Source organism: Candidatus Woesearchaeota archaeon (genome assembly GCA_016180285.1).
Taxonomy (GTDB): Archaea; Nanobdellota; Nanobdellia; order Woesearchaeales; family JACPBO01; genus JACPBO01.
In genome coordinates, this window is the sequence record JACPBO010000005.1 from 1 (window position 1) to 46671 (window position 46671).

Consider the following 46671-nt stretch of genomic DNA (forward strand, 5'->3'; position numbering starts at 1 on the left):
ATTTCAAAATTCTGGCATTTGACATTGAAACATACAATCCATACGGCAAGAATATCGATATGGAAAAGAATCCGATAATCATGGTGAGCTTTTACGGAAAGGATTTTCAGAAAGTTATAACATGGAGGAGATTCAGGACAGAGGAAAAATACATTGAATTTGTTGACAGCGAGCTTGAGCTGATCGAGCGCTTCAGGGACACCATTGAGAGGCACAAGCCGGAGCTTTTAGTGGGCTATTATTCTGACGGGTTTGACCTGCCTTATCTTGAGGCAAGGGCAAGGAAATACAAAATAAAGCTTGACCTCGGCCTTGATCATTCAGGAATCAGGATAACAGCCGGAAGAAAAACACTGGCGCAGATAACCGGGCTGGTTCATCTTGATATTTTTAAATTTGTGCTGAAGGTTATCGGAAGGGCAATGGAAACCGATTATTATGACCTTGACTCTGTTGCAAGCGAGCTGCTCGGAGAGGGAAAAAAGGATGTTGAGCTTGACAAGCTTGCCGAGGCATGGGACAGGGATCATGAAAAGCTCGAGGAATTCTGCAAATACAACTTAAGGGATTCTTTTTTAACTTACAGCATATGCGAAAAGGTGCTCCCGAATCTTATTGAGCTTGTCAAAATAACAGGCTTTCCTATTTTTGATGTTGAAAGGATGCCTTTTTCTCTTTTGGTTGAAGCTTATCTGATGAAGCAGAGCAGGAATTTCAACGAAATAATAATGAACAAGCCAACTCACGACAATATTATGGAGAGGAGAACTCACAGCTATAAAGGCGGCTTTGTTTACGAGCCGACTCCGGGGCTGTACAGGGACATTGTTGTTTTTGATTACCGCAGCCTTTATCCGACAATAATAAGCAGCCACAATATTGACCCCGGAATGATGGACTGCGACTGCTGCGAGGGAGAAGCCGAGCCAACTCCGACAGAAGGGAATGAGAAAAAACACTGGTTCTGCAAGAACAGGAAAGGATTTATTCCGTCAATAATGGAAGACCTGATAACAAGAAGAATGAGAATCAAAGAGATGATAAAAAACAAAGGCAGGCATGTCCTGCTTGATGCCAGGTCTGAGGCATTAAAAGTGCTGAGCAATGCATTTTACGGCTATCTGGGATTTTTCGGAGCCCGCTGGTACAACATTGAATGCGCTCAGTCTGTGACGGCGTGGGGCCGGTATTACATTCATAAAGTCATAGATAAAGCAAAAAAAGACGGCTTCAATGTTGTCTACTCTGATACGGATTCCGTGTTTTTGACACTGGCTGGGAAAACAAAGAATGATGCTGAACAATTTTCAGAAAGGATAAATGTTGATCTTCCGGGTTTGATGGAGCTTGAGTATGAAGGATATTATCCTGCTGGAATTTTTGTTTCTGCAAAGATGACAGGGTATGGTGCCAAGAAGAAATATGCATTATTGCCTGAAGACGGTAAAATAAAGATAAAAGGATTTGAAACAGTCAGGAGGAACTGGAGTGTTGTTGCAAAGGAAACTCAGGAGAATGTCCTCAATATTATTTTGAAAGAGAATAACAGGGAGAAGGCATTCAGTTATGTGCAGGACGTTATAGCTGATTTAAAAGCGAGGAAAGTTCCTCTTTACAAGGTTGTCATTTATACACAGATGCAGAAGGAAATTAAAGGGTACGATTCAGTTGGCCCGCATGTTGCTGTTGCAAAAAGAATGGAGCAGAAAGGCATTCCCGTAGGAGCAGGCTCAATGATAAAGTTTGTTGTTGCGAAAAGCAAAGATGGAACGCAAAAGGAATCAATAAGCGAGAGGGCAAGGCTGCCCGAGGAAGTGACAGAGGAGGGTTATGATCCCGAGTATTACATCAAAAACCAGGTTGTTCCCTCTGTTGAGAAGATCTTTGAAGTTTTAGGATACAGAAAAGAGGATTTCTTTGAAAGCAAGGAGCAGCATAAATTGGACAGGTTTTTTAATTGAGTTGATTTACTTATTCTTCTATTATTTTTTCAATTCCATATAAAAATTCTTCGCAAACAATATGCTCATTGGCCACGCCACCGCATTGACCAGCATTATCAAAACCATATATATAATATTAGCAGCATACATTGCGCTCACAAGAATATTGCCGCCTGCAGTGTATGCTATAATCAGCGTCAGCAATACGCCTAAAATAAGGCCAACCACCATAACTACTGAAGAGATTACAGAAATCAGCAAAAAGAACAAAAGCAGATAACCAAACACACTCCACCACTTTCCTTTAACCACTTCCTTGCTTTTCTTCATAGACTCTATAATTGCTTTGTTCTCGCCAACAAGGGCAATAGACGAGAATGCCCAGTAGACTGAAAAAATAATTCCAGGTATGACAAAAAGGATAAACAGCGCTAACAAAGCCAGGCCTTTGACAAGTGCCAATCCCAAAAATCGCAAATAATATTTCATTCCGCCTTTTACAGCATCATTAAAGCTCATTCTTCCCTTTTTGTTATAAATAAAAAGATAATAAAAGGCAGTTGTATTAAGCAGAATAACCGCAAGATATGCTACATATAAAATTATAAACAACACCGCAAAAAATACGGATTTGGCAGGCTCGCCAGATTTAAAATATGGAGACAAAAATATTAGCGAGTAAAACATCGCTGTAGGAATGATGTATAACAGCAAATATATCAAAGATGCAAGTTTGAAATTATCTCTATATTCATTCCAAGATTTTTTCAGTAGATTGTAAAAGTCTACTTCTGCCATTTAGAGAAAGTAATATGAACGGCTATTTAAGCTTAACTGAAAACTTTCCTTATTGCACTTTCCAAATCCAAAGGCTTTCTCTTAAAAATCTCTTTGATCTTTCTTTCCCTGCAGCACATATCTATCTTCAGGCTCTTTGCAAGCTCTATGGTTTCTTTGTACGGAGTTTTTGTCAGAAGAGAGATGTAAACTGCAGTCGATGTTATTAAGTAAAACGGCAATAAGATATGCAGCCTTTTCTTGTTCATAGTGTTTTCTATTTTTCTTAAAATCTCTTCATAACCGTATTCTTTCCCTACACCGATCTCAATGATTTTATTTGCTGTTTTTTTGTTTTTTAATGAATCGATTAGGTAAAATAAAACATCATCTAAGGCAACTGGCTCCATTTTTGTTTCTGCCCATTTTGGGAGAAAAATAATTGGAAAATATTTTGCAGTCAAATACAATGTTCTGAACGGAAGGCTTTTCATGCCAATTATCATGCCTGCCCTGAAAATTGTGTATTGAATGCTGTTGTTTATGATTTCGTTTTCAAAAATCCACCTTCCTTTCAAATGGCCAGATTCTGCATTCTCCGCAGCCATCAAGCCGCTAATGTAGATTATTCTCTTTACATTGTTCTTTCTGCATGCCTTGACAAGGTTAATAGCAGCTGTTTTTTCTGTTGAGAGCAAATTTCCCTTGTTTTTTTGAATGCCCATTGTGTGGACAAGGCAGTAAACAACATCTATGTTTTTTGCTGCGGCATACAATGAATCCAAATCAAGCAGATCTCCGACAGCAATATCGCATTTTGCCTGCAAACGAGCATTCTTTTTTCTTACAAGGCATCTTATGCTGTGCTTTGTTTTAGACAGATGTTTCAATAGTTCGCCTCCAAGAAAGCCTGTTGCGCCTGCTATAAGGATGTTCATGACATAAGATTATTTGAGCTTAATTTAAATTTTTCTAAGTTAAGTTTATATACAGTTACCTCTTTAATAAAAAAAGATGGAAAAAACAAAAAGCAAAAAAATAATATTTGTAGAGCCCCGCGGGTCAGCTGCAAATGTGTTCTCGAGCCAGATGACGCTTCCATTGCTCGGCCCGATATACCTTGCAACAATGCTTAAGAATGAAGGCTATGATGCAAGAGTTCACAATGAGAATCTTCTTGGGAGAGATGTAGCCATGCACGAGCTTGATGCTGATATTTTATGCATTACCGGATTAACATCAACAATCAGCAGAGGCTATGAGATTGCAAAGGATTTCAAAGCGCTAAATCCAGAGAGAAAAGTAATAATAGGCGGCATACATGCGTCATTCATGAAAGAAGAAGCTGCCAAATATGCTGATAATGTTGTTATCGGGGAAGGCGAGAATGCAATACTTGATTTGATCAAAAATGGTTCATCAGAAAAATTCATTCATTCCAGCCAGTTAAGCGATTTAAGCAGCTTGCCAATGCCGGATTTCACAGTCCTTAAAAATTATCAGGGAATGGGCATGACCCCCATAATGACGTCAAGAGGATGCCCATTTGGATGCAATTTTTGCTCTGTGACTGCCCTGTTCGGCAGAAAGTACAGGACGAACAGCGCCGAGCAGGTCATCAAAGAATTCAGAAACATCAAAACAAAAACCGCATTCTTTTATGATGACAATCTTTGCGCAGACAGGCAAAGGTCTTATGAAATTTTTAACAGCATTGCAAAAGAGAACCTCGGAATTAAATGGTCAGCTCAGGTAAGATGCGATGCTGCGCAGGACAATAGGCTGCTTAAAAAAATGGCAGACGCGGGGTGCGACAGGGTTTTTATCGGGTTTGAATCAGTCAATCAAAGGACATTAGATGGATATAAAAAAAATCAATCCTTGGATGACATTGTGCTCGCAATTAAAAGGTTTCACGAATATGGAATAAAGATTCATGGCATGTTTGTGCTTGGCTCTGACAAGGATGATAAGTCCATATTCAACGCTACAAATGACTTTTCAAATGCCCAGGACATAGACTCTGTCCAATACTCGATCCTTACGCCGCTGCCAGGCACTCCTGTTTACAATATGCTTGCAGCGCAAAAAAGGCTGCTGCACAGGGTATGGGAATATTACGACGGAATGCATGTTGTTTTCAGGCCCAAACTGCTCTCTCCCCTGGAATTGCAGCAGGGAATAATTGACTCTTACAAAAAGTTTTACACATCAACAAAGCTACTGAAAGGCGCATTAAATTTGTTTTATGACAAAACAATAAACCGCTTTTCTTCTGCCATTGGAGGATTGAAAACATATGCTCCAAAAAACTGGGATACAACTCTGCTTGGCAAGGTGATAATAAGCAGATGGCTCAATCTGAACAAGTCTTATTTGGATTACCTGAAGCGCATTAAAACTGCTTATGAAGGGAGCAAATTAAACATCATGCCAAAGCATTCCTTATAGCGGCTTCTAAATTCATTGGCTTTCTGATGCATTCAATAAATCTTTTGGCAATAAGTATGGTATACCATAATCGCTGATAAGAAAAGATGAAAAATCGTAATTTACGCCAAATGAATTCAGAAACATTTGATGCGCTCGTCTTGTGTATTTGCCCAGTATTTGATTAAAATTCTTTTCAAGCTCCTCAGACATATTTTTTTCAGATATAATTGCAGAAACCTCCTCTTTTTTTTGTATTATGGGCAGCAAACCCACAAGCTTGCCGTCTCTTGGGTCGCCGGTTGATTCGTACCAGTTAGAATGGAGCAATTCTGAAAATTCATGCGGCAGGCTTTCAGCATACTTTTCTATTTCCTCTTTATATGATCTCCATAGTTCCTGAAATTCAGGCAATTCTGATTTAAGCGCTGATGAAAGAATCTGGGTATCAATAATATTGTCAATAAAAGATGTCCTTAATTTTATTTTTCCATCAACATTATCTGTGCAGCAGCTATAAACGCGCATCTCTGTTCTATATTCTGGTTTTTCCTCCGAAGGACAACAAGGCTCTGCATCATTATTGAGGTTTACGTAGCCCTTGCTCATCAGGCGCGCCATTCTTTTAAGCCTTAGGTTCTTTTCTTCTATTTTTATTCTTGATTTAGTGATAATCCGGTGAGGAAATACAATATATCTTACATCCTCTCCAAGTTCGCCTTGTATGGATATATGATATGCCATGTCCTGTTCTGTGTTAAAGAGCCCCATTTTATACAGGAATGCAATTCCCAGGATTTGACTATGGAATGTTTTTGATGGCCTGAAAGCTGCTTCTACTGTTTCCATGTACTCTGGCCTTCTTGGAGAATTAATTCCGAAATAACGCAAAGCCTGTTTCCAGGCAAAACTCGTGTTTATCTCCGGCTTGGGCTTCGGAACTTGAATTTCGCAGCCAACAGGCAGAAGAAATTTTGAATAAAGGGCTTCAATCTCAGCAAGTCTGTCTTCCAATCCGCTTATGCCAAGGTAGTACGCAAGATTTACCGCGCCCTTTGCACCAACTGACAGCCTTTTGTCCTGCTTTGGCAATTCAAATTCTTTGATAACTGCAAATCTTGCTAAAGGAAAATTATCTTTGTCTTCGTCTTTTATTGGCCATGATTTGGGGTGTAGAGAATAGGATTTAGCAGAGGCTTCAGGCAGCTTTGAGAGGGCAAGCCATTTTGAGCGCAATATAATATCTTCTTCAGCAAAAGCCTCTTCAAAATTAAATTGAAGCATTACTTTCGCATACTCGACTAAAAAAGAGCCCAAATCCTTCTTTTTCACATTTAATTCATTTCCGAGCTCCATGCCCTTGTTGATTATAAAGTTCTTGAAATACCCATAAGGAGCATGTGAAACAACAACCCCTGTTAAAAGTTCTTTTGTACGGTAATCAAATGGATCTTGCTCCTTCTTCACCTCAAGGTTTATGATATCGCTTTCTCTTACCGCTGCTGTGAAGATGGAAAGATCAATAGGGTCTTCAAGATTTATCGAAGCCCTACTTTGCATTTCAAAAGAATCTGGCAAGAGCTGCCTTAAAATTTCATTAAGCTTTATCTTCCATATTTCAGGCTTTGGCGATTTTGCCATTTCCTGCGATACAAACATAAAACCGTTATTGAGCAAGTCTAGTGCTTCCGGATAAACATCGCAAGTAGAGTAACCGAATCTAAATATGAGCTCTGATACAGCTTCAGGATTTTTACCATAGTTCTGCGCAAGCCACACGGGATTAAGCAAAAATCCAATCCAAGATGGAATAATTGTTTTTTCAGGAAAGCCATAAAAATCTAATAATGGCCAAATGAGCTCTGTGTTTCTCGAATAGCAAAGGGTTTTAGCAATTTGCTGGGCGTCTGGTGTCTTTAATAGGGGGAGAACTTCAGCTACATGATCGGGGTATTTATAAGATATGGCCTTTGTTGCTGCTTTTCTCACCTCTGCATCTTCATGCTCTAAATTATTTTTAATATGTGGGAGCAAAACACCATTTTTCGGGTTATTTGCGTAAGAAAGAGCAGTAAGTATCTTTTGCCTTATTTCTGGTTCTCCAGAAAGGCCAGCAATTATCTTTTCAATAAATTGCTGGTTTTGTATCTGCTCGTTTATTTTTCTTGCCACGCCCTTTTGCACAAGAAGGTTGTCAATAGTAAAAAATTCAAACAGGTTTTCATCATTAATTTTAGAATAAACTGTTTTAAGAAGATGATCCTGGCTTTTTTGCTCAAAATGAGACTTTGCCAGCTCTTCAAGTAAATTTTTATTCATCATACTTCTTCCTTGGAAAATGAAGGCACGTTTAAAAAAGTATTGTTTTGAATAAGCTGTTTTCCGAAAGTTTTATATATGTATTTTACTACAGAGTTAAATTGATGGGGCTGGAATTCAATTTCTTTAATAGCGTGGAGCATCTAGAGCCGAAGTGCCCGAAGTGCATGGTTAAGATAGAGTACGGAATAAATACAGAATATGTTGAAGTTAAGAAAGCCCATGTGTGCCTTAAATGCGGGTTTATTTTAAAATAAATATTTGTTTTAGGCTAAGGAATCATCATGATTTAGGGTGGGCAATAATTAATTAGCATGATTCTAGTAATTTTAATGCCTTTTTATACATGGGCTCTGCAATTTTTCTTGCCTTCTTAGAGCTTATTCTGTTATACATCCACTCTATTTTACCTCTAACTTTTTCTTTTCCAAGAATTGGAGCATCATGCTTAATGTGGCGAAACGAATTAGTTTCAAAATAACTTATACTATCTGCATCCTTGATTAAATTGGATTCTTCATCCCCGCCCTCTTCATGGTGCCTCACCATATTATAAACTCTTTGGATATTTTTTTCATCATAACCCTCTTTTTTAAGAAAATCAGAAATTAATCTAGCTCCTTCTTCTTGGTGCTCTTCCAACAAAGCAGGATTATTAAAATCCAGGATCTTGAAAGTTTCCGATGTATTGGTTTTTCTAAATGCTCTTTGAATGTCATGCGAATACGCAGCTATAAGAACTGCTTCATCAGCATCAGGCTTTAGTTTTTTAACCCAATAAACAGCATTCTCAAAATGCTTAACACTCTTACTAGTAACACATTGCTCGAATGACTTATTTACGTAGCTCATTACTTTGTCCAGCATGCTAATTAAAATAATCAATTTGTATAAATAGTTATTGGTATAAAAACCGGTTTAAACAAAAACGTTTAAATATCCAAACACTAAAATAAAACCAATGGCTGATGCAAAGCTTGTAAAATACATAAAAGAGCAGCTGAAAAGAGGGTACACAGCAGATCAGGTTAAAAGCTACCTTCTTAATTACGGCTATAATATAAATTCTGTAAACGAGGCGATTGACCAGGCAGCCAGCAGAAAGGCGAATTTCATGCCGCTGCTGATCATAATATCTGTTCTTATTGTAATCGGGCTTGCAGCCTATTTTTTAATAACAACGCTTGAAAAAAAGCCTATTTCCGAGCAGCCTGGCTATATTCCGCCAACGCAGCCAACTATACCGACAACTCAGCCAACCACAACAACGCAGACAACTACCCCGATAATTCCTCCAACTAAGCCAACTACATTGCCTACAACCACTCCGACAACACAGCCGCCAGCAACGCCGACACCCAAGCCAACACCAGGCATTACAATCGAGAAAATAAAAGAGATGGCAAAAAGAAGCCCTGATGATGCTGCAGACAACTGCATAAAATTAGAGGATTCAAGGGACATTGATGACTGCTATAAAGCAGTTGCTGAAACAGCCAACAGCAGCGTTTATTGCAGAAAAATAGCTAAAGTGTTTTCAAAGGATTCCTGCTATGTTACATTTATTTTAATAGGCGACTACAGCATGTGCGGCGATATAACTGATTCTTATTATAAAAACAGCTGTGAAACTTTGAAGAAGCTGGAGCTGACGCAGCAGCTTATCGCAGAAAACAGGACAAGCGAGGTTGCGGAGATGTATAATATAACAATAACTGCTTCTAAAAGCAAGCTTGACAGGATCATAGATTATGTTAACGAAGGCAAAACTAATGAGCAGATTGCAACAACATTGAACGACGAGCTGACTCCTTCTTATAATAATGTTCTGAACACAATAAGAAATGCAGTTGCTGAAGGAAAAACAAAGGACGAGATAAAAACGATGATTGAGGGCGGTTAAGATTCGAGAGAGCCGAACATTTTAACAAGATCTTCGGTAGAATAAATGATTACTTTCATTTGTTTTTCTTTTAACATTTTATCTTTGCTTCAAATAGGGCATTTTAATTTTAAAGCCAAAGCAAAATAATCTGCATCTTGTCAAAAACCACCCATCATAGATGGGTGGCATGTAGTTACGTTCCATCGCATCAGGTGGAGGTGGTTTTTGAGCATGCTCAGAATTTTCCACATACAAAAAAGGTTGGCTTTCTGCCACCAGTCAAAGACTGGATGGAAAATTCTGACATTTTTATCTGGGCTGATCTTTTCGGCTTCAGTGATATATTTTGCTGTTTCCTCATTCGGAACTGTCTTTATTTTCTTTTTCAGTATATCCATCAATTCATCGAAATCTTCATTTGTTCTCTCAGTTTTCTCAGATATTGCTTCTTTATACTTATCGAATTCTTCAAATATGAACTCAGGTGCAAAAAGATGCAAATCTTCTTCAAATATAATCTCTTCTGTTTTTCCTTTCTTAATCAAAACAGAAAATAAGATGTTTGCATCAATTACTAAATCCATCTTAGTTGGGGTGCCTTCTCTTTGCAAGATTTCTATTAAGTTCCCCGCCCCATTTCAGGGCATCTTCTTCTGTAATTGTGCTTTTTGCTTTAAACTTTTTAATAAACTCCAAATCATTGATTTTTTCATCAAAGGCCTCTCTGGCAACAGCACTCCAGTTTATTTCTGCAAATAAGTCCATTTTCTGCTTCAATTCCAGCGGCACCGATAATGTTACATTTACCATGTTTCCCTCCTAGTGTACTTATTTATTTTATGTGATAATATGTATGAATATTTAAATGTTATGGTTTTTAAGCACATTACGTTAAGAAAACTTCGGCTCAATAGCTGATCTGTATGTCTTTGAATATTCTTCTATCTTGCCCAATACCTCCATTTCATCAACACATGGCGGCTTTGGAACTGTTATGATGTACATTTCAAGGTTTTCCTTGTTGTAGAGATTCCATGATCCAATATACCAGCTGCCTGTGTTATTGTTGATGTACAATCCCCCTAATGGAGCAGGCGTTACATTGATATCCCTGTCTGGCACATATTCATCAACTATCCAACAATGCCAGCCTTCACAGATGTGCTTGCAGTCTTTAGGTATGATAAAACCTTTTTTGTCAAGATATGTTGCTGTAACTTCATATTTTCCCGGAACAAGCCTTATCTGCTGCGTGTCTGTTGTAACTGTTGCATTGCTGTAATCAACTATCACAACTTGTTGTAATTCCTGGTCAAAGACATCCTGCTTTACCTTGTTTATATTCAGGATCAGAAGCTCATCTGAGCTGAGCGATTGAGCCTGGCCGATTCCAGTTGCATCTATGAGCTTTTTCTTGACTTCTACATTGAAGGATTTGAATTCATCCATTTCAACTGTTATGTTGGCCCCTTTATTCGGGAGGGTTGTCAGTAAAACTGCTTTCGGTATAAAGCCATCTTTCTCCAACAATAAGTAGCCGCCATCACATACTGGTAATTTTCTTGCCCAAGAGGATTTATTCGTTGTCAGATTGCGCTGCGTTGAATCAAACGGGCATGCTGAATAAGTTCCGCAGCCAAATGTTATAGAAACGCCTTCTAATGTCTTGTACGATGAACTGTTATAAGCAATTATTTTTACCTCGCCGCTTATTCTTTGATTTTCATTGCAAAACAATGTTCTCGTCACGTTACGTGCTGTTACAGTGCGCGTTGTATTTGTGCTTTGGTCAAATACTTCATAAGTTGAGCTTTTATCTGCTTTTATGCCATATTCAACCAGATTATAATCGTAAATTCCAATTGTGCCCTTGCCAAGATGCCATTCCAATAAATCCTTGTTGTCCCTTAAATTGCCTTCCAATGCAAACATAAACCTGTATCCTTTGTTTCTTAGAGCATTTTTGTCAAATATCGTGACAACAACGGGATAGGAAATGTCATAGAAAAATTCATAAGTATTTGTCTGCGTTGTGCCTGTAATTGGAAAGCTTTGCTTGTCCACTACGGGCTTTAATGGCTGCGGATTAATGTCAAAATAATAGTTCCAGTTTAAATATGAATAATCAACGCTGATGTTCGGGTATTTTTGTTTGAATGCATCGAGCAAGAGCGCATTGTAAAGGCCCTGTTCGCCAGGGCTCGTTATCAATGTTGCATTTGCTGTCCCGTTCACCCTGATCAGGTTTGCATATGGCAAAACATACTGCTGGATTTTATTTTTTACCGAGCTGAAATCCCAAGTTATTGTGTAGGATTTATCATCTCTCCAAAATATTGGAGGCAGCTTGTTGAAGTCAGCTCCCGAATACGAGCTTATTAAAATCTTTAAAATATTTTCAAGGCTCTGGTTATTCGCCTCATTTATTGCCAGAGAAGCTGCAATTGTAAATATCTTTCTGAGGTCAATATCCATTTTAGTCTGGAACTGCTTTACCTGCCTTGTTATGTTGTCTTTTGCAATCTCCATCGGATACTCCACATAAACAACAAGATTGTCTCTTGCTATTGTTGTCTCTGTTTTCATGCTTTTTAAATTAAAGCTAAAGCCTTGTTTTTTGAAGACATCGAAATCCTGCAGGCAGGAGTTTAAATTCCTGTTGATGTAGTTGCTCAACTGCAAAGCTACATTATCCAGAGAAGGCGCAAGTGACGAAACAGTGCAGTTAACGCATTTATTATCAGTTGCCAAATACCACCAGTATGGAACCGGGTTTAGGGAATTGGGTGACAAGCTGACAGCATCTGAGCTTGTTGGATCAGACATCGACTTATCCAAGTCAAGAGCTACGCCGCTTAAAGTTGAATCAGATGGGTCAATATAGCCGCCATGCTGCCCCAGCTTGGTTAATGCTTCTGCTGCGGTCTTGTCAATGCATGCTTCAACATATTCTTTTATTGGCTGCATCTCAACAGGGACTTTTTCAATTACCCTCTCAGCCTGAACTTGAGATGGGGCTTTAGCCTGCGTGGATATGATATAGATTAAAACTCCTGCTGCAATAACTAATATGAGCCCGACTATTATAAATGCTGTGATCTGGGCTTTTTTGTTCAGCATTTTAATGCCGCCTTTCTTGCGATTAGTGAAAAGTATATTCTGCTCCATGAGAGATAAAACAGGATGATTAAAATTGCAATAATGATCAGGAAATTCCATCTGCTGGTTGAATATAAAAAGCTGAAAAGATTCAATAAAATTATGGGGAGGATAATTATAATTGCTAAAGGCAAAAGGAAATAATAAAATTTTGAAATGCCAATCTTAACAGCTTCTTTCATCATTCCAAATATCTTTTTATCTTTGCTGAAAATTGAATGAAGTATTGCTGTGAAATACAAGAATAAAAGAAGTTCAATGATAATCAAATACGCTGAAATCATGATCTTGAATATGAATGCTGTAATAATGATCAGAACCAGCCAAAGCAGATGCCAGATTAAGTCTAATGATAAAAATTTTATAAAAAATGCCCTGTTTAGTTTTTGCTTTAATATCTTGCTCCACTGAATAGATTTGAATGCTGAAACTGCAAGCACAAGAATTATGAAAAATAAAAACGATGTTGCCAGCGCCTTAAAAAATAACTTTACAATAAATTGTATATTAAACAGATCTAAGTCTGTGAAGGAAACGTCCTTGTTCATGCCTGAAGCATAAGAAAGGATTTTTTCAAGCGTAGGGTTTATGATGCCTGATAAAGAGAGCTCATTGCTTAAAACAACAGAGAGGAGCTTCAAAAGCAAAAGTATGACTATGATCAGGGCTATATCGATCAGAATGTTATAGAATAATGTTTTTGGATTTTTAAAGCTCTCTGCAAAAACAGTCTTCTCAAATCTCTTTTTTAATTTTTTTAGCATTTTTCCTCATATTCGTTATCTTCTTTGTCTATGCATTAATTTATATATTAAAAATATGGCAATAATTATTCCTAAAATAATCAATGCAACAAGGTACCAATTAAACTTTTTCTTTTCTAACTCTGGTTTTAAAACGTCCTTACAGTCTTGTGGGCAGCTTTCATAGCGCTCATGCGCCTGGCATGTTCCATCGCCGCAAACCTTGGCGAAATAGCCAACATCAATTGAAAGCTCCCTTTCATTTTTTGGATTATATATATTGACGACTTTGCCATTGGTTGCATATTTCATTCTTACAATAAAATCAACAATTTCGCGCGTGATTGTGCCGCTTATAATTTCGCTGGTATTCAAGTCCACTTCATCACTTACAATTTCCAGCGGAATCTCAAACCGAATTACAGATAATGGTTTGCCTTCAAAAGAAAGAAGTTCTGCCTTATAGCCGATTCCGGGCTCGATTGCACTGAATCCGCCTGGCCTTACAGAAACGCCATTAAGCGAGAGTTTCCCCTTGTCGTAATGCAACTTCAGCTCATAGTATCTATCGCTTGCACTCGCAGGCAATGCAAGAACTATGCCAAGCTGTAATAAGACAAGCATTAGAAAAATCATCAATGCCTTTGTTTTAGTTTCCATTTTTTCACCTTTTATTGCACTCTCACTACACCAATTTCAGCCAATTTCTTTATTTTCTCCTCATCCGTTCCTGAATAATAGAAGTGTATATAAGTCTGGGATTTTAGAATATATAATTCACCCCTATATGAGACGCCAGATTCATAGTTTACTCTAAGAGAATTATCACCATATTCATCTCTGCCCATTATATACTTTGAATTCCAGCGGGATACCTCGTATTCATAGCCGTCCTTTGCCAACTCCCCATGTCTCACATCGATGCTAACCTCTGGAGTAAAAGTATAGTAATAGTAAATCTCCTGGTCATTCATTGTCGTTATCCCGCCTGCTTGACCCGCATTTGTTGTTATATCAAAACCGACTTCGGACAAATCTTCTAATTCGAAGAGATAGGTCTGCTCGATTGGAAGACAACCGCTATAGCGTAGAGAATTATCAACATTCCATCCTGCACAATCAACTGAGGCATATTCTTCCTGGCTTGAGGGATAGCAGCACTTAAATATTTTGTTCATGTGATTGATTGAAACAACATTAAATTCATTAGCAGTATATTCGCTGTTCATTAGGCTGTTCTCTGAAGACCTATAATCCTCGTAAATAGTGCACCCCTTATAGCAGCCTGCTCCTGCTATGCAATTGGCGCCTGCACCATCGCACCACTTGGGGCAGCCTGCAATATCGCAGTTCGGGCGATCTTTGGCAGATGCTCTTCCCTCTTCGCTATATTCATCAGCCAAGCCGCCAAATGAATGCCCAAATTCATGGGTTGTAGTTTTTGGGCCATCTGCTTGCGATATTGCTAACCCGCTATACTGTGCCCAGGATCTATGAGGATAATTTGTCAGAACTATAATTTGGTCATAAAACGGGCACAGAGAAGCTAATTCAAATGCGTCATTCTCACAGTCCGCATTCCCAAAATCATAGCAAGATGTATCATAGGCTTTATCCACATAGTAAATATTGAACTTTTGTCTATTCTGGCTAAAAGGCTCATAGAAAAGAATTGTTTCCGAGTTAGATGGTACATCCGTTGATGCAAAGGTCAAAAGTTGCTCTTCCGAATAGCCATTCGCTAGAAAAACAACATCTATCTTGCTTTCATGGTCGCCATTTTCAACTACTGTTTTGCAGAGACTGGCGGCTAGAACATTAACGCTGGCTGCATTATCCGCCTCTGCATTGTTGCTTGCCTTGTCCTGCGCAGTTATATCAATATAATATTGTACCTCTGCTGCGCCTGTTGAGTCCCAAATATTTCCATATATGCCATCATTAGCTGTACCCTCTCCATGAGTTCCATCATCGTAGAGGCTGACAGTAGCGATATTTGTTTCATCTGGGTTTTGAATATAAGCATTTACTAAACTAACCCCTGATGAATCAGCCACTTTAGCTGTTATTGTAAATATCGTACCAGCCAATCCTGAAGCAGAACTTATTTGTATGTCTGTAATTGCTGGTGGCTCAGTATCAGCTCCAACACAACTTTCATCATTTTGACAAGTTTGGCCAGATGGACATACGCAAATAGAGCATTTATTAGCCAGATTTCCATTATTGCAAAATAAAGGCTTTGTCACAGAACACTGATTATATGAAGTCCCATCTGTGCAGGTTTGAGTAGGACTTATGCAGCTTTCGTCTGCTTGACAGCTCTGACCAGAAGGACAACTGCAGCTTGAGCATTTGTTGATTAAATTTCCATTTTCACAATATGTTGGTTGTGTAGATGAACATTGAGAATATGAAGTACCATCTGAACATGTTAATGTTGGAGTTGCATTTATGCAAGCGCCGTTAGAGCAGCCATTTGAACAATTATAATCAGACCATGTAGCGACATTGCCTTCACAAACTGCTTCTCTTAGCCAGCCATCATTAAGCCCTCCGATAATACATCCATCGTTTATTGTATTCACCCCGCCGGTGTAATCAACTCCTGTAGCATTCCCAAACGTATAATAATTCTTTCCACCATCAGAATCTGTGCATATTTGTGGAGTGATTGGAGGTTGTGTTGATATAATTGAAACGTTTATTATCTGCATTAGTGAATCTGGAGATTCAATATAGCCAAGCTGGATAACATCATAACTAATATTTGAATAAAATGCATTAAAACCTGATGCACCTGTTAGCGGAGATGCACTTGCTGTTTGCGTTATGTTATTTTTATCTCCTGTTAGTGTGTTTTTAAGCCACACAGAAAATTCCACATTGTTCGTCATTGGCTGGATGTAGTAAGAAACTTCATATAAAGTCGTGTTGTCAGGAAATGCTGTTTTTTCCGCCTGCAATGCTACTGTCAGCTGCGACAAGTAAATTTCTGATGTTGCTGAGCCTGTCTGAGCCTCAGCTGTTCCGCCCCATTTGGAGCATGTTTCAACCTCCCAGCCCTCAACAGCATACCAGTTTGGAATCTCGTAAGTGGAGAATGTCATGGGCATTGCAATTAATAAAAGAATCACGGCCAATGCTGCAAGGATTGTTTTTTTCATTTTCTTTTTTGTTTTTTATTTTGGTTGATGCTTATTATTAACTGCTGCAATAATCCGTCCCTCCAAGGTCTGGATTATAGTCATTGAAATTGAAAGGCGAGTCCGATATATCCTCCCAGTCTAATATTGCCAAGGCAACGCCGCTTATGCCACACAATACACTATCAGCATCAGTTGGTACTACAGGATTGCATTTGAACTCAATCCCACGGCACGCTAGGAAATGCGCAATGCCTAAAATCATGTATGGCAGATTGTTCCATATCAAATCCAGCAAGTTCTTGAAAAATTCTCCTGCAATTCCATGCAGTTTGTATGACGCGCTTTCAACATACAAACATTCTCTTTCTGAATACGCCAATTCGCAGTTTGTTGTTGGCAATCCTTGCGCAGCAGCATCCTCAATGCAGCTTCTGTACATGCACTTGATCTGCCTGTCTTTCTTAAGATTGTAGACATAGCCTGGCATGCACAAGCAAGCCTGAGCATAATGAATGCTTTTGTATGGATCGAAAAGCCATTGGTCTGTTTCAATAGGGTAGTCGATTCTAGCACTATCGCCTGCTTCCCCCCATGCCTTCAATTTCTCTGTTGTACTACTCGCAACTCCTCTGCCTGTTATTTTTGATATATCGGCTACAGCCGCCATTGCATTAGAAGTATCCTGCTGTAATACTTTTGCATCATTATTAGGCATATTTAAGCTCGCTTCACCACCCGCACTACTAGTCACGCTAATAGGTTTATCGAAGTCAAATTTAAGGTCACCATAAGGACCCTTTTCCAACAAGTCAGACACCGCTTTATACTGTTCAGTGTCCTCATAACTTAAGTCGGTCGTCTTATCACGTACAGCTCCCAATGCTGCTTGTAATCCGATATTCGACCATGTGCCGAAGTCGCACAATTTGCAAGTGTAGAGCATTCCTATTATTTTGAATGTCATGGCAAAAGGGTTAACAAAACTAAAGCCAGTTGGCCATATGACTTGTATGAACCCATGATAAACACTAATGGGTGTGCAGACGGCCATCCAAACTTTGGCGAGGGACACCAAACACGGTCCACACCATTCAAGAGCCCACCAAAGAGCAGCCAAAATCCCCCACACAATTGATTTAATCGCCTGCAATAACTGATCAATTCTCTGCAGCATTCCTGCAATGCCATATATGATCCCGAGCCACTTAGTCCATGTCTCCCATTTGCTGATGTCTTTTTCCAGATCGCTGATTTCACTGTTGATGCTGTCAACCTTATCCTGCACGCTCTCATCAACTGTTCCAAGCGCATTATTATACAAGGGGATCGAAACTGAAAAGCTTTCAACTTCAGGCTGTGCATAGATCAGATTGCCGTTCCTCATGTTAAGATTCAGTTTGCAGTCTATGCTTATTGGAGAATCAACATCGCTCAGATCGCCTGAGATCTTAAACACAACATAAGGCTCTGTGGAGAACTCATTCATTACATAAGGAGCTGCGCCAAGATAGTCAGAAGTGCAGTTTCCAGCATCCACGTCCATTGAAATGATCTCGGCATTCTGCTGCAATGTTAATGTAACAGGAACAAATACAGTTGCATAAGTCTGCGAAACAATTCTTCTGTCTATGCCAACAGATGGAATTAAAGCTCCAACAGAAGAGCTGACTAATTCAGGAGGAGAAGTTGTATCTGTAAGCTGGCATATTGTAACATGTGCAGCTGCTGAAGCATCATTGCCGGCAAAATCTTTTGCATAAACATTTACAGTTGTTTCAATTGCAGTTGAGTACAGGCTTTGAATGATTGCAGAGCAGTTCCATGTGCTGCTGCTTATATTAACGCAGCTTCCAATTACATCGCCTAATGAGCTTATTGGAGAGGCATTGACTGTAAAAGAAGGCGCAATGCCTGAATTATCCGAAACAGCTGCATAAAATGCAAGCGCATCATTGCTTGTTGCGCAGATTCCGGATGAGCTTATATTGTAAACATTTGAAATAACAGGAGCAGTTTTATCAATCTTTACTTTGCCATAGGTTATGCCCTCTGCGCTAGTTCCGGTATTGTCTTTTATGCTGTCAACCCAGAGCTTCTTCTCCGCTGAATCATCAGCAGCTGAAAAATCAATATCATCCCATGCGCAAGTATACGTTGAAGAGGATGATGAGCAGTTTGTTGCAGCAACAGAAGTCGCTCCGCCAATATCCTGGAAATTCAGCTTTACATTTTCTTTTTCCAGGCCAGAGCCGCTTTCTGTTATTGTTGCTTTAACTGTTTCTTTGTGCAGGCCAGATGCATAACTTATATTGCCATAACTGTGATTAGTCCCAATATAAGTAACTTGAGGAGATGAAGTGTCTGCTGAAAAAGAATAAGCCAATGCTGCGCTTCCGTTGTTGCCGCTATTGTCATCAGCATAAAAATTTATTGAAACTCCAGATGTTGCATTTATATTTATGCTCTTCCATGTGCAATAATTAATTCCAGAAGATAAAGCGCAGCCTCCGCCTGTTGTTGCAGCTGCATAAACAATTGATGCATAGCTTGGATTAAGCTGTGAAAAGCCTGCTCTTACACTATTGGCATTTAATCCAGTTCCACTGTCAGTTATCTGCACTGAAACATCTGCTGTTATGCCATTTTTGCCGACATAAGTTACAGCTTTTCCATTGCTTAGTATCTGCAAAGAGCTTATTGCAGGAGCAGAGCTGTCAACTATAAATCCATCGCAAATGAGAGAAGATGCCTGGCCAATATTGTCATAAGCAACAACACATGCCTGAGTTGATCCATTGCCATAATTAAACAAGGATGCTGATCTTGAGATTGCTGCTCCATTGCTGCACTCTTTCGTGTTAATTGGGATTGTTTCAATAAGATTTGCTGCATCATACTTGTACAGCTTTATCTCCTTTATCCCGGAGCATTTTCCTGTGCAGCTTGAATCTGCGCATGCTGTATCGGCAGCAGAATAAGTTATGCTGATGTTTGAATTTGCATTTGTTCCGTTCTGCAGGACATCAACAGCTGCTGTTGGCGCAATATTGTCAATAGTTATTGTTGTTGCAGCAGTTATAACTTCGGTTCCAGTGTCATTATATAAATGAATTGTATAGCTGTAGCTTTTGGCATCTACTGTAAAACTCGTAGATCGATAAGAGCAGTTGAAAGAAGCCCCCATGTTTCTGCAGCTGCTGAAAACATCGCCAACTCCGAATGTAACCTGAGATGGGACTATGGAGCTGTCGCCGTCAATCTGCGCATCAACATCAACATTTGTCGAGTCTGTTGCTTTCCTATAGCCCTGAACTCCATTGCTGCCGTAAATTGAATTTACAGCTATTCCGGTTGCAAATACATTTGCGGTGTAGAACGGAAGGGTGAGAATAAGGAAGATCAGAAGGCTTGCTATGAAAACTATGTAGTTTTTGACATATTTTTTGTTAATCATTTTTTCAGCTTCCTTATCTTTATCTCCACAGTATCATCTTCCTTAAGCGAAATATAATCAGAAACATCTTTAGGAATCCAGATAAGAAATCCTCTCCCGGATTTGGCTACTCTTTTTATAAAGCTCAACGGCTCTTGCTCAGTTGTCATAGTTTAGCTATATTTTACTATTTTAAACTTTATTTTATGGTATTTTACTATTTTTAACTATTTTATACTATGACATATATAAACATTTCGTTTTTTGATGTGTGTAGGGAATAACACCTGCTATCTTCAACATTCCAAGAACTCTTCTATTTCTTTCTTTTTGCCAATATTAAGGGAGACATGAAGTTCATGTGTTTTCTTATACCTGTTTATAAAGCCTGCCTTGTACAGCTCTTCCAATGCATCTTTAACTTCTTTTCTCCCAATAAGATGTTTTGGCATGCCTTTGAACAAATTTCTTTCTTCGGTATGTGATGCGCCCCATTTTGGAGGAGAAAAATTCCTTAATTTTCTGATAAAGAATTTCTGCAGTTCCCTTTTTTCCATGGCCGTATGCCTTTGAGCTTGCTTATTAATATTGTGCATAATTATGATACAGTGCTGTTTCAAAACGAAACATTTATATACGCGCTGTTATTACCAATATCGCATGGAAACAACACTATTTGTAAAGTTCCTTGGAGATTCGCCAAAGATCAAAGTACTGGATATGCTAATAACGGGCAGGGGATTGGAATACAGCATATCCGACATCGCAGAGCAGGCCGGAATAGGAAGAGCCACATTTTACAGGATGATGGATGAGCTGTTAAAAAACAAAATAATAGTTGCTGCAAGGAAATTCGGCAATATGCAGCTTTACAGGTTAAACCTAAACAATGAATTTGTAAAGTCGCTTCTTGAATTGTATGATCGTGTTATGAAAGTTGCTTCTGATAAGGAAATTGACAGGCAGAAAAAGCCACTTATGGTTTCAGCATAAAAGCCAAAGGTGTTTATCCAACAATCTCCCCAACAACGCTTCTGAGCATATGGCCGGTTATTTTCACAGTATAGAATTTGTTTAATTCAAATCTCCCTTTTATTCCTACAATAAGAGGATAAGTTCCAATTTGCCTTGCAAATGTTGTATTGCCGTCATAGACTTCTGCTCTTACATCCTTTAAGATTGTTCCTATGGGCACTAGCTTCTGCAGCATTGGAAAATCAATAGTCTGCCTTATCTCATTGCGCCATTTCCAGTAATATTTTTTGTTCTTTTTCATGAATTTGTTTTTCGCTGTATCGTATAAGTCAGTTCCTTCAAATATTGCAGCCTGCCTTATGTTGATCCTCCTCAGCAGCAATCCTTCATTCAATATTTTTTTAAGGTAAAACATATTCTTTTCATGCGTTTCTTTTGACTCGCCTTTCAATCCGAATAATAAATTTATTCCGGGCAGAAATTTGGGCATTCCATTATCGCCTTTTTCAGAGCCGTATTTATTCAGGATCCTTATTGCTTCCAATGCCTGCTCTGCTGCGCAGTTAAGGCAGTTTTCCTCGTAAACAACTGGATCAAAGCTTTCGACTCCAAAAGCCGCTACATTGCCTGCTGTGCAGTATCTCGCTATTGCATTTGTTATTTCCCCGCCTTTTTTTGATAATGCCATAACAGGATTTACATTATCAATATGCAAAACTTCAATTTTCGGGAATTTTTCCCTTATTTCTTTAAGCAGCTCAATTGCATAAGGATAGCTGTAAAAGCAGCTTTGCTTCCCTATCCTGAAATACCTGCATCCTAAATCGTAAAATGCCCCAATCTCTGTTATAATGTCTTCCTTGTTTCTGAATTCTAAGGTGTGTTTTATAGGCTCTGTGCAGAACGAGCAGCCCTTTTTTCTCGGGCAGCCATGCGATGTTTCGATTTCAATGACTCTTAAATCAGGAATCTGCTTTATTATTTCTGCTCCTTTAACTGCATATTCCTTTATTTCATCATATTTGAAGTTGAATGGCTCTATTTTGCTGAAAATTTTTAAATCTGTTTTTTCAGAGAATTTTCCGCCTTCCAGCTGAGTGCCGAAAACTGCCGGTCCTGTGAGGATTTTTTCAAAGCTGTAATCTCTGATTAGACCTGAAACTTCTTTTAAAGTTCCCGGCAATGCAGAGAGATATTTCCCTGGCGTGTGGACGCCAAGGATTATTATTAATTTCACTGTATTTTCCAGGATATTTTTAATGTTAGCATGGTTTTTTGTCAAATTATAAATTTTAATGTTTGTTTTTCTGCTGATTTCTTTTTTCTTTTCATCCAAACTGTAATATTTAAAAAATCTTAGATCGTCTATCGTTATATAGGCCAGATCAGAACCAGTATTGTTTGAAATAAAATGGCCTGCAATATACCTTGGATAAGTTCCCAAATAAGGCGGAACTCCCAGGCCAGAAGGCTCATCTGTATAGCAGTCTAAGATTGTTATCATGCATCCAGAATAATGGCAAGGTTTATAAATATTTAGTGCTAATATGCGCTTATGATTGATGCGAATGCTGTTAAGATAATTATTACAGGAATTGCTGCTTGGTTTATAGCTCAGTTAATCAAAGTAATTATTGCTTCTGTTAAGGAGAAGAAGTTTAAGCCGGAATTTTTCATCGGATTGGGAGGAATGCCCAGCGCGCATGCTGCATTTGTTTCTGCAATCACAGCAGCAATATATTTATTGCAGGGCGTTTCAGTCCTTTTTGCGGTTTCTCTTGCATTTTTGATTATTGTATTACGAGATGCAGTTGGAGTCAGAAGAGAAGTCGGAAGGCATGCTGAAATATTGAATAAGCTGAACAAAGCAAAAAAACTTGACGAGAAAGTCGGGCATAATTTATGGGACGTGTTGGCGGGGATTGCTATTGGGATTGTTGTTGCGGTGATCCTTACTTAACGAATTATGATTTAAGCATTTTTTTGCTGGTCTCTTTTATGAAGAGCAAACCTTGCAAGAAAAATGCTTGCCATATGCCTAATTTCATTATCAGAAACTGCCTTAGAATATCGCACTAACATCACAGAATAAGCTTTGGCTTCTTCTTGTATTATATCTGCAAGCCTCTTATAATTCTTTTTCCAAGGCTCTCTTTTGCTCTCCGTTATTACGGCTTCACAATCAATATCTATAAAGTCAATTTCGTCATATTGTCCCATCTTTAAATTAGGAAATTCCATTGTTCGCATATAAAATTCATCTCCTTCTTTTATAAACACCTTCGCATTTGGTTTTTCAGGCATGCTCCACATTGTATAATCTGGCTGATTAGAAGTCGTTTCATAAAACTCAAACAATTTTCTTTGCTTCATAGCATCCGTACCGATTTTTTTCAGCTCATTCATGCTCCACTCAAGAATAGAAGTTTCGTAGAGTGAAAATTCCTTAGCTTCAGAACAATATTGTATAAAAACTGAACAAACTTTGTTGCACACTTCCTTAACATCAAACTCCGCCCCATCTAGTATTGTTTTTTCTATACTCTTGGCAGCATCCTTTATTTTTTCTACAGCGTTACACAATCTTTCAGGGTAACCTGATGTTTTCAATACATTCAATAAGTCCTCTAAAGTTGGTTCATTCTCCATTTTAACTATTCGTTTATGGCAATACGTAATCCTTTATAAATCTTTCTATTTGTTACTACTGTTAAATAAAAAACAAAACACCTGCTATCAAAATAAAAACTGCCATTTTCAGAATGTTTTTTACTCTTTCTTTAGTTATCAAAGATCCGCTCGGCAATCCATAAAGGAAGATCAAAGACGCTTCCAAAGAGAACAGATTAATGCTTTTTGAGGACAAATAAAAGATTATGGCGAATATTGAGTAGATCACCATATCGGCGTATTTCATGGAATTCTTAAAATAAAAAAGCAGTAAAAAAACAGCCAATAGAACAGGCACGATAACAAATATATTTAATTCATAGAATTCAAATATAAAGAATAAAATCAAAACAGCCAGAAAATCCTGCATCAATGAGAAATATCTTCTTCCTGCTTTCAGCTCTTCTTTCGCCATGTTCGCGATTACTGCGCCAGCTATCAGCCCTAAAAAGCTTACGATCAATATTGAAAAATATATTATTGCGTTCATTTGCTATAACTCCTTTTTTATTCTGTTGCACATTAATGACTAACTCATATAAATAGTTTTAGTTTTATGCATTGCAGAAAAATTAAGTGTGTAATAGATTACAAAATAATCTTTTTAATTGATTATTGGTTTATATATTACAGAACCATTCTAGAGACTTGCCCTTTTCCAATGCCCTCTGGCGAACAAAAACATATTTGCCAGCCCGCCGTATATTGCTGACATTAACATTGCGATCCACACGCCTATCAGGCCGAAGCCGAGCTTTACCGCCATTAAGTATGCAAGAGGGACTGCAAATACAAGCCATGCGCTGATATTTACAATCGCAGGCGCAATTACTTTGCCGCTGCCCTGAAATGCGCCGCTCATGACAAACTGAAATCCTTTGAATATGTAGGAAAGCGAGATAATGCGGAAATACCAAAAGCCGATTTTTATAATTTCAGGGTCGCTTGTAAATATCCTTATCCAGATTCCAGGATTTATAAAAAACAACAATCCGATAAAGAGCATGAAAATGCTTATTAGAACAGCGGCAACCCATGCTGTTTTTTCCGCCCGGTATATTTTTTTAGCGCCTATGTTCTGGCCGACCATTGTCAGAACAGCTGTTGTTAAGGCAATTGCGGGCATTATCGCTATTGCATCCATTCTGATGCCGATGCCATAGGCGGCTATTGCATAGGTTCCATAAATGCTGACGATTCTCATGAGAAACATGAATCCTATGGATGTAAACACGTTGGAAAGCGAACTTGGCACGCCTATTGAAAGAGTTTTCCTTATTATAGAGAAATCAAATTTAAAATCCCTAATGTTAAGCCTTATAACGCTTCTTTTTTTCAATATATGGCGAAGCAATATGACGCAGCTTATAAACTGCGCGAATACTGTAGCAATGGCAGCTCCGGCAACGCCCATTTCAGGCAATCCGGCAATGCCAAAAATCAGGAATGGGTCAAGAATAAAGTTAACCATGGTTGTAAAAAACAGCACTTTTGTCGGTGTTTTTGTATCGCCTTCTGCCCTTAATACTGCGCTTAATGTCATGTATAGGAATGCAAAAACAGACCCGGAAAAAATTATCCTGGCATAAGCCAACGTCATGCTGAATATTTCCGGTGTTGCGCCGAGCAGCCTGAATAAAGGAACAGCAGAAATTATGCCTGCTGCTGTAATCAAAATTCCAAAAAAAAGCGAAATCAGAATAGAATGCTCAGCGGCATTGTCTGCTTCCTTGTTTTTCTTTGCACCGAGATAGCGGGCTACAAGAGATGCTGTGCCTGTTGAAATTCCTGCGCTTAAAGCGATTATTATGAAAAAAACAGGAAACACCATTGAAGTGGCAGCAACTCCCAAAGTGCTATATCTCCCAATCCATATCGTATCTACGACATTGTAAAAGGCATTGAGAAGCACTCCGATAAAAGCAGGCCAGGCAAGAAAAACAAGAGTTTTCAGGATATTGCCTTTTGTCAGATCGAGCCTGCTCATCTGAACTTAGAATGCCCCCACTGTATGAGAAGATCAACCCCCAGCTTTTCAACATGCTCTGGAACATCGCAGGCGCCGAAGCAGGAATTGAGCCAGATCAGTGCCTTTGCCTTTATGTTTTTCTCCACTGCTTCCTTTATTTCATCTGCCCTCGGCTTCAGGCCGTCTGGCAATTGAATGCAGACTAGCTTTGCTTTCTGCTTTTTTATTTCGGCGATTGCCCTGTCAAGCTCCAGATCATAATCCATGGCAAATAAAGAAATAGGTTTGTTTTTAAAGGTTTTTATTTTTAAGCCAAATGCGCATATTTCGTTTTAACTGAAAAATAATTTTGGTGTTTTAAATGCGCTCCTTTCTTCATGCACGCTTTTGATTTCAACTTCGCCACACACCAATTCGATTCCGCAATATTCAGCGCATGTGATAATTATTTCATTAACTCCATTAATGTAACTAGTTAAAATTTCTGATTTATTTTTTTCCTTGGCTTTTTTGCTAAGCACAATACTGATTGAGCCGCTGTCTTTTGCACAAGGATCATAATTAAAAAGATTTATTGTAGCTAATTTATCCTCAAATGCATCAGCTAAGTTAGTTGATGTGGGGCCTCCATATTTTAATTTTAACTCATTTTTAATTTTTTCATAAAATTCAGAAATATCTGCACCTTTCTCCAAGTTCAGAGTTATATCTGATTGGCTTTTTTCACTAACTGCTTCATATATTGTTTTACGCTCATAACAACAAACTACATTGTGCACGGAAAGTTTTTTTCCTTCCATTTTTATCTCTTTAAGAAATAAAGTTTGTTTTTGCCTTTTGCTTCTCTTATTTTTGCGTCTAATAATGATTCTATTGTTGCATCATCAAAATCTGGATAATATGATTTAAGATTTCCAACTATCTCTCCAACATCTTCCTTGAAAGAGTCTACTTTTAACCATGTTGGATATGGTTCTTGACGTATGATTTTGATAAGGTATGTATTTTTATACAATTTAGTTTTTATATCTATTTCCTCGTCAGTTACCCCAAAAAAATAATTGCTCTGTAACTGGCGGTTATGGGAAAAAGAAATACAATTAGGCTTCAAAAATTTATTTTCAAAATTAAATCGCTGAATTAAATTAAACTTTTCAGATTTAAGTCTTATATCTATTTGGGCAGATCTTCCTTCGAGATCAAGATTTATAGAATACTTGCCTTGAGCATCTTCTCCAGTTGCAGCTATATTTTTTATCATTATTCCCCTGCAAACAAGTCATCTAATTCGTACTTGCTTACTTTCTTCTTGTTCAGGACGCTCATGACAGGCTTCTTGGACCTGCCTCCAGTAACTTCGTCGAACATGAAATCTTCATCGTCCTCGAAATCAGATTCTTCTTTCATTTTCCTGTTAATCCCTCTAAATCTGGTTTCGGTATTTCAGGGCCTAAGCCGTAATAAGTTCTGTCTGACCTTACTGAATTTGTTTTAGCCAATGTTTCATTATTCAGATCATAAAGTATTTTTGTCAGCAATTCATGGTTATACCCTTTTTTGCCTACTTTTAAGGAATCATCAACTAAACCGAGAGGCGTTTTTGCTGTTTTTCGTTCAACTGAGAAATAATGAATGCCTGTCAATGTTGTGATCTTCACATACAGATCTTTTTCCTCTTTGTTTTTATAAATTCTATAAGGTAGTGATTGATGTTCAGCTATTCTATCAAGTGTAAGAGCGCTTTGTTTACGTACTGCATTAATAGCTACAACTGCCGATACAACAGCAAGTCCAAAGCACGCATATATTAAATGCACTTTTATATTATTAATCCAATCTTTTCTTTCTTCATCATTCATATTTTATCCACCTCAACGTAAAAAACAAGGTTAGAGCTAGTATTTAAATCTTTCGGTTTTGTCACTACTGTTAAATTACTATGAACTAAGATTTATACGGAAATCTCATATATCTCTTGCACTCAAGGCAGTAATAGATCAACTTTCCTCTTTGCAGCCTGATCCTGCAGTTCATGCCTGGCTTAAGAAAAGAATAGCAGTGCTTGCAGAAGCTCTTTTGCAGCCTTGAGGGCACCTTCAACCTTGACTTCATCGCCAGATTGCGGGCTTTCCTGACGAGATCATTGGCTTTGCTTTTATTTTTTTTAAAAGCATCTGCCGCTTCCACGAACATCTGCCCGATTTCCTTTATTACTTCTGATCTTGGTTTTTTGTCTTTTTTAGCCATATTGCAGTATAAAACAGAAAAGTATTTAATAAATTTGCTATTACTCTCACGTATGGGGTTTTTTCAAAGATTGTTTTCTTTCGGAAAGAAGGCTGAGCTCGAGGAAGTAAGGCTGGAAGAAGCTGAGAATTGGCTAGACCAAAAGATAAGCGAAAGATTTGGTAATTTCAATAATTCGATAATGACCTTATTCTCCGATATAAAAAGCAAGAAAGAGGAGCTTAAAACAAATATGACGGAGCTTGAAAAAGCCCAGCTGATGAACCCGAATATTCCTCTAAAGGCAAAAGAAGTGATGGAAGGCAACAGGGGAGCTTACATAAGAAAGCTGGGATATTTCCTAGAGCAGCTTGCCCTTCCCAATGAAAAGGAGTATGAGAATATCCTGGACTTCAGCAGCAATTTTTCAAGCAGCCTGAATGAATTCGGAAAGAACACCTCAAAGAATTTTTATGTTTTAAATGAGTTTTTTGCAACTGATGTGAAGAAAATAGCCCAGAATGTAAAGGAATTTGAGCTGATTGTAAATGACTTAAGAAAGCAGGTGGAAAGAGGGCCGATTGGATTTGGCATGATAAAGGGCGAATTGAAGAACATCAAGGAAAAAATAAAGCTTAAAAAGGAACTGAATGAAAAAATAAAAGCCATTGAAATCGAAATTGAAAATATAAAAAACAAAATAAAAAATACTGAAGAAGAATTAAATGCAAAGCAGGAAAATAATGAATTTAGGGCTTATAAAGCGCTTGAAAAGGAAAAAGACAGGATTTCAGCCAGGATAAAAGAGCATAAAGCCAATTTCCTGAACATATTCGGCACATTTGAAAAGGCGCTTAAGAAATACGAGAGAATGGCAATGGATGAAGCGATTGCGCATGGTTACTTAGCCGACCCCATAAACACATTAATCAAGGATGAAGAATTCAGGGTATTGGAATTATTGGGAAAATTAAGTGAAAATATTGATGGACTAGACCTCAAGGAAGACAAGAAAAAAAGAACTTTGGAGCTTATTAAAAAACTAGACAGGGATTTCTTTGAAAAGTTTTTGATTGAGCTTGAGGACCTTGAAAACTCGGCAAAGATGTTTGATGAAAAGATAAAAGCAGCAACTGTAATGAAGGAGCATGCCGAATTAAAAGACAAGTTAAATGAATTCCAATATGGGCTGCAGAAATTTCAAAGAGAGCATTCGCTAATGAGGGAAAAAGAGCAGGATATTGATATCGAGGGGTTTAAGAATTATCTTGAAAGAGAAATAAAAAGGGTCATTGGGCTGGGTGTAAGAGTCGTTCATGAGCTGTAAAGCGCGGCTTTTAATTTAGCGATGATGTCTTCGCTGTTTTCTATGCCTGGCGAGAGCCTGAACAGATTGTCCTTGATCCCGATTTCTGCCCTTTGCTTTTTCGTCAAGTAAGCATGGCTCATTGTAGCCGGGTGCGTTAATAATGATTCAACTCCGCCAAGGGATTCTGCAAGATAAATAGGAGGCGCATTATCTGCTATGTTTTTTGCGAATTTTTTATAATCTCCTTTGACTTCAAAAGACACAACCCCTCCAAATCCTTTCATCTGCTTTTTTGCAGTTTCATGCCCGGGATGAGAAGTTAAGCCAGGATAATAAACTCTTGAAACATCGGCATTCCCGGCTAAAAATTCAGCGATTATCTGGGCGTTTTCGCAGTGCTTCTTCACTCTCAATGCAAGGGTTTTTATTCCCCTTATCGTGTTGTAAACATCATAAGGCGATGGCGTTGCTCCAAGTGTTTTGGCGTAAAGCTTAAGATTTTCAGCCAATCCTTTGTTTCTTGTTACAATAACCCCGCCGACAAGATCATTATGCCCTCCGAGATATTTGCTTGTTGAGTGGATTATTGTTTCCGCGCCATATTCAAAAGGCCGCAATAAACATGGAGTTGCAAAAGTGTTGTCAACAATAAATGGAACGCCTGCTGAAGATGAAATATCCTTGATTGCTTCCAGATCAACAATCTCGAGCAGAGGATTAGTCGGAGTTTCTATGAAAATGTATTTTGTATTCTGCTTTATGGCTTTTTTCAGGCTTTTTGTATTGATAGGATCAACAAAGTCAATCTCCAGAAACTTTGACAGTATGAGGTCGCACAACCTGATTGATCCTGCGTATAGTTTTTTGCTGAAAACAACATGATCCCCTCTGCCCAATGTCTGGAATACGCAGTTTATTGCAGCAATTCCTGAAGAGAATGCAAATGCATTACTTCCTCCTTCAAGCTCTGCAACTGTCTTTTCCAATGTCTCCCTTGTAGGATTTTGGGTTCTGCAGTATTCTATCTTTATCGGGTCTTCTATTCCCCTGAACGCGCCGTTCTTTGCGGTTATTATTGGGGTGGCGATTGCGCCTGTCTGCGGATCACAGCCGCCAGCGCCATGGACTGCAATTGTTTCGATGTTCATTTTTTAATCACCTTTGTTAATTTTTATTTTATATTTTGAAAAAATAAATTTTGAAGAAAAAAATAAAAATCATGAAAAAAGATAAAAACAATGAGATGCTTTAACGCATCAGCATAAGCATAGAACTATCAAGAGCAGAATGGATCGAATGTATATTTGTTTTTTTGTTATTAATATTGGTCATAACTGGACTTAGAACTATTCTTATTTAAATATTTAATTGACAGAAATATTCTTATCGGAATAATGACTAAATATTATGAAAAGAAAAACTTATTTATTTTAGCACATCAATCCCTGGCAAATGCCCTTTATTCTCAAGAAATTCCAATGATGCTCCGCCGCCTGTCGAGACCCATTTTATTTTTTCTGTCAGGCCGGATTTTGACAATGCCGCCACTGAATCGCCGCCGCCGACAACAGTATAGCCTTTATTTGCCGCAACAGCTTCTGCGATCTCCATTGTGCCGTTTATAAATGCCTCAACTTCAAAAACACCCATGGGGCCATTCCAGAATATTGTCTTAGCTTTTGCAATCTCTGATTTATACAATGCAATTGTTTTTTCGCTAATATCAAGGGCATCCTCCCCATCTTTAATTGAGCCAGCGCTGAAATCAACTTTTCCAGAATATGCTGCTTTTTTGTAATCTTTTTCTTCCTTGCCTTCTTTGATTTTAACTGGAACTATTCCGGTCAACGCATCAATCGGGATGAAAATTTTTTCCCCATATTGCGAATTCAGCAACTGCTTTACCTCTTCAACAAAATCTTTCTCAAACTTTGAGCTGCCTATGCCATAGCCCTTTGCTTTAAAGAACGTGTTTGCCATTCCGCCGCCAATCAGGACAGCACCATACATTCTGGCCAAAAATTTTACAACCCCTATTTTGTCTTTTACCTTGGCGCCGCCAATTATTGCAACAGAGCAGCCTTTCGGCTTTAACAGGGGCTTCAGCATTTCGATTTCTTTCATCATTAAATACCCTGCTGCAACCTTTTTGCCCTGTTTCTTCATGATTTCCGCAATGCCCTCTGTTGATGCATGCGCCCTATGCGCAGTTCCAAATGCGTCGTTTATGTAAATATCAGCCAACTCTGTTAATCTTTCTGCGAATACATAATTATTGGCCTCTTCTTCTGGATGAAATCTTAAATTTTCCAATAATACAACATCGCCTTCTTTCATGCCATACACCGTCTTTTTAACATTTTCACCAATGCAATCCGAAGCCATTTTTACAGTCACATTAAGCAGCTCTTCAAGCTTTTTAGCAACAGGCTTTAAGCTAAATTCTTTCATGACTTTTCCATCAGGCCTTCCTAGATGGCTCATAAGAATTACTTTGCCGCCTCTGCTTCTCACATATTTTATTGTTGGCAATGCAGCAACTATTCTGGAATCATCCGTTATATTAGTTCCTTCCATCGGAACATTGAAATCAACTCTTATTATGACCTTCTTGCCCCTGTAATAATTTTCTAAATCTTCTATTGAAAGCATTTTATTTCGCCATCAATTTTATCGTCTCGATCATCCTCAAGCTGAAGCCCCATTCGTTGTCATACCATGCGCATACTTTTGCCAGCCTTCCGATCACCTTTGTCAGCGAGGCATCGAAGATCGAGGAATGCGGATTGCCTATTATGTCTGTTGAGACAATCGGCTCTTCTGTGTATTGCAATACTCCTTTAAGATAAGTCTCAGAAGCTTCCTTCATCACTTTGTTTAGTTCTTCAGCAGTTGTTTCTTTCTTCAGCAGCACAGTCAAATCAGTCAAAGACCCGTCCGGAGTCGGGACTCGGACTGCATAGCCGTCCATCTTTCCCTTCAATTCAGGAATAACCTCAGAGCTTGCTTTTGCAGCTCCTGTTGATGTCGGGATGATATTAAGCGCTGCTGCCCTTGCCCTTCTTAAGTCAGAATGAGGAAGATCGAGAATCCTTTGGTCATTTGTATAGGAATGTATGGTTGTCATCAAGCCTGCTTCAATTCCGAATTTTGCCTGCAGAACCGAAACAACAGGGATAAGGCTGTTTGTTGTGCAGGATGCGTTTGAAATCAAATCATTTCCGCCGCATTTATTGTCATTAACGCCGCGGACAATTGTCTGCACTTTTTCCTCGCCTTTTACCGGAGCAGAAATCAGAACTTTTTTAGCGCCTGCCTTGATGTGCTTTGAAGCGCCTTCCCTTGTTGTGAAAATGCCTGTGCTTTCAACAACAACATCAACTTTAAGGTCTTTCCAGGGCATCTTTTCAGGATCTTTTTCAGACAGGAATTTTATTTCTTTTCCATCAACAACAAGATTGTTGTCTTTTACCTCTACTTTTCCTGGAAACAATCTATGTATTGAATCATATTTCAGAAGATGCGCCATTGTCTTTGCATCGCCAAGATCATTTACTGCAACAAACTCGATATTTTTATCCTTGTAGCCTGCCCTAAAAACCAATCTTCCAATTCTGCCAAATCCGTTGATTGCAACTCTAACCATTTAAAACACCCCCTTGTTTTTTAAAGTGAATGAAATAAAATAAACAGCACGGATATTTAAAGTTTTGGTTTATGTGAAGTGAAGAAGTTTACACTTTCATGTGTATTTTGTTGGTGTAAAGTTGAACTTATACTTAACATTTACAAAAAATATTTAAAATAGCTTTTCAATGTTATCTCTATGGGCTTCAAAATGGTGGAAATTGTTGGAGAAGACGTATTCAGGAAACTAGAGTGGAGAATTGTTGATCATGAATACAGGTCCTTAATACGTGTTTCTTCAGAAAGGATTCATGGCTGCACAGAATGCATCTACCACCTGCCTTCTTATGGAAATATAACAGTAGATGCAAAAAATAGCTTTGAGGCTATGAGGGGCCTGTGTTCTGCTTTAAAATATATTAAATAGGTCTTGCCTTTTTATTTAGTTGTTTTTCCTTTTCAGAAATCTTCAATATCATCTTCAAAACACTGTCGGGGTTTAGAGAAATTGAATCAATGCCGCATTCTACAAGAAACTGCGCAAATTCGGGAAAATCAGATGCTGCTTGCCCGCATATGCCTATTTTCCTGCCTTTCTCCTTTGCGATCTCGATCACAATGCTAACTAATCTTTTGACTGCTTCATTCCTTTCATCATATATCGAGGAAACCAATTCAGAATCTCTGTCAAGGCCCAATGTCAGCTGCGTCAGGTCATTAGAGCCAATGCTGAATCCATCGAATATCTCAGAGAATTTTTCAGCCAATATGACATTTGAAGGAATTTCACACATCACATAAACCTGCAAATGATTTTCTCCCCTTTTCAATCCGTTTTTCTCCATTTCTTTCAGAACTTTTTTTCCTTCTTCTATTGTCCTGCAGAAAGGAATCATGACTTTTAAATTTGTCAGACCCATTTCATCCCTTACTCTTTTGATTGCCCTGCATTCCAATGCAAATCCGTCTTTATAATTTTCAGAGTAATACCTTGATGCGCCTCTCCAGCCGATCATCGGGTTTTCCTCATGCGGCTCAAACTGCTTTCCTCCAATAAGATTCGCATATTCATTTGTCTTGAAATCAGAAAATCTCAGTATGACGTCTTTCGGATAGAATGCTGCTGCGAGCATTGCTGCTCCTTGCGCAAGCTTGTCTACAAAATAATCTGCCTTGTTTTTGTAATTTGATGTAAGCTCTTCTATCATCTGCTTTGCGTCTTCATCTTTAAGTTTTTTAAAATTGAGCAAAGCAAGAGGATGAATTTTAATGTAAGAATTTATTATGAACTCCTCTCTTGCCAGGCCAACGCCATCATTAGGGATGAATGAAAGCTCTAAAGCCTGGTCAGGCTCTGCAATGTTCATCATTATTTTTGTTTTTGTTTTTGGAATTGTTTTGAGGTCAACAACCTTTTTTTTAAAATCCAGCAATCCCTCATATATAAAGCCAATATCACCTTCTGCGCAGCTCGCTGTGATATTCTGGCCTGTTTTTATTTTTTCAGTTCCGTTGTTTGTGCCGACAATGCACGGAATTCCCAGTTCACGGGAGATGATTGCTGCGTGGCATGTGCGCCCCCCTCTATTAGTTACAATCGCAGACGCTATTTTCATTATCGGCTCCCAATCTGGATCTGTCATATCTGTGACTAAAACATCTCCTTGCTTGAACCTTGAGATTTCATGGACATTTTTTATCACATTTGCTCTGCCTTGTCCGATCTTTTCTCCAACAGAATGGCCTGTCACAATTATTTTGCCTCTTTTTTTCAGCTCATAAATTTCATATATGTTCCTGTTTTTCTGGCTCTGCACTGTTTCAGGCCTTGCCTGCACAATGAAAAGCTTGTCTGTTTCGCCGTCCTTTGCCCATTCTATGTCCATTGGCTTGTGATGGCCTGCTTTCCTGCTGTAATGGTCCTCAATTACGCAGCCCCATTTTGCCAATGCCAATATTTCCTTGTCTGTCAAAACAAAATTTCTTCTTTCCTCTTCTGTTGTCGGAACATTCTTTGTTGTCTTATTTCCGCCTTCATAATAAATCATTTTTATCTTTTTCTCGCCAACAGCTTTGCTGATTATTGCATTACGGCCCTGCTTTAATGTCTGCTTGAAAATGTAATATTCATCGGGATTGACTGCTCCCTGCACAACATTTTCTCCCAATCCGTAAGATGCATTTATCAGAACAACATCCCTGAATCCTGTTTCAGTGTCTATTGTAAACATAACCCCTGCTGAAGCCTTGTCGCTTCTGACCATTTTTTGGATTCCAATTGAAAGGTAAACTTTGAAATGATCGAATTTTTTATCCACTCTGTAGCTTATCGCCCTGTCTGTGAATAAAGAGGCGAAACATTTTTTGCATGCATCTAGCAATTGAGAATGGCCTCTTATGTTGAGATAAGTTTCCTGCTGGCCTGCAAAGCTTGCATCCGGCAAATCTTCTGCTGTGGCTGATGACCTTACTGCAACATCGCAGTTCTTGCCGTATTGTTTGCACAGCTTATCGTAAGCTTTTGTTATTGCGCGCTTTAATTCATAAGGAAACTCTGCTGATTTGATTAATTCCCTTGTCTTTTGGCCTCTTTCTGACAGGTCTTTTATGCTCGTTGTTTTCAGCCCTTTGAAAATTCTTTTTATGTCATCGCCTATTTTTTCTGTTTTCAGGAAATATCTGTAAGCATAGGCTGTTACTGCAAATCCATTCGGTATATTGATGCCTTTCTTTGTAAGCTGCCTGTACATTTCTCCTAAAGAGGCATTTTTGCCTCCGACAAGCGGAACATCCTCTATGCCAAGATCATTAAACCACAGAATAAAGGATTTTAACCTGTCAAAAACCTTTGGTTTTTGAGCATGCTCAGAAATCCTTTGAATTTCTGACATGTTTGAACTATGCTTATCCAAAATACCACCTCTTTTAATGAGTATTGTAAAAGGCGTTATTTAAATAGTTTTTGGATTTTGGCTCTTAAGAATTCATTCTAGGAAAAATTGAAAGATTAGTGCATATTTTTAATAATTTGTTCTAAACCGCTAGCTATTGTTGGCATTTGGGCAGATAATTCAGTAATGCAATGTTGCGTACTTATTAAGCATTGCTGTCCTATGTCGCTTGCATTCGCTAAGTAATGTTTTCCTGCATCAATCGCATTTGCCAAGTATTGTTGCCCCAAGTCAATATAAGCTGCCATTTTATCTTGATGCTTACTATAACTGCGTAATGCTTGTCTGATTGGCACTACTACTCCTAAACCAAAAGCCTTCAATATATGAATGCCCCCGCCTATTGCCCAATCAGGATTTTTTCCGATCATCGGTCCTGTTGTAAGATACAAACCAAATTTATCTCCAAAACCCAGAATGCCGCCAAGGTATAACCAGATTTCATGCCCCCAAAGGGAAAACAATCCTTGCCCGCCGTTAGCAGAATCTTTATCAGAATTTCCGTTCTTTGCTGCGCCAAGTCCATGCCCGGAATCTCCTGATGGCGGGTCGTCACCTAATCCGCCTCCAATAATTGCTCCGATTGCAAAACCATACCATACATTTTCTCCCATTTTGATCTCCTTAAATTTAACAGTTGGATTATATTTTTTAAATCTTTCTAATTTTTAAGACAGATCCGAATCAGAACTAGAATTCATTATGGATGGAGTTATTTTATCGTCTTCCAGAGAAAGTCAAAGTATTTTCTGTAATTGTTTGCAAGAGTTTTATGTTTTATTACAAATGCAATTGGTTTTTCCAGCCACAGAACATTTGCAACATAATCGCCGTAAATATAAATAACGTTAAGCCCGCTTAATATTCTTGGCAGAACTTTATACTCATAGTATTTTGATTTTGTTATAGGTTTTCTTTTTGCTTCATGAACAAGCAATAATTTCCAGGTGCACTTTAACTTTTCTCGTTTTTTGTTATATTGCGGCCAAAAATAAGGCAATCTGTCCTGAACATCGCCGGTTGCGCCGATAAATAAGACTTCTTTGTAATTCAGGCACTCTTTCAGTATTGTTTTAATTCCTTCTGTTCCGCGATAGATCTCAGACTCTATCTCAGCAGGAGCTTCGTTAAAAAGGGAATTCATTTCAGAAATGGTGTTTTGAATTTCCTGCTTTTGCTCTTCTATCTTTGCTTTTTTCTCATCAAGGTATTTTTCTAAATTCTCGGGATTTTTTGCCTGAAAGACCCTTATTTTATTTTCAATGACATAACTGACAAGACCTTTCTCAATAAGCTTATTTAAAGCGTCATAAAGGTTTTTTCTGTAAATGCCTGTATCTTCTACAATCTTGCCGGCAGAAGTTGCTCCAAGAGCCAATAAAGCCAAATAAATCTTTATTTCTGTTTCTGTTAAACCTATTTCCTTCAGTATTTTTGTGTCCATACAGAAAGAAAGTTATTCGGATATATAAATTTTGTGGTAGTATGAGAATACTACAAAGATTAATAAAATCGTCAGTATTCTTTTAAGAGTGATTAAAATGGATGAACAAAAGGAAATTTCAGATACTGTTGAAAAATATATGGCTTGTTTTAAACCAAAAGTAAACCTTTTCACAAAAAAAAGAGTTATGAGAGAAATAACACTGATTTTCAAAGAAAAGATAGAACTAGAATCCGATGTAGATTTTGCCAGCCTAGGTTTTGGTTTTCTATATGATGAGGCACAAAAGAACAAAATCAAAGAAAAATTATTAGAACCAAATAAGCTATCAGAGACAGAAAGGCAAATCTACGGGTTTTATGATGGATTAAACAATAATCAAATTAGAAACATATTCTTTATGGCTGATACCACATATATGAAAGGATATGATGTGGGGCACAACATGTTAACGCAAAATTGCACTCATGCAGGAGGTAAAAAATGTTAGAAGGAATCTAAAGGCGAATGGGTAAGCATGACTGATAAAAATTGCGATATATGGTCTGAGGAACAGCGTGACTGGATAAACATTCCCATATTTAAAATAGCTCACAAAGTTAATGATTCTTTAGATAGATTCACTGATTATAGGGTCACATTTGACTCTTCTAAAGGAATAGCTATTTCTAGATTTGAGGTTTTTCCTTATGAAGAAGAAACAGTAAAACAACCTAGTTATATGCTTATAAGGGAATACAAGGAGCAATTACTCCCTGGAAATATGAATACTGCTGACAGATGGAAATACTCTCATGCACATAATCTGTGGTTTAGAGAAACGACGAGTAAGGACTTAGATCAATTCATAGAAAATCTCTTATCGGAAGAGTTTGAAAGGTCAAGAGAAACATCTGAACATGAATTATATAAAGATCCTATCCAGTTTTCCAAAGCAATTGGTGAATTATTGAGGGATATCAGTATTTATAATCGGATGAAATATAATCCCTATGACCGCTTAAATCTGGAAAGATTGTTTTGGTGAGGTAAAAAATGAAAACCACAGATCTTGAATCAACAATAGAAAAACCAAAAGAACGCAAACTGCGATATAATTTTGAAAATAGCCTGACAACAGATGACGGACTAACGAGATATGTGGCTAAAATAAGAGCACATGGTTTTGGCCTATCCGTTGGTGCATATATTAGTTTAGCAAGATATGATTATACAAAAATACCTAAAAAATCATTGAAGCTTGAATGGACGCCCCTGCCAAAATTATCCATAAAAGAAGAATTAAAAGATGTTGAAAGAGAGATATGGAAAATAGAAATATGTTCTATTTGTTTCGCTTGGTCATTAACAGATTTTAATAGATATTCTCAAATCGGGCATTACGGGATTGAGGGCAATACTAATAGGATCTATGAAGAATTACAATCAGAAGCAAGAAGAAAAAATATACTCATTCAAGATAACCTGATCAATCTGCTTACAGTTCCATATTTATCGCTTAGAAATGAATTTAAAAAACACATAGAAAAAGAAAGAAGACCGGTTCTTTCCAAAGGCGTCTTAGATGAAAAAGTGCTCTACTCAGATCAAATAGATGAGGTGAAATCCTTCCAAAGGTATGTTGATCAAAAGTAGAAAGTGAAATAATTCAAAATATGTATTTGGGAAGAGGAAGTGATTAAAATGTCAGAAGAATATGCTTTCACATTGAAATTGGATCATAAAACAATAGAAGAAGTTCTTAAATCAATTTTCAGAAACATTCCTCTCGAGAAGTCTGTATTCGAATTGCATACTGAGCTTTTGTATAAAAGAGATTGTGATGATGAGCTTATTTCTGGAACTGGACTCACGAAATCTTTACAAGACTCTGTTGTTATGTTGCCGCAAATTGCACATTACTCTAGGCCTGTTAATTTTGGACAACAAGAAGTTAGCGTACTTGGTCCTTACAGCCTGCTTGGCTCTGAAAATATGAGATACTCATTTAATTCGTTTAATCCTTTTTATTTTGTAGCAACAAAAAAGAAGAAAGAAGAACTATCTGAGCGAATCTTTAAACAAGGAGAGCAATTCTTGGAACGACAACATCAATTATGGATTACGCCATCAACTCTAGTTATTTATCAAAGTAACTCATATGAATGCAAGACAAGGAAACACTTATTTGGAAAAAGACATGATCTACTGATAAAACCAGAGATATATGGATTAGTTGATTGTGAATTTTCTGGTCCTTTTGATGCAAACATTTACATGATAGAGTCTAAAAAAGGCATAATAGACCTTTTCTTAAATGGCCTTTTGCAGCGTATAGGAAATAATGAAGTAGAAAGAAACAGCTGGTGTATTCTCACCAATGAATCTTTTCCACGAACTGCTGAAAGTTTTATTTTAGAGAAAGGCTTCAAAAAAGATACATCGTGTGAGAACAAAATATCCGAAGGATAAAAAACATTAATCCCATATAGTGCTCCTTCTCCGATTGGCTGGCACCGATTATCATGCTTTTTTTGCTCTAAAAACAAAAAACTTTAAAAAAAGAGAAGATATTACAGCCTTAAATGCATGAAACCATCATTGCTAACCAGCTGATCGAGGAAGCCAAGAAGCAGGGCAATGTGAGGAAGATCGTTGTTGAAGTGGGGGAGCTAGCTGACATGCCTGCTGAAGAGCTAGAGGAAACATTAAAGGCAATGGTGCCATGGGAAGTTGTTATTGTGAAGGCAAAGTCAAAAGTAACCTGTCCATGCGGCTATGAAGGCGATCCAAAGATCATCTCCCAGGAGCATGATGCTGTCATTTATGAATGCCCTGAATGCACCCAAGTGCCTGATGTTGCTTACGGCGATGAGATTATTCTGAAAGAGGTTGTTGTGCAATAATGTGCCTTGCAATACCTGGAAGAATAACTGAAATTGACGGCGAAAAAGCCATTGTTGATTATGGCTCTGAAAAAAGGGAAGCAAGGCTGCTGGATAAAAGCTTTAAAGTAGGAGACTATGTAATAGTGGGCGGCAAAATAGTTCTTGACAGGATTCCCGAGCAGGAAGCTTTAGAGGCAATAAAAGCCTGGGAATCGCTAAAATGAGGGTTGAAAAGTATTTTTTAAGATACGCTTTTCCGTGCGCTTTTGTAATCAGAGCCAGAGATGAAATTGATGATGCTGCTTATTCTGAGCTTGAAGATGCTGCTGTCAAAGGCAAGCTCATTGCGAGGGACAAATTGGAGAAGATTTTTCACAGGGCTTTTGCTGAAATCAGCAGGATAGCAAGGGAAAAAGGGAAAAATAAGTGGGATCCTTCTGTGATAAGGCATTATTTCCTGAACGAGCACAATAAGATAATTGACAGGAGAGAGGGATCTTACAGGAATTTTCCTCCAGCATTGTGCGAGCTTTCCAAAGTATTAGTCGGGGAGAGCATTGAAAAGAACAATGATGTGCTTTCTGTGAAAATAAAAGACAAAACAAGAAGGGTGCTGAATCATTTTGCGCCGGAAGCGAAAGCAGGGGATAAGGTTACAGTGCATTACGGGTATGCGGTTGAGGTTGTGGATTGAATTCTTTTTGATAATAAAATCATTGCAATAATCCCAGCCACTAAAAACACTCCTCCGACAACATCATTCACAGTCAAAGCTGCATTCAAAAACAGATAATTAAGCGTGGTTGTTACCGGCGATCCCAGTAATAATACTGAAGTTGCCAATGTAACATCTACGTGCTTTAATCCATTATACCAGGCTAATACATACCCTAAAAGGATCAATGATGTTGCTATTATCCACGTCATCTGCTCAACATTCAAGGATTTCATCAAGAATATTTCTTTTGTTGCAACCAGATAAATCAAAATAAATAAAGATCCGAAAAACATCCTCCCGAATGCAACTGTATTGCCGCTCAGCTCCTTCAATACATGCTTTGACAATGTGTTTTCAGCTGCCCAGAACAAGGCCGCGATTAGGATTAATAAATCGCCGTAATTGAATGAAAAGGCGCTTATTTTCAGAATTATAAGGTTGCCTATCAATAGCAGCAATGCAGGGATTATAATTTTTTTGCTTAACTTTTCCTTTAAAAAAATAACTGCAAAAATTCCAACATAAACAAACATTGTTTTGTGGATCAACGAGCCCATTGCAGAAGATGTCATCTGAAGGCCTCTGAAAAACAATAAAAACGGAACAGAGCCGCCGATAAGGCCAATTGATGCCAATAACAGCCATTGCTTTTTTGTAAGTTTTTTAAGTTCTTTGAAATTGCCTAATGAAAGGATAACTGCAAATAAAAACACTGCAACAACTGTATTTTTTGAAAATGTGAAAATATCGGAGTTTATGCCTACTATGCCGAATTTGTTTATGAAAATAGAGAAGCCGCTGATTATTGCTGTCAAGAAAACAAGGAGCAGGCCTCTTTTTTCAATCATATTATTTTGATAATGCAATGGATTTATATATTTTATTGTTTTGGCATAGTATATGACAACAGTTTTATGCTTTGGAAATGAGTTTTTAAAGAAAGACCGCCTTGCTAAAAAAATAGCTGATGAAATAAAGTTAGATGGCTTTGAATTCATCAAAAGCGACAATGTCGACGATATCTTGAACTATGCAAATTCTGATGAATTATACATCATGGATGTTGTTGAAAATATTGAAAAAACAATGCTGATAAAAAATATTGACGAGCTAAAAAGCAGCAAAATATGCACGCTGCATGATTTTGATCTCGGGTTTTATCTGAAGCTGATGAAGGAGATCGGGAAAATAAAGGAAATACGGATCATAGGAATACCGCAGAAAGGGGATGCTGGGGAGATTAAGAAAGAAATAGCTGAGATTTTGAAAAAAGAAAAAGGCTAGATATTTTTGGCTGAAACTGCTACTGCGCCAACTGATGATGCTGAATGATAGCGAACTTCGCTTTCCTCTTCTGTCAAAAACCACCAGTCAGAGACTAGTAGAATGTTACTGCGTTTTACCGCATCAGGTGGTTTTTGAGCATGCTCGGAATTTTCATGATTCGTGCAAAAAAAGCGAAGCTTACCACTAGTCACAGACTAGATGGAAAATTCCGACATTTTATGGCGTTTTCTCTTCTGACAACAGAATCCACCACAGCCCAATAAAAATCTATAAATTTTGTAACTATTGGATTTTTAAAGTTTAATTTGTACATCTTTGCCTTTCCAACAATTCTTGTTTGAACGACCATCTTCTTTTCCCTGAACTCCTTAAAGATCCTTTTTAATGTAGTATACCCTACTTCAGAATATCTAGCAATATCCTTCATCGAATAGTCATATTCTGAATGCACTATTAAAAAGCTCCATATTCTGTTTTTTGGGCTGTCTCCCTGCTCTTTTAAAAATACTGATTTTGGCATCATGTAAATGGCAATGATATGCTTGTATTTAAAGGTTTCTATTTTAGACCCTTAAGAGGCCATATTTGGACCACACATTTATATACAAGCAGCATTCTGCTTGGATAATGGCACAGGTAAAGAGGAGCGAGTATATAAGAATAAGCAGGGATATTGTAAAAAAGCTTTTTGACTTAGGCTGCTTTGGCAAGGGTTCTGTTTACATTAATGTTTTGAAAACTGCAACGCCTAAAGAAGATTTGGATAAGACAGATAAAGTTCTAGATGCGTTAGTAAGGCAGAACATCTGCTGCAAAAAGAAGAAAGAGCATGGATGGAAGTATTATCTTAATATGGATCGTTATGACAAGATCAAAGAGATCATCAAGGAAACGGGAGTAAGGTCGATTATACCGGTTTTGCTGATGCTGTGATTGCGGACAAATATGAAATCATTTCTCCCAATTCACTTTTAAGAAATGCGTTGAGCATGAAATGCATGGATCATAAGCTCTAATCAATTTTTCAAGCTGCAGCACGATCTCGCTTTCTTTCAAGCTCAAGATCCCGGGCAGGAATGCCTTTATGTCATCCTCCATGTTCCTCAAATTCTGCGATGTGGGGGTTGTAATGTTGGCTTTCTTTACAAAACCGTTTTCATCAAAAGTATAGTCATGGAACAGCATCCCTCTTGGAGCTTCTGTAATTCCAACGCCTCTGCCTGCTTTGATTTTTATTTCAGAGCAGCCTTCTTCCTCTAATTCCAGATCCCTTAGAATTTCAATTGCCCTTTCAACACAAAAAAGAAGCTCAATTGCCTGCGCCACATTATTGCTGAAAGGCGAAAAGCTTGGAATCCTAAATGGAACCATATCCTGAATGTTTTTAGGCAGCTTTTCAAAATTATTGTTAAGCCTTGCCAAAGCGCCAACCATATAGCTGTTGCCCTCTGCAACAACGAATTCCGATTTTGATCCTTCCTCAAAATATTCCCTGAAATGATTCTGGTAATCTTTAGTTGGAATGCACATATTGCCTGTGCAGGATATTGCTCCGTCAATAAGGGAATACTTATCAGATTCAAGCGCAAAATATTTTGTTTCCCGCTCAAATGAGGGATATTTCAGATCAGAAAATAATTTAACAGATTCAACTGCATCCTGCTTTATGCTTTCAAGCATTCTGAGCAAAGCATTTACTTCGTTTTTTGGAGGAAGCTTTGAGAATCCGCCTATTATTGGCGTTATCGGATGCACTTCCCTGCCGCCAATTATTGCAACGATCTCATTTCCTATTTTTTTCATCTTCAAGGCTCTTTCAACCTCTTTCGGATGCTTTGAAGCCATCTCGATGGCAGAGTCAAAGCCAAGGTAATCGGGCAGCGAAAGAAAATAAAGGTGCAGTGTGTGATTCTGCAGATAAGAGCCCAAAACAAGCAGCTCTCTTAATAATTTTGTCTGCTCGCTGACTTTAACATTGAATGCGTCCTCAACAGCTTTTAAGGATGTTACAAGATGCGAGGGGGAACAAGTGCCGCAGATCCTTGATGTCAGCACAGGAGCATCCCCGTATTTTCTGTTCTTTATAATGTCTTCAAAAAATCTTGCTCCTTCAAATGTTTCTATTTTTGCTTTTTCAACCCTGCCATTCTCTATTCTGATATTCAGCTTGGCATGGCCTTCGATCTTTGCAATGTGGTTGAGCTTGATTGTATGATTTGTTTCCATTTTATTTTTTAATATCTTCGTTGAACTTCTTAAACACTTTTGACGTTCCTGCAAATGTCCTGAAATACCTTTTAATGTCCTCTGTTGTCAAGCCGCACTTTTTAAACTGCTCGATCTCAGCATCAAGATTTGCATCTTCCATTGGCCCGAAGCAGCCATAGCACGGGGTTGAATGCGAAGGGCATAAAGCATTGCAGCCGGCATATGTTATCGGGCCCATGCAGGGCTCTCCTTTCTGCAGCAAGCAGATATTCTCTTTCTGCCTGCATTCAAAGCACACATTATGTGTTATTTGTTTTGGCTTTTTTCCAACAACAAGGTCTTTCATTACATTTATGAATTCTTTCTTGTCAATCGGGCAGCCGCGCATGAAATAATCAACCTTAATGAAAGCATCAATGCCGCGGGCAGCAATTTGCTTCAAGAATAATGGATTCGGAGGCAGAGCTTCAACCTGGTCATGCAAGTCAAGAAAATTCCTTATTGTTGGAACCCCGCCGTAAGTTGCGCATGTTCCGAATGCTATTATGAATTTGCTTTTTTCTCTTATTTTAACTGCCTGCTGCTGCTCCTCTTCCGTTGTAATGCAGCCTTCAATAAGCGCAACATCAAAAGGGCCTTCTTCGTTCTTTTTTTTGATCAGCTCGAAATTAGCTATATTGACTATTTTCATAAGCTCTATCAGGTTATGCTCCAGATTAAGTATATTCCACATGCAGCCCTGGCAGCTTGTCAGCGCAAATATGCCGATTTTTAGCTTATCCATCTCAAGCCTTAACCTCATTTATTTTTTTGCCTTTCATAAAGCCCCTGATATTTTCAATCGTTGTATCAAGAATTCTTTGCAATGCCTCAATGCTATTAAATGCATTGTGCGGCGTTATAATCACGTTCTCCCTTTTCAGCAAAGTATGATTCTGTATCACGGTCTTTAATGTTTCAATCGGATAATTCTTTGAAAGAAGCTCACTTTCTTCTTTTACCAGCTGCTCTTCTTCAAGCACATCCAATCCTGCTCCTGACAATATTCCTTTGTCCAATGCCTTGACTAATGCATCTGTCTCAACTAATCCGCCTCTTGCAGTATTTATTAAAATAGCGCCTTTTTTTATCAGATGCATATTGCCTTTATTTATCATGTGATGCGTTGCCTTGCTGTAAGGGGCATGCATGCTTATAATATCAGAATTTTTTAAAAGGTCATTTAATAAGGCATATTTGAAGCCAAACTTTTTGGCCAGCTTTGAATCTCTTCTGACATCATATGCCAGAACATTCATTTCAAAACCATTTGCGATTCTTATGACATGCTGCCCGATATGGCCTGCTCCTATAACGCCGAGAGTTTTTCCTTTAAGGTCAAATCCCCTCAATCCTTCAAGCGAGAAGTCGCCCCTTACTGTTTTTTCATACGCCCTGTGTATTTTTCTTGACAATGCCAGAATCAATGCAAATGTGTGCTCTGCAACTGTGTTTTCGCCGTAATAAGGGACATTGGCTACTGCAATTTTCCTTTTTCTGCACTCTTCAACGTCAATGTGGTCGTAGCCGGTTGACCTTGTTGCTATTAATTTTAATTTATTGAATTTGCCTAACATGCCTTTATTTATTTTTGAATAAATAAAAACAGACAATATATCAAAATCTTTTACTTTGCCAATATTTTTTTCATTTGATTCATCATTGAAAAATAAAATATTGCCTTTAAGCTTTTTTTTAATATATTCTTTTTCCCAGTCTTCCATTTCAAAAAATGCAATTTTCATTATTCTCAATCCTCCAAATTCTTCACAAAATCATGCCTGAAAACAGGCCCGTCTCTGCAGGCGTAATTGCCTTCTATCATGCAATGCCCGCATTTCCCGATTCCGCAGTGCATCAGCCTTTCAAATGAAACAAAAATCTGGCTGTCTTTGAAGCCTTGCTTTTCTAACAGCTCAATCACGAATTTTATCATTATTGGCGGGCCGCATGTAATTGCAATCGAGCCTTTCTTTGGCGGCATTTTTTCAAGCAATGCCGTTACAAGGCCGGCATTGCCTTTCCAGCTGCTTTCCGCCCTGTCAACTGTAAGATAAACATTCATGTGCTTTTTCCATTTTTCAAGGTCATATTTGAACAATATGTCATCAGGGCTTCTGAAGCCGAGGAAAACATCGACATTTTTGTATTGCTTTCTATTTTTTATTATAAACTCAATTACGCCTCTTAATGGCGCTGCTCCTGTTCCGCCGCCTATGACTGTAAGATTCTTTTTTTTCAGAATGTTCATCGGATAGCCGTGGCCATATGGTCCTCTGACGTAAATAATGTCTCCTTTTTTCAGCTTGTGGATCGCATTAGTTACATTGCCGACATTCCTTACAGCGAGCTCAATATGGTCTTTTGAATAAGAGCAGAGTGATATGGGGCATTCGCCTATCTTTGGAACATAAACCTCGACAAACTGGCCAGGAAGATGATCTGATCTGAAGTTTATTTTATAAGTGCTTATGTCTGCTGTTTCATTTTTAATGCCTAATATTTTCTGTTTTTGAGGAAAGTAGGGGTTGTTCATTTTTTTC

At 38.2% G+C, this 46671-nt stretch carries 52 protein-coding genes; 17 read left to right on the top strand and 35 right to left on the bottom strand.

Features of this window, described 5'->3' with window-relative positions:
* Positions 1–1961, top strand: a 1961-nt coding sequence (locus tag HYU07_01050; GenBank protein ID MBI2128802.1) for a ribonuclease H-like domain-containing protein, incomplete at its 5' end; no start/stop codon positions are given.
* A 21-nt stretch (positions 1962–1982) separates the two neighbouring features.
* Here the strand turns inward: HYU07_01050 and HYU07_01055 are convergent.
* On the bottom strand, positions 1983–2462 hold the full coding sequence (locus HYU07_01055) for a hypothetical protein (protein MBI2128803.1): 480 nt from the start codon (positions 2460–2462) through the stop codon (positions 1983–1985).
* 311 nt (positions 2463–2773) lie between these two features.
* A complete protein-coding gene (locus tag HYU07_01060) occupies positions 2774–3658 on the bottom strand; it encodes an NAD(P)H-binding protein (protein MBI2128804.1) in 885 nt (294 codons plus the stop codon).
* A 76-nt stretch (positions 3659–3734) separates the two neighbouring features.
* Here HYU07_01060 and HYU07_01065 point away from each other — a divergent pair, with 76 nt between their 5' ends.
* On the top strand, positions 3735–5171 hold the full coding sequence (locus HYU07_01065) for a B12-binding domain-containing radical SAM protein (protein MBI2128805.1): 1437 nt from the start codon (positions 3735–3737) through the stop codon (positions 5169–5171).
* Between the two features lie 12 nt (positions 5172–5183).
* On the opposite strand, the gene HYU07_01070 is transcribed toward HYU07_01065, so the two are convergent.
* Positions 5184–7469: a HEAT repeat domain-containing protein gene (locus HYU07_01070; protein ID MBI2128806.1), complete on the bottom strand. Its 2286-nt coding sequence runs from the start codon at positions 7467–7469 to the stop codon at positions 5184–5186.
* A gap of 104 nt (positions 7470–7573) precedes the next feature.
* Here HYU07_01070 and HYU07_01075 point away from each other — a divergent pair, with 104 nt between their 5' ends.
* Positions 7574–7726 carry a hypothetical protein gene (locus HYU07_01075; GenBank protein MBI2128807.1) on the top strand — a complete coding sequence of 51 codons (153 nt, stop codon included), beginning with the start codon at positions 7574–7576 and terminating at the stop codon, positions 7724–7726.
* A 52-nt stretch (positions 7727–7778) separates the two neighbouring features.
* Here the strand turns inward: HYU07_01075 and HYU07_01080 are convergent, their stop codons facing one another.
* Positions 7779–8336 carry a DUF4202 family protein gene (locus HYU07_01080; protein ID MBI2128808.1) on the bottom strand — a complete coding sequence of 186 codons (558 nt, stop codon included), beginning with the start codon at positions 8334–8336 and terminating at the stop codon, positions 7779–7781.
* Between the two features lie 94 nt (positions 8337–8430).
* On the opposite strand from HYU07_01080, the gene HYU07_01085 reads away from it, so the two are divergent.
* The gene (locus HYU07_01085; GenBank protein MBI2128809.1) at positions 8431–9372 is read left to right on the top strand and encodes a hypothetical protein; all 942 of its coding nucleotides are present in this window, start codon (positions 8431–8433) and stop codon (positions 9370–9372) included.
* A gap of 140 nt (positions 9373–9512) precedes the next feature.
* Here HYU07_01085 and HYU07_01090 read toward each other — a convergent pair whose 3' ends face one another.
* The 9 genes from HYU07_01090 to HYU07_01130 all read right to left on the bottom strand — a co-directional run bounded on the left by HYU07_01090 (position 9513) and on the right by HYU07_01130 (position 20395).
* A complete protein-coding gene (locus HYU07_01090) occupies positions 9513–9938 on the bottom strand; it encodes a hypothetical protein (GenBank protein MBI2128810.1) in 426 nt (141 codons plus the stop codon).
* 1 nt (position 9939) lies between these two features.
* On the bottom strand, positions 9940–10119 hold the full coding sequence (locus tag HYU07_01095; protein ID MBI2128811.1) for a hypothetical protein: 180 nt from the start codon (positions 10117–10119) through the stop codon (positions 9940–9942).
* 126 nt (positions 10120–10245) lie between these two features.
* Positions 10246–12474, bottom strand: a complete 2229-nt coding sequence (locus tag HYU07_01100; protein MBI2128812.1) for a hypothetical protein — start codon at positions 12472–12474, stop codon at positions 10246–10248.
* Positions 12468–13277, bottom strand: coding sequence for a hypothetical protein (locus HYU07_01105; GenBank protein ID MBI2128813.1), 810 nt, complete (start codon positions 13275–13277; stop codon positions 12468–12470). Before HYU07_01105 ends, HYU07_01100 begins: the two co-directional genes overlap by 7 nt.
* Positions 13278–13292: 15 nt before the next feature.
* The gene (locus HYU07_01110; protein MBI2128814.1) at positions 13293–13916 is read right to left on the bottom strand and encodes a hypothetical protein; all 624 of its coding nucleotides are present in this window, start codon (positions 13914–13916) and stop codon (positions 13293–13295) included.
* Positions 13917–13927: 11 nt separating this feature from the next.
* Complete coding sequence (locus tag HYU07_01115; protein ID MBI2128815.1) at positions 13928–16423, bottom strand: hypothetical protein; 2496 nt, start codon at positions 16421–16423, stop codon at positions 13928–13930.
* A gap of 37 nt (positions 16424–16460) precedes the next feature.
* A complete protein-coding gene (locus HYU07_01120; GenBank protein MBI2128816.1) occupies positions 16461–19859 on the bottom strand; it encodes a hypothetical protein in 3399 nt (1132 codons plus the stop codon).
* Positions 19856–20008: a hypothetical protein gene (locus HYU07_01125; GenBank protein ID MBI2128817.1), complete on the bottom strand. Its 153-nt coding sequence runs from the start codon at positions 20006–20008 to the stop codon at positions 19856–19858. The genes HYU07_01120 and HYU07_01125 overlap by 4 nt, the downstream gene beginning before the upstream one ends.
* A 126-nt stretch (positions 20009–20134) precedes the next feature.
* On the bottom strand, positions 20135–20395 hold the full coding sequence (locus HYU07_01130) for a hypothetical protein (GenBank protein MBI2128818.1): 261 nt from the start codon (positions 20393–20395) through the stop codon (positions 20135–20137).
* 103 nt (positions 20396–20498) lie between these two features.
* Here HYU07_01130 and HYU07_01135 point away from each other — a divergent pair, with 103 nt between their 5' ends.
* On the top strand, positions 20499–20831 hold the full coding sequence (locus HYU07_01135; GenBank protein MBI2128819.1) for a winged helix-turn-helix transcriptional regulator: 333 nt from the start codon (positions 20499–20501) through the stop codon (positions 20829–20831).
* Between the two features lie 13 nt (positions 20832–20844).
* Here the strand turns inward: HYU07_01135 and HYU07_01140 are convergent, their stop codons facing one another.
* Complete coding sequence (locus HYU07_01140; GenBank protein MBI2128820.1) at positions 20845–22317, bottom strand: radical SAM protein; 1473 nt, start codon at positions 22315–22317, stop codon at positions 20845–20847.
* A 51-nt stretch (positions 22318–22368) separates the two neighbouring features.
* On the opposite strand from HYU07_01140, the gene HYU07_01145 reads away from it, so the two are divergent.
* Positions 22369–22773, top strand: a complete 405-nt coding sequence (locus HYU07_01145) for a divergent PAP2 family protein (protein MBI2128821.1) — start codon at positions 22369–22371, stop codon at positions 22771–22773.
* A gap of 11 nt (positions 22774–22784) precedes the next feature.
* On the opposite strand, the gene HYU07_01150 is transcribed toward HYU07_01145, so the two are convergent.
* The 9 genes from HYU07_01150 to HYU07_01190 all read right to left on the bottom strand — a co-directional run bounded on the left by HYU07_01150 (position 22785) and on the right by HYU07_01190 (position 27699).
* Entirely contained in the window at positions 22785–23462 is a 678-nt protein-coding gene (locus tag HYU07_01150; protein MBI2128822.1) for a hypothetical protein, read from the bottom strand.
* 61 nt (positions 23463–23523) lie between these two features.
* Complete coding sequence (locus tag HYU07_01155) at positions 23524–23973, bottom strand: hypothetical protein (GenBank protein MBI2128823.1); 450 nt, start codon at positions 23971–23973, stop codon at positions 23524–23526.
* Positions 23974–24123: 150 nt separating this feature from the next.
* Positions 24124–25470: an MATE family efflux transporter gene (locus HYU07_01160; GenBank protein MBI2128824.1), complete on the bottom strand. Its 1347-nt coding sequence runs from the start codon at positions 25468–25470 to the stop codon at positions 24124–24126.
* Positions 25467–25718, bottom strand: coding sequence for a diphthamide synthesis protein (locus HYU07_01165; protein ID MBI2128825.1), 252 nt, complete (start codon positions 25716–25718; stop codon positions 25467–25469). Before HYU07_01165 ends, HYU07_01160 begins: the two co-directional genes overlap by 4 nt.
* A gap of 66 nt (positions 25719–25784) precedes the next feature.
* Positions 25785–26252 carry a hypothetical protein gene (locus HYU07_01170; protein ID MBI2128826.1) on the bottom strand — a complete coding sequence of 156 codons (468 nt, stop codon included), beginning with the start codon at positions 26250–26252 and terminating at the stop codon, positions 25785–25787.
* Positions 26253–26254: 2 nt separating this feature from the next.
* Entirely contained in the window at positions 26255–26713 is a 459-nt protein-coding gene (locus tag HYU07_01175; GenBank protein MBI2128827.1) for a hypothetical protein, read from the bottom strand.
* Positions 26713–26859, bottom strand: a complete 147-nt coding sequence (locus tag HYU07_01180) for a hypothetical protein (protein ID MBI2128828.1) — start codon at positions 26857–26859, stop codon at positions 26713–26715. Before HYU07_01180 ends, HYU07_01175 begins: the two co-directional genes overlap by 1 nt.
* Positions 26856–27311 carry a hypothetical protein gene (locus tag HYU07_01185; GenBank protein MBI2128829.1) on the bottom strand — a complete coding sequence of 152 codons (456 nt, stop codon included), beginning with the start codon at positions 27309–27311 and terminating at the stop codon, positions 26856–26858. Before HYU07_01185 ends, HYU07_01180 begins: the two co-directional genes overlap by 4 nt.
* An 85-nt stretch (positions 27312–27396) precedes the next feature.
* Complete coding sequence (locus HYU07_01190) at positions 27397–27699, bottom strand: ribonuclease P (GenBank protein MBI2128830.1); 303 nt, start codon at positions 27697–27699, stop codon at positions 27397–27399.
* 52 nt (positions 27700–27751) lie between these two features.
* Between HYU07_01190 and HYU07_01195 the strand changes: the two genes are divergently transcribed.
* Positions 27752–29005, top strand: a complete 1254-nt coding sequence (locus HYU07_01195; GenBank protein MBI2128831.1) for a hypothetical protein — start codon at positions 27752–27754, stop codon at positions 29003–29005.
* Here the strand turns inward: HYU07_01195 and HYU07_01200 are convergent.
* The 3 genes from HYU07_01200 to gap all read right to left on the bottom strand — a co-directional run bounded on the left by HYU07_01200 (position 28993) and on the right by gap (position 32633).
* Complete coding sequence (locus HYU07_01200) at positions 28993–30135, bottom strand: aminotransferase class I/II-fold pyridoxal phosphate-dependent enzyme (GenBank protein MBI2128832.1); 1143 nt, start codon at positions 30133–30135, stop codon at positions 28993–28995. The genes HYU07_01195 and HYU07_01200 overlap by 13 nt on opposite strands.
* Positions 30136–30412: 277 nt before the next feature.
* A complete protein-coding gene (locus HYU07_01205; protein MBI2128833.1) occupies positions 30413–31639 on the bottom strand; it encodes a phosphoglycerate kinase in 1227 nt (408 codons plus the stop codon).
* Between the two features lies 1 nt (position 31640).
* A complete protein-coding gene (gene gap / locus HYU07_01210; protein MBI2128834.1) occupies positions 31641–32633 on the bottom strand; it encodes a type I glyceraldehyde-3-phosphate dehydrogenase in 993 nt (330 codons plus the stop codon).
* A 180-nt stretch (positions 32634–32813) separates the two neighbouring features.
* Between gap and HYU07_01215 the strand changes: the two genes are divergently transcribed.
* Complete coding sequence (locus tag HYU07_01215) at positions 32814–33041, top strand: hypothetical protein (protein ID MBI2128835.1); 228 nt, start codon at positions 32814–32816, stop codon at positions 33039–33041.
* On the opposite strand, the gene ppsA is transcribed toward HYU07_01215, so the two are convergent.
* From ppsA to HYU07_01230, 3 genes are all read right to left on the bottom strand, one after another.
* The gene (gene ppsA, locus HYU07_01220; GenBank protein MBI2128836.1) at positions 33034–35505 is read right to left on the bottom strand and encodes a phosphoenolpyruvate synthase; all 2472 of its coding nucleotides are present in this window, start codon (positions 35503–35505) and stop codon (positions 33034–33036) included. The genes HYU07_01215 and ppsA overlap by 8 nt on opposite strands.
* 116 nt (positions 35506–35621) lie before the next feature.
* Complete coding sequence (locus HYU07_01225) at positions 35622–36179, bottom strand: hypothetical protein (protein ID MBI2128837.1); 558 nt, start codon at positions 36177–36179, stop codon at positions 35622–35624.
* A 98-nt stretch (positions 36180–36277) separates the two neighbouring features.
* The gene (locus HYU07_01230) at positions 36278–37009 is read right to left on the bottom strand and encodes a hypothetical protein (protein ID MBI2128838.1); all 732 of its coding nucleotides are present in this window, start codon (positions 37007–37009) and stop codon (positions 36278–36280) included.
* A gap of 97 nt (positions 37010–37106) precedes the next feature.
* Here HYU07_01230 and HYU07_01235 point away from each other — a divergent pair, with 97 nt between their 5' ends.
* The 7 genes from HYU07_01235 (at position 37107) to HYU07_01265 (ending at position 40570) form a co-directional block, all read left to right on the top strand.
* Positions 37107–37499: a hypothetical protein gene (locus tag HYU07_01235; GenBank protein ID MBI2128839.1), complete on the top strand. Its 393-nt coding sequence runs from the start codon at positions 37107–37109 to the stop codon at positions 37497–37499.
* A gap of 27 nt (positions 37500–37526) precedes the next feature.
* Positions 37527–38036 carry a hypothetical protein gene (locus HYU07_01240; protein ID MBI2128840.1) on the top strand — a complete coding sequence of 170 codons (510 nt, stop codon included), beginning with the start codon at positions 37527–37529 and terminating at the stop codon, positions 38034–38036.
* 8 nt (positions 38037–38044) lie between these two features.
* Positions 38045–38644, top strand: coding sequence for a hypothetical protein (locus tag HYU07_01245; protein MBI2128841.1), 600 nt, complete (start codon positions 38045–38047; stop codon positions 38642–38644).
* Positions 38645–38692: 48 nt separating this feature from the next.
* Positions 38693–39460, top strand: coding sequence for a hypothetical protein (locus tag HYU07_01250; protein ID MBI2128842.1), 768 nt, complete (start codon positions 38693–38695; stop codon positions 39458–39460).
* Positions 39461–39573: 113 nt separating this feature from the next.
* Positions 39574–39894: a hydrogenase maturation nickel metallochaperone HypA gene (locus HYU07_01255; protein ID MBI2128843.1), complete on the top strand. Its 321-nt coding sequence runs from the start codon at positions 39574–39576 to the stop codon at positions 39892–39894.
* Positions 39894–40100 (top strand): HypC/HybG/HupF family hydrogenase formation chaperone, encoded by a 207-nt coding sequence (locus HYU07_01260; protein ID MBI2128844.1) that lies wholly within the window; start codon positions 39894–39896, stop codon positions 40098–40100. The genes HYU07_01255 and HYU07_01260 overlap by 1 nt, the downstream gene beginning before the upstream one ends.
* The gene (locus HYU07_01265) at positions 40097–40570 is read left to right on the top strand and encodes a hypothetical protein (GenBank protein ID MBI2128845.1); all 474 of its coding nucleotides are present in this window, start codon (positions 40097–40099) and stop codon (positions 40568–40570) included. The genes HYU07_01260 and HYU07_01265 overlap by 4 nt, the downstream gene beginning before the upstream one ends.
* Here the strand turns inward: HYU07_01265 and HYU07_01270 are convergent.
* Positions 40540–41442 (bottom strand): DMT family transporter, encoded by a 903-nt coding sequence (locus tag HYU07_01270; protein ID MBI2128846.1) that lies wholly within the window; start codon positions 41440–41442, stop codon positions 40540–40542. The two genes, HYU07_01265 and HYU07_01270, sit on opposite strands and share 31 nt — an antisense overlap.
* 52 nt (positions 41443–41494) lie before the next feature.
* Between HYU07_01270 and HYU07_01275 the strand changes: the two genes are divergently transcribed.
* Complete coding sequence (locus HYU07_01275; protein ID MBI2128847.1) at positions 41495–41878, top strand: hypothetical protein; 384 nt, start codon at positions 41495–41497, stop codon at positions 41876–41878.
* Positions 41879–42068: 190 nt separating this feature from the next.
* On the opposite strand, the gene HYU07_01280 is transcribed toward HYU07_01275, so the two are convergent.
* The gene (locus tag HYU07_01280; protein ID MBI2128848.1) at positions 42069–42404 is read right to left on the bottom strand and encodes a hypothetical protein; all 336 of its coding nucleotides are present in this window, start codon (positions 42402–42404) and stop codon (positions 42069–42071) included.
* A gap of 104 nt (positions 42405–42508) precedes the next feature.
* Between HYU07_01280 and HYU07_01285 the strand changes: the two genes are divergently transcribed.
* The gene (locus tag HYU07_01285) at positions 42509–42814 is read left to right on the top strand and encodes a hypothetical protein (protein ID MBI2128849.1); all 306 of its coding nucleotides are present in this window, start codon (positions 42509–42511) and stop codon (positions 42812–42814) included.
* Between the two features lie 18 nt (positions 42815–42832).
* On the opposite strand, the gene HYU07_01290 is transcribed toward HYU07_01285, so the two are convergent.
* The 4 genes from HYU07_01290 to asrB form a co-directional block, all read right to left on the bottom strand.
* Complete coding sequence (locus HYU07_01290; protein MBI2128850.1) at positions 42833–44107, bottom strand: Ni/Fe hydrogenase subunit alpha; 1275 nt, start codon at positions 44105–44107, stop codon at positions 42833–42835.
* 1 nt (position 44108) lies between these two features.
* The gene (locus HYU07_01295; protein ID MBI2128851.1) at positions 44109–44891 is read right to left on the bottom strand and encodes an oxidoreductase; all 783 of its coding nucleotides are present in this window, start codon (positions 44889–44891) and stop codon (positions 44109–44111) included.
* Entirely contained in the window at positions 44875–45873 is a 999-nt protein-coding gene (locus HYU07_01300) for a hydroxyacid dehydrogenase (protein ID MBI2128852.1), read from the bottom strand. Before HYU07_01300 ends, HYU07_01295 begins: the two co-directional genes overlap by 17 nt.
* A gap of 5 nt (positions 45874–45878) precedes the next feature.
* The coding region (gene asrB, locus HYU07_01305; GenBank protein ID MBI2128853.1) for an anaerobic sulfite reductase subunit AsrB at positions 45879–46671 on the bottom strand (793 nt) is incomplete at its 5' end.

Bases quoted from the DNA above. Each gene is read 5' to 3' on its own strand.
- HYU07_01190 (MBI2128830.1), bottom strand. From the start codon at position 27,699: ATGGCTAAAAAAGACAAAAAACCAAGATCAGAAGTAATAAAGGAAATC.
- HYU07_01095 (MBI2128811.1), bottom strand. From the start codon at position 10,119: ATGGACTTATTTGCAGAAATAAACTGGAGTGCTGTTGCCAGAGAGGCC.
- HYU07_01275 (MBI2128847.1), top strand. From the start codon at position 41,495: ATGACAACAGTTTTATGCTTTGGAAATGAGTTTTTAAAGAAAGACCGC.
- HYU07_01055 (MBI2128803.1), bottom strand. From the start codon at position 2,462: ATGAGCTTTAATGATGCTGTAAAAGGCGGAATGAAATATTATTTGCGA.
- HYU07_01060 (MBI2128804.1), bottom strand. From the start codon at position 3,658: ATGAACATCCTTATAGCAGGCGCAACAGGCTTTCTTGGAGGCGAACTA.
- HYU07_01145 (MBI2128821.1), top strand. From the start codon at position 22,369: ATGATTGATGCGAATGCTGTTAAGATAATTATTACAGGAATTGCTGCT.
- gap (MBI2128834.1), bottom strand. From the start codon at position 32,633: ATGGTTAGAGTTGCAATCAACGGATTTGGCAGAATTGGAAGATTGGTT.
- HYU07_01090 (MBI2128810.1), bottom strand. From the start codon at position 9,938: ATGGATTTAGTAATTGATGCAAACATCTTATTTTCTGTTTTGATTAAG.
- HYU07_01075 (MBI2128807.1), top strand. From the start codon at position 7,574: ATGGGGCTGGAATTCAATTTCTTTAATAGCGTGGAGCATCTAGAGCCG.
- HYU07_01205 (MBI2128833.1), bottom strand. From the start codon at position 31,639: ATGCTTTCAATAGAAGATTTAGAAAATTATTACAGGGGCAAGAAGGTC.
- HYU07_01140 (MBI2128820.1), bottom strand. From the start codon at position 22,317: ATGATAACAATCTTAGACTGCTATACAGATGAGCCTTCTGGCCTGGGA.
- HYU07_01155 (MBI2128823.1), bottom strand. From the start codon at position 23,973: ATGAACGCAATAATATATTTTTCAATATTGATCGTAAGCTTTTTAGGG.
- HYU07_01295 (MBI2128851.1), bottom strand. From the start codon at position 44,891: ATGAGGTTAAGGCTTGAGATGGATAAGCTAAAAATCGGCATATTTGCG.
- HYU07_01260 (MBI2128844.1), top strand. From the start codon at position 39,894: ATGTGCCTTGCAATACCTGGAAGAATAACTGAAATTGACGGCGAAAAA.
- HYU07_01065 (MBI2128805.1), top strand. From the start codon at position 3,735: ATGGAAAAAACAAAAAGCAAAAAAATAATATTTGTAGAGCCCCGCGGG.
- HYU07_01285 (MBI2128849.1), top strand. From the start codon at position 42,509: ATGGCACAGGTAAAGAGGAGCGAGTATATAAGAATAAGCAGGGATATT.
- HYU07_01180 (MBI2128828.1), bottom strand. From the start codon at position 26,859: ATGAAAGAAGAATCTGATTTCGAGGACGATGAAGATTTCATGTTCGAC.
- HYU07_01250 (MBI2128842.1), top strand. From the start codon at position 38,693: ATGTCAGAAGAATATGCTTTCACATTGAAATTGGATCATAAAACAATA.
- HYU07_01080 (MBI2128808.1), bottom strand. From the start codon at position 8,336: ATGCTGGACAAAGTAATGAGCTACGTAAATAAGTCATTCGAGCAATGT.
- HYU07_01200 (MBI2128832.1), bottom strand. From the start codon at position 30,135: ATGAACATCGAAACAATTGCAGTCCATGGCGCTGGCGGCTGTGATCCG.
- HYU07_01115 (MBI2128815.1), bottom strand. From the start codon at position 16,423: ATGAAAAAAACAATCCTTGCAGCATTGGCCGTGATTCTTTTATTAATT.
- HYU07_01130 (MBI2128818.1), bottom strand. From the start codon at position 20,395: ATGGAAAAAAGGGAACTGCAGAAATTCTTTATCAGAAAATTAAGGAAT.
- HYU07_01185 (MBI2128829.1), bottom strand. From the start codon at position 27,311: ATGAATGATGAAGAAAGAAAAGATTGGATTAATAATATAAAAGTGCAT.
- HYU07_01240 (MBI2128840.1), top strand. From the start codon at position 37,527: ATGACTGATAAAAATTGCGATATATGGTCTGAGGAACAGCGTGACTGG.
- HYU07_01105 (MBI2128813.1), bottom strand. From the start codon at position 13,277: ATGCTAAAAAAATTAAAAAAGAGATTTGAGAAGACTGTTTTTGCAGAG.
- HYU07_01245 (MBI2128841.1), top strand. From the start codon at position 38,045: ATGAAAACCACAGATCTTGAATCAACAATAGAAAAACCAAAAGAACGC.
- HYU07_01290 (MBI2128850.1), bottom strand. From the start codon at position 44,107: ATGGAAACAAATCATACAATCAAGCTCAACCACATTGCAAAGATCGAA.
- HYU07_01135 (MBI2128819.1), top strand. From the start codon at position 20,499: ATGGAAACAACACTATTTGTAAAGTTCCTTGGAGATTCGCCAAAGATC.
- HYU07_01255 (MBI2128843.1), top strand. From the start codon at position 39,574: ATGCATGAAACCATCATTGCTAACCAGCTGATCGAGGAAGCCAAGAAG.
- HYU07_01265 (MBI2128845.1), top strand. From the start codon at position 40,097: ATGAGGGTTGAAAAGTATTTTTTAAGATACGCTTTTCCGTGCGCTTTT.
- HYU07_01230 (MBI2128838.1), bottom strand. From the start codon at position 37,009: ATGGACACAAAAATACTGAAGGAAATAGGTTTAACAGAAACAGAAATA.
- HYU07_01150 (MBI2128822.1), bottom strand. From the start codon at position 23,462: ATGGAGAATGAACCAACTTTAGAGGACTTATTGAATGTATTGAAAACA.
- HYU07_01215 (MBI2128835.1), top strand. From the start codon at position 32,814: ATGGGCTTCAAAATGGTGGAAATTGTTGGAGAAGACGTATTCAGGAAA.
- HYU07_01195 (MBI2128831.1), top strand. From the start codon at position 27,752: ATGGGGTTTTTTCAAAGATTGTTTTCTTTCGGAAAGAAGGCTGAGCTC.
- HYU07_01165 (MBI2128825.1), bottom strand. From the start codon at position 25,718: ATGGATTATGATCTGGAGCTTGACAGGGCAATCGCCGAAATAAAAAAG.
- HYU07_01070 (MBI2128806.1), bottom strand. From the start codon at position 7,469: ATGAATAAAAATTTACTTGAAGAGCTGGCAAAGTCTCATTTTGAGCAA.
- HYU07_01270 (MBI2128846.1), bottom strand. From the start codon at position 41,442: ATGATTGAAAAAAGAGGCCTGCTCCTTGTTTTCTTGACAGCAATAATC.
- HYU07_01160 (MBI2128824.1), bottom strand. From the start codon at position 25,470: ATGAGCAGGCTCGATCTGACAAAAGGCAATATCCTGAAAACTCTTGTT.
- HYU07_01085 (MBI2128809.1), top strand. From the start codon at position 8,431: ATGGCTGATGCAAAGCTTGTAAAATACATAAAAGAGCAGCTGAAAAGA.
- HYU07_01125 (MBI2128817.1), bottom strand. From the start codon at position 20,008: ATGACAACTGAGCAAGAGCCGTTGAGCTTTATAAAAAGAGTAGCCAAA.
- HYU07_01100 (MBI2128812.1), bottom strand. From the start codon at position 12,474: ATGCTGAACAAAAAAGCCCAGATCACAGCATTTATAATAGTCGGGCTC.
- HYU07_01300 (MBI2128852.1), bottom strand. From the start codon at position 45,873: ATGAAAATTGCATTTTTTGAAATGGAAGACTGGGAAAAAGAATATATT.
- HYU07_01225 (MBI2128837.1), bottom strand. From the start codon at position 36,179: ATGGGAGAAAATGTATGGTATGGTTTTGCAATCGGAGCAATTATTGGA.
- ppsA (MBI2128836.1), bottom strand. From the start codon at position 35,505: ATGTCAGAAATTCAAAGGATTTCTGAGCATGCTCAAAAACCAAAGGTT.
- HYU07_01235 (MBI2128839.1), top strand. From the start codon at position 37,107: ATGGATGAACAAAAGGAAATTTCAGATACTGTTGAAAAATATATGGCT.
- HYU07_01110 (MBI2128814.1), bottom strand. From the start codon at position 13,916: ATGGAAACTAAAACAAAGGCATTGATGATTTTTCTAATGCTTGTCTTA.
- HYU07_01120 (MBI2128816.1), bottom strand. From the start codon at position 19,859: ATGATTAACAAAAAATATGTCAAAAACTACATAGTTTTCATAGCAAGC.
- HYU07_01280 (MBI2128848.1), bottom strand. From the start codon at position 42,404: ATGATGCCAAAATCAGTATTTTTAAAAGAGCAGGGAGACAGCCCAAAA.
- HYU07_01170 (MBI2128826.1), bottom strand. From the start codon at position 26,252: ATGGAAGGAAAAAAACTTTCCGTGCACAATGTAGTTTGTTGTTATGAG.
- HYU07_01175 (MBI2128827.1), bottom strand. From the start codon at position 26,713: ATGATAAAAAATATAGCTGCAACTGGAGAAGATGCTCAAGGCAAGTAT.